The organism is Streptacidiphilus sp. EB103A (assembly GCF_041261405.1).
In the GTDB taxonomy this organism is placed as follows: Bacteria; Actinomycetota; Actinomycetes; order Streptomycetales; family Streptomycetaceae; genus Streptacidiphilus.
The window spans coordinates 1-54,977 of sequence record NZ_JBGCAQ010000020.1 but is presented as its reverse complement, the minus strand read 5'-3'; the positions used below and the strand labels follow the sequence as shown (position 1 = coordinate 54,977).

Below are 54,977 nucleotides of genomic sequence, written 5' to 3'. Positions count from 1 at the left end.
CGGTCTGCTTGTTGACCCGCTCGGCGGTGCGGTGCCGGGTGCCGGTCTCCTCGGTGGGGATGTTGGCGTCCGGGACGAGCTGTACTCCGGCCCGGACGATCCTGGTGATGTCCTTGTCCAGGACGACGGCGCCGTCGAGCTTGCAGAGCTCGCGCAGCCGGGTCGCCGAGAACTCCACGTCGAGGACGAATCCGCCGGTGCTGAGGGCCTCGACGGTCTTGTCGAAGCCGACGACGATCAACCCGCCCGTACGGCCGCGCAGTACGCGCTCCAGGCCGTCGCGCAGGGGCGTGCCTGGTGCTACGGCGCTCAGTGAGGCCCGCAGAAGGGCCTCCTCGCGGGAGGAGCGATCCGCCCGGTCGTTGGCTGCCACGGGACGACTCCTCCGGTGGGGTGCGGTGTGCGCTCATGAGTTTACCGTCGGCCACGGGCGGCGGTGCCGGGTTATTGACGTGGGGCCTCGGTGAGCGGTAGTCGCGGGCCTGCAGGGGCTCTACCTCGGGGGTGGCTTGTCGCGCAGTTCCCCGCGCCCCCAAGCGGCTGCAACTGGCCCAGTTGCACATGCTCAGGGGCGCGGGAACTGCGCGAACGGCAACCGGCTACTGCGTAGCGGCCTCCGCGGGACGTGCAACTTTACGGCGGCCGGGAATCGCGGCCAAAGCTTCACCAATGGTCGCGACCTCGGTGACCCGCATGCCCTTGGGGACCTTCCCCGGGTCCGGCGGAACCAGCGCGTGCGTGAACCCCAGTCGGGCCGCTTCGGTGAGGCGGCGTTCGACGCCGGTCACCCGCCGCACCTCCCCGGCCAGGCCGACCTCGCCGATGGCGACCAGGTTGGCCGGCAGCGGGGTGTCCGCCGCCGAGCTGGCCACCGAGAGCGCGATGGCCAGGTCCGCCGCCGGTTCGGTGAGCTTCACCCCGCCCACCGTCGCCGTGTAGATGTCGAGTTTGCCCAGCCGTACCCCGCCGTGCCGTTCGACCACGGCCAGCACCATGGCGATCCGCGGGGACTCGAGCCCGGAGGTGGTCCGCCGGGGGGAGGGGATCTGCGAGTCCACCATCAGCGCCTGCACCTCGGCGACCAGCGGGCGGCGGCCCTCCAGGGTGACGGTCAGACAGGTCCCGGGCACCGGCTTGTCCCGCTTGGTCAGGAACAGCCCGGACGGGTCGGCCACGCCGGAGATCCCGGCGTCGTGCAGTTCGAAGCAGCCGACCTCGTCGGTCGCGCCGTAGCGGTTCTTGACGCCGCGGATGATCCGCAGCCGGGCATGGCGGTCGCCCTCGAAGTGCAGCACCACGTCCACCAGGTGCTCCAGCAGCCGGGGTCCGGCGATCGAGCCGTCCTTGGTGACATGGCCGACCAGCAGGGTGGACATGGCACGGGCCTTGGACACCCGGATCAGGGCGGCGGTGACCTCGCGGATCTGCGCGGGTCCGCCCGGGGCGCTCTCCAGCTGGGCCGAGGCGACGGTCTGCACCGAGTCCAGGATCAGCAGCGAGGGCTGGACCTGTTCGATATGGCCGAGGACGGCCGCGAGGTCGGTCTCGGCGGCGAGGTAGAGGTGCGGGGAGAGCGCGCCGATCCGGTCGGCGCGCAGCCGGACCTGGCTGGTCGACTCCTCGGCGGTGATGTAGAGGGTGCGGTGCGCGTCACTGGCCGCCTTGGCGGCGACGTCCAGCAGCAGCGTGGACTTGCCGACGCCGGGTTCTCCCGCGAGCAGCGCGACCGCGCCCGGGACCAGGCCGCCGCCGAGCACCCGGTCCAGCTCGGCGATGCCGGTGGCTCGGGAGGCGGCCACCGTGGCGTCCACCTGCCCGATCGGGCGCGCGGCCGTGCTCACCGGGCCCGCGGCGGTGGTGCGGACGGCGGGGGCGCCGTACTCCTCGATGGTCCCCCAGGCATTGCACTCGGTGCAGCGGCCGGTCCATTTGGGCGGGGTGTTGCCGCATTCGGTACAGCGGTACGAGGAGCGCGGGGCCTTCGTTGAGGTGGTTCGGGCTGCCATGCCGTGAACGCTACAGCGCGCTACCGACAATCCGGCCGGGGCCCGGTCATCGCGCCTCGTTCACGCGGGAGAGCGACGGTCACCCGAAAGGGCTATCTCGGAGTCATCCGCCCACCGACTGTGCGGGTGCGGCCTACCGTCGGTGGAGTGACCACCGACTCGCAGGCCAGAGCCGTACCGCGGTCCCGTGTCCGATCGGCGGAGGCGGGAGCGCGGGCGACCGGCGCCCGCGCCCTGGAGGAGGGGTGGGAGGAGTTCGGCGACGCGCTGTTCACCTACTGCCTGTCGGTGCTCTGCGATCAGGAGGAGGCGGTCGCGGCCGTGCGCGAGCTGCGGCAGCTCTCCGCGCGGCACCGGCGCCGGCTGCGCCGCCCGGAGGAGCTGCGCGCCTGGCTCTACGCGCTGGCCCGGCACGTCTGCCTGGTGCGGATGGAGGCCGAGCCGATCCGGGCTCTGACGCGCCGTCCGCTGGGGCGGCACAGCGCCGAGCACGCCCGGCTCGAACTGCTGGCCTGGCCGGAGGCGGCCGGGGTGGCGCCGGCCCAGCGGGAGGCGCTGGAGCTGGTCGGGCGGCACGGCCTGGACACCGCCGAGCTCGCGGCCGTCCTCGACCTGCGCGCCGACCAGGCGGGGGTGCTGCTGGCGCAGGCGGTCTGCGAGCTGGAGCGCACGGCGGCGGCGCTGGCCGTGCTGGCGGCGGCGGACTGCCCGGAGCTGTCGGTGCTGGGCCGGGGGCGCGGCGCGGTGCTGAGCGCGGCCCTGCGCGGCGAGCTGGTGAACCATGTGGACGAATGTCCGACCTGCCGGGGTACGGCCGAGCGGGCTGCCGCGGCCGGGCCCTGGCCGGGGACGTTCCGCGCACCGGGCGCGCTGGCGCTGGTGGAGGCGCCGCGGGAGGCCCGCAAGGCGTCCGCCGGCGATCGCTTCTTCGCCTCACTGGGTCTGGGCGTCGGCGTCGGCGCCGGCGCCGCGACCGGGGCGGCCGGCGCCGGCGCGCCTCCCGACCGGCGTGAGCTGCGCTTCGACCGGCGCGGTTTCCCGATCCACCGCAGCGCCGCGGCCGAGCGGGCCGGGATGCTGCGGCAGCGCACGGTGGCCGGATCGGTGATCGCCCTGGTGGTCGCCGCCCCGGTGGTGGCGCTGTGGGCGACGCATCAGGGGGCGAACCTGCCGGAGGACCCGGTCTCCTCGGTACGGGTGGATCCGGCTGCGGTCGCGGCCGACGGTCCGTCAGCAGCGACGTCGGCGTCGACCGGCGCCGCGGTGGGCTCGTCGGCGCTGCCGCAGGCGCGGCAGGCCAGCCTGTCGGTCGCGGTCGCCGACAGCGCGCTGCCCGCACCGCCCGGATTCCCCGCGGTCGTGTCGCCCCAGGGGGGCGGCCCGCTGGCGCCGCCACCGGTGCGGCTGGAGGTCAGCGCAGGCGAGTTGGGCGGCCGTACCGTCGTCACCCTGGTCAACAGCGGTGGTACGCCGGTGGCCTGGCAGGCGTCCACCGTGGCGACGTGGCTGCGACTGAGCCGGGACAGCGGGACGCTCCAGCCGGGGGAGCGGCTCACCCTGGTGATCACAGTGGACCGGTCCGCGCTGCCGGAGGGCCCGTGGACGGCGTTCGTCTGGATCACGCCCTCCGGCTCGGTGGTGACCCTGCACGGTCCGGGCGCCGGACCCTCCGGCGGCGGTCGCCGGGGCATGCCGCCGCCGACGGCCGGGAGCAGCGCCGGCCCGCCCCCCGGCGGTGCGCCGACCCCGGCGCCGCCCACCTCGCCGGCCGGCCCGCCACGGACCACGCCGCCCGCGAGCTCCGCGTCGCCCAGTTCGGCGCCGCCCAGCGACCCACCGACGGCCTCGGCCTCGCCGTCCGCGACCGCGTCACCGTCCGCGAGCACCTCCCCCTCGGCGTCCGCCTCGGGCACCGCCTCGCCCTCGCCGAGCGGCTGACGTCGGGTCAGCCCTGGGGCGCGTCCGCCGGGTGCGGCGCGACCGGGTCGCCGGGCGCGGCCAGGCGGCGTTCGCACAGCTCTGCCAGGACGGCGTAGCCGCCCGCGCCCATCAGCTCGATCAGTTCGGGCCGGTAGCTGACATAGACGGGATCGGCGCCGACATGGGCGTCCGGGCTGCCGGTGCACCACCACTGGAGGTCGTGGCCGCCGGGACCCCAGCCCCTGCGGTCGTACTCGCCGATGGTGACTTGGAGGTAGCGGGTGTCGTCCGGCCGGTCGATCCAGTCGTAGGTGCGGCGCACCGGGAGCTGCCAGCAGACGTCGGGCTTGGTCTCCAGCGGCTCCTTGCCCTCGCTGAGCGCCAGGGTGTGCAGCGAGCAGCCCTCGCCGCCGGGGAAGCCGGGGCGGTTGAGGAAGATGCAGGCGCCGTCCACCCGGCGGGTGCGCAGGTCGCCGTCCTCGTCGGGCTCGCTGATGCCCTTGGGGCCGGTGCCCTTGCCGTGGAACTGCCAGGTCTCGGGGGTGAGCCGGGCCGCGTGTCCGAGGACCCGCTTCCGGTCGTCGTCGTCGGACCAGTGCGCCCCGAGGGTGCAGCAGCCGTCACTGGCCCGACCGGGCCGGATGCCGTGGCAGCCCCGGCCGAAGATGCAGGTCCACCGGGAGGTCAGCCAGGTCAGGTCGCAGCGGAAGACCTGCTCGGCGTCCTCGGGGTCGGCGAACTCGACCCAGGCGCGGGCGAAGTCCAGCGGGACCTCGCGCTTGCGCGCCGCTGCCGCGGCCTTCTTCGCAGCCTTCTCGACTGCCTTGCGATCGGTGATTGTCACGTCTACGGCTGGCACCCGGCCACCCTACGGCTTCGGTGCTGCTCCAGCCGCTACGGCCTGCGGCCGGGCGGGTGAGCGCGGCCCCTGTCGCTCCCCGGCCTGCTACTCCACCCTGGTCGAGAACAGGCCGCCGGTGGCGCCCTGCTTGTCCCCGCCCTGGGCCTTCCGCAGCGCGTTGGCCAGGCCCTCCAGCGTCATCGACTGCAGGATCACCTTCCCGTTGCCCTCCAGGGTGGCCAGCGACAGCCCCTCGCCGCCGAACATCGCGTTCATGACGCCCTGTCGGTTCATCCGGCCCACCCGCTCCACCCCGTAGCGCACACCCTCCTCGAAGGCGACGATGCAGCCCGTGTCGACCTGCAGCTTGCCGCCGAAGTCGGACAGGTCCAGGTCGATGAAGTTGCCGGCGCCGGCGATGATCACGGTGCCCTGGCCGGTGAACTTCTCCAGGATGAAGCCCTCGCCGCCGGACATCCCGGTGCGCAGCCCGGAGAAGGCGATGCCGAAGTTCACTCCCGACTCGGCGGCGACGAAGGCGTCCTTCTCGGCCAGCCAGGACCGCCCCGGGGTGATCTCCAGCGCCCGCATCTCGCCGGGCAGCGTCCCGGCGAAGCCCAGCGTGCCCTCGCCGCCCTGGGCGGTGAAGTACTGGAACGCGATGCTCTCGCCCGCCAGCATCCGCTGGCCGGCCTGCATCGCGGTGCCCATGGCCTGGCGCAGCATGCCGCCCATGCCGCCGCCCCCGCCCTGGCCGCCGCCCTGCTGGTTGCCGTTCGGGGCGGAGATCCGGGTGTCCATGCTCACGTTCACGGTCTTGAACAGGAACTTCCCGGCTTCGCAGTAGACCGTCTGCCCCGGCTGGAGCTGGACGACGGCCATCTGCATGGCGTTGCCGACGATCTGGAGTTGCAGGGCCACAGCGGATCTCCTCGGGGGACGGACCGGTCCACCGGTGAACGTACCGGGCAGCCCGGCCGTTCCTGGCCGGAGCCGGTGGCCGCCGCCTGCTCCGGGACGGCAGACCGCCCCGGGATGATGGGCCTCCCGCGGTCGCGTACCGTGGCGCTTTATGCGACTCGGCGTACTCGACGTGGGATCAAACACCGTCCACTTCCTGGTGGTGGACGCGCACCCCGGTGCTGCTCCGCTGCCCGCCTACTCGCACAAGATCGAACTCCGGCTCGCCGAGCTGCTCGACGCCGACGGCGCGATCGGCGAGCTGGGCGTCGAGCGGTTGGTGGAGATGGTCGCCTCCTCGATGCGGGTCGCCGAGGACAAGGGCGTCGAGGAGGTCCTGCCGTTCGCCACCTCCGCCGTCCGCGAGGCCGTCAACGGCGAGGAGGTGCTCAAGCGGGTCCAGCGGGAGACCGGCGTCGAACTGCAGGTGCTGTCCGGCGGCGACGAGGCCCGGCTGACTTTCCTGGCCGCCCGCCGCTGGTACGGCTGGTCGGCGGGACGGCTGCTGCTGCTGGACATCGGCGGCGGCTCGCTGGAAATCGCCTGCGGCCTGGACCAGCAGCCGGACGCGGCCGTCTCGCTGCCGCTCGGCGCGGGCCGGCTCACCGCCGGGTGGCTGCCCGGGGACCCGCCGGAGGCCGAGGACGTACGGAAGCTGCGCCGCCATGTGCGCGCCGAGATCGCCAGGACGGTGGCCGAGGTGGTTCGGCTGGGCGCGCCGGACCGCTTCGTGGGGACCTCCAAGACCTTCAAGCAGCTGGCCAGGATCACCGGCGCGGCCCGCGAGGCCGACGGCCCCTACCTGCCGCGCAAGCTCACCCGGGGCTCGCTGTCCGCCTGGGTGCCGCGGCTGGCGGCGATGACCGCGGGGCAGCGGGCGCTGCTCCCCGGCGTCTCCGAGGGTCGGGCCCGGCAGCTGCTGGCCGGGGCGCTGGTGGCGGACGGTGCGATGGACCTGTTCGGGGTGGACGAACTGGACATCTGCCCCTGGGCGCTGCGCGAGGGGCTGATCCTGCGGAGGCTGGACCAGATGTCCGGCGAGCAGTAACGACCGGCGGACGGGGGTGCCGACAGGCCCGGCCCGCGCGGATGCTTCGTACACCTGTCCGGAACATGTCGCGAGTGGTGAGGCGCTGTCCCCTCCGGCGGCGGACGCGCATACTCTGTCTCCCGTGGCGGAACCAACGGACGACACCCCGACGCCGGAACAGCCCGCAGCGGCCAAGGCCACCAGGGCGAAGCAGGCCGGCGCCGTGAAGCAGCCCGGAACCGTGAAAAAGGCCGGCGCCGTGAAGAAGGCCGTGGCGGTCAAGCGGGCCGCCGTGAAACAGGCCGCGGGCGCCGGGAAGAAGGCCGTCGCCAAGAAGGCGGCCGCCAAGTCCGCGAAGGCCACCAAGTCCGCCAAGGCCGCGACGTCAGCGACGTCAGCGACGTCCGCGCCGGGGCTGACGGTCACCCCCCGCGCCCTCGCCGTGCCCCCGTCCGCCCGTGCTCTCGGTGCCCCGATAGTGGTCCCGGACGCCAAGGTCGCGCTGTCCACCGCGTCCGTCTACCCAGAGAACACCGCCGCCGCCTTCGAGATCGCCGGGCGGCTCGGCTACGACGGCGTCGAGGTGATGGTGTGGACCGATCCGGTCAGCCAGGACATCGAGGCGCTGCGCCGACTCTCCGACTACCACGCCGTCCCGATCCTGGCCGTGCACGCGCCCTGCCTGCTGATCACCCAGCGGGTCTGGGGCACCGACCCGTGGGCCAAGCTGGTCCGGGCCAGGGCGGCGGCCGAGAAGCTCGGGGCGTCCACGGTCGTGGTGCACCCGCCGTTCCGCTGGCAGCGGCAGTACGCCCGGGACTTCGTGCAGGGGGTCTGGCGGATGGCGGACGAGACCGACGTCCGTTTCGCGGTGGAGAACATGTATCCCTGGCGCTACCGGGACCGCGAGGTCGCCGCCTACGCGCCGGACTGGGACCCCACCACCGAGGACTACCGCCACTTCACCGTCGACCTCTCCCATGTCGCCACCTCCCGCACCGACGCCCTGGCGATGGTCGGCCGGATGGGCGACCGCCTCGCCCATGTCCACCTCGCCGACGGCTCCGGCTCCGCCAAGGACGAGCACCTGATCCCCGGGCGCGGCACCCAGCCCTGCGCGGAACTCCTGGAGGGACTCGCCCGCCGGGGCTTCGACGGACATGTGGTCCTGGAGGTCAACACCCGCCGCTCGCCCGGCCCGGTCGAACGCGAGGCCGACCTGGCCGAGGCCCTGGCCTTCACCCGGCTCCACCTGGCCGCGGCCAGGGCGGTACGGCACTGACCCGGGGGCTTCGCGGTGCGCTCCCGGCTCCATGTGGCGTACCGCATTCCGGACAGCGTGTCCGAGGCGCGGGCAGCAAGCGTAGGCTCGTTTGTCACAACGACGGATGCAGGAGATGAGCACAGTGCCCGAGCTGAGGTCTCGTACGGTTACCCACGGTCGCAACATGGCCGGCGCCCGCGCCCTCCTCCGGGCCGCCGGGGTAGCCCGCGAGGACTTCGGCAAGCCGATCATCGCGGTGGCGAACAGCTTCACCGAGTTCGTGCCCGGGCACACCCACCTCCAGCCGGTCGGGCGGATCGTCTCCGAGGCGATCAAGCAGGCCGGCGGGATCCCCCGCGAGTTCAACACGATCGCCGTGGACGACGGCATCGCGATGGGCCACGCCGGGATGCTGTACTCGCTGCCCTCCCGCGACCTGATCGCCGACTCGGTCGAGTACATGGTCGAGGCGCACTGCGCCGACGCGCTGATCTGCATCTCCAACTGCGACAAGATCACCCCGGGCATGCTGATGGCCGCGCTGCGGCTGAACATCCCGGTGGTGTTCGTCTCCGGCGGCCCGATGGAGGCCGGCAAGGCGACCCTGGTCGACGGCACCGTCCGCAAGCTGGACCTGGTCAACGCCATCTCGGACGCGGTCAACGAGAACGTCTCGGACGAGGACATCGCCCGGATCGAGGAGAACGCCTGTCCGACCTGCGGGTCGTGCTCGGGGATGTTCACCGCCAACTCGATGAACTGCCTGGCCGAGGCGATCGGCCTGGCCCTGCCCGGCAACGGCTCCGTCCTGGCCACCCACACGGCCCGCAAGGCGCTGTACGAGGACGCCGGCCGGACGGTCGTCGAGATCACCAACCGCTACTACCACCAGAACGACGACTCGGTGCTGCCGCGCAGCGTGGCCTCCCGGGCCGCGTTCGAGAACGCGGTCGCCCTGGACATCGCCATGGGCGGGTCCACCAACACGATCCTGCACCTGCTGGCCGCGGCCCAGGAGGCCGGCCTGGACTTCGACATGGCCGACATCGACGCGCTGTCGCGCCGGCTGCCCTGCCTGTCCAAGGTCGCGCCCAACGGCTCGTACTACATGGAGGACGTGCACCGCGCGGGCGGCATCCCGGCCATCCTCGGCGAGCTGTACCGGGGCGGACTGCTGAACGAGGACGTGCACACCGTGCACAGCGCCTCGATGGCGGACTGGCTGAAGCAGTGGGACATCCGCGGCGGCTCGCCCTCCCCGGAGGCCGTGGAGCTGTTCCACGCCGCGCCCGGGTGCGTGCGCTCCGCCAGCGCCTTCTCGCAGTCCGAGCGCTGGGACACGCTGGACACCGACGCGGCCGGCGGCTGCATCCGCGACATCGAGCACGCCTACTCCACCGAGGGCGGCCTGGCCATCCTCTACGGCAATCTGGCCGTGGACGGCTGCGTGGTGAAGACCGCCGGTGTCGACGAGTCGATCTGGCGCTTCTCCGGCCCGGCCGTGGTGGTCGAGTCGCAGGAGGACGCGGTGGACGCGATCCTCACCAAGCGGGTCAAGGAGGGCGACGTCGTCGTCATCCGCTACGAGGGGCCCAAGGGCGGCCCCGGTATGCAGGAGATGCTCTACCCGACCTCCTTCCTCAAGGGGCGCGGGCTGGGCAAGGCCTGCGCGCTGATCACCGACGGGCGCTTCTCCGGCGGCACCTCGGGCCTGTCGATCGGCCATGTCTCGCCCGAGGCGGCCTCCGGCGGGACCATCGCGCTGGTCGAGGACGGCGATCTGATCACCATCGACATCCCGGCGCGCTCGATCAAGCTGGAGGTGTCGGAGCAGGACCTGGCCGAGCGCCGCAGCGCGTTGGAGGCCGGGACCGGCTACCGGCCGAGGAACCGCGAGCGCAAGATCTCGGCGGCGCTGCGGGCCTACGCGGCGATGGCGACCAGCGCGGACAAGGGCGCGGTCCGGGACGTCTCCCGGCTGGGTTGAGCGCTGCCGCATAATCGGTGCTGTGTCAGAGAAAGCAGAACGCCCCGCCCCCCAGCCTGAGCCGATCCGTTTCTTCGGCACAGGCTGGGTCACCCACGACGCCGCGTACTGGCTGCGGCGCGTCGGTGTGAGCATCGGCGCGCTCCTGGCCGCGGGCGCCGGCGCGGTGCTGATGCGCCTCGGGGTGCAGGGCGTGTTCGTCTCCGCCGCCGGATCCCTGGTGAACACCCTGCTGGTGGTCGCCGTGGCGATCTCCACCTGCGTCGCCGCGATCCGTACCTGGACCCTGCTGAGCAAGGGCCGTGCCTCGCTCGGCGGCTGGATGGCCGACGAGAAGTCCGTCGGCCCGATGCTGCTGATCGGCTTCGTCGGCATGCTGCTCGCGTACTTCCTGCGCAGCCTGATCGAGGCCCCGGGCGAGGCCGAGAAGCGTTCCCGCTACGAACTCGCCCTGGCCGCCCACGCCCGCCGCCGCACCCCCGCCGCGGCGGGCGGCGGCAGCAAGCGCAAGCGGCGCTGAGGGGACGTCAGTTCCTGGACGCGAGGCCGCAGCTGACCTTGTGGTTGATGTCGCCGATGCCCGCGTAAGGGTCGTAGGCCGGTCCGCTGGGGGTACCGCTCGCGCTCGGGGCGGCCGAGGTGTCGGAACGCAGGGTGTCGAAGGAGGGGTTGAGATACCCGTTGTACACCCCGCACATGGAATTGCTGCTGCGGCCTTCGCTGCTGGCGATGGACAGGCTCCCGGCCTTCACGTCGTACCGGGCAGGATCGTAGAAGTCAAAGTCGAGGACATGATGGGCGATGGTGCGCTCGACCCGCGAGTTCCCGGTCACACCGGTCGCACCGGCCGGTCGGAGCGCGTACACGAAGATGAAGTCCGCGTGCACCAGCAGCCCGTTGTGTCCGTCGCCCTTGAAGGTCAGCATGCCCTTGGTCCGCACCGCATCGGTGGCCGGCACGGCGTAGTCGGGTTTGAAGCGGCTCACCCAGGCGACAGGGTCGTTCTGCTTTGACGGCTTGGCGACGGCGGAGCGGAACCAGGTCGCCTGGTCGTGCTGGAGCAGTGCCGCCACCGGCTCGGTCGGGCCACCGGCAAGGATCTTCGGGTCGAGGAAGGCGGTGGTGAGGAAGGTCCGCGTGGTCGCCAGATCGGTGGCCACCTCGGCCGAGGAGAACGCCCCCACCCCGTGGGTGGACGGCAGCACGATGCCCGCGACGCCGGTCGGCCAGCTCTCGGCCGGGGAGTCGGCGAAGGGGTGCGCCACCGTGGGGATCGCCGGGTCGGCGACGATCGCGGGCGCCGTGCTCGTCGAGGGCTGTGCGTCGGCTGCCGCCGCGGAGCCGCCGGCCTTGCCGCCGAGGTGCTTGCTGAACCAGTCGGCGACGGCGCCGGAGTTCATGCCCACCAGCACCAGGGCCACGGCCAGCAGCACGAAGAGCGGCATCTGCCAGTTCCCGGCCAGCTTCAGCTTCAGCCGGCGTCTGCGCCGGGGCGTGGGGGCGGGACGGAAGCCGGTGTCGGTCGGCGGGTGCTTCTTCCACTTGTCGGCCAGCATCCGGGCCCGGGCGGAGCCCTCCTTGTGCTGGGCGCCCTTGATGAAGTCCGCGTCCAGCACCAGCCCCTCGAAGGGGTCGGCGTCGTCGGGGGCGGCATCCTGTGGATCTTCAAGCGTCGGCACGCGATCAGTATGGCGATGCTCAAACGTGCATACGGAAAGAGTCGGGTGTGAAGATCCCGACCCTGTCCGTGCTTTCCGCCGTTATGCGGCGGATGATGCGGTGTGCGTCAGTAGCTGCTTCCGCCACTGCTGCGACGGGCTCCTGCGACCGCGCCGACGACGCCGACGATCGCGCCCAGGATGGCCGCGTGCCACAGCGCGGTGAAGATGCTCATGAAGACGCCGTCGCTGCTCAGGATGTACTGGGTGATGGTGTTGGTGACGAAGAGGCCGACGGCCGGGACGGCAGCGGTCTGCCAGGGGTGCTCCGCCGCCCAGCGGCGCAGCCTGCGGTCGCCGCCCTTGCTCAGCATCGAGCCGGCGCCGCCGATCAGGAAGAACAGGAACAGGGTGACGCTGGCCGGCCAGGCGAGCATGCCCAGCGACCAGTGCAGGCTGATCAGCTCCAGGCCGAGGGTGGCGCCGCCGCCGACCACGCCGACGGCACCCGCGGCGCGCCAGGGGCCGTGCGTGGCCGAGGCGACGGCGAGCTGGCTCGATTCGCGGGATGAGACATCACTGCTAGTCATGCCTCCACGGTGCGCTTCTGCGGAGCCGAACGCCATAGGGGACAACCCTGAGTTTCCCCCCACCGATCCCCGCCCTGCCGTTCCCCTGCTCCCCGCCCGGCCTGACCTACGCTGAGGGGATGCTCACTCGTCAGTTACTGCTGGCCGCGGCCCGCAGTCCGGCCGCCCGCCGGGCCGTGGTGACCGCCCCGCTGAGCAGGTCGCTGGTGCGGCGCTTCATCGCGGGGGAGGACCGCGAGGCCGTGCTCCGGGCCGTCGACCGGCTGATCGTGCGCGGGCTGCACGTCAGCGTCGACCACCTCGGCGAGGACACCGCGGACCGGGCCGGTGCCGATGCCGTGCGGGACGAGTACCGCGCGCTGCTGGCCCGGCTCGGCGAGGCCGGGACCGGGAGCAGGGCCGAGGTCTCGGTGAAGCTCTCGGCGCTGGGCTCGGCCCTCGGGGCGGGAGGCCCGGGAGCCGCGCTGGAGCGGGCCAGGGCGGTGTGCGAGGCGGCAGCGGCGGCCGGCACCACGGTGACCCTGGACATGGAGGGCCACAGCACCACCGACGACACCCTGGCCGCAGCGGCCGAGCTGCGCGCCGACTTCCCGCGGACCGGAGTGGTGCTGCAGTCCTGTCTGCGCCGCACCGAGGGCGACCTCCGGGAGCTGCTGCACGCGGGCTCCCGGGTGCGACTGGTCAAGGGCGCCTACGCGGAGCCGGCCGGAGTCGCCTTCCAGGACAGGGCCGAGGTGGACCGCGCCTATGTGCGCTGCCTGCGGCTGCTGATGGAGGGTCACGGCTACCCCATGGTCGCCACCCACGACCCCCGGCTGATCGCGATCGCGGGCGCGCTGGCGGTACGGGCCGGACGGCCGCAGGGCAGCTACGAGTTCCAGATGCTCTACGGGATCCGCTTCGAGGAGCAGCGCCGGCTGGCCGCCGCCGGGGAGACAGTGCGGGTGTACGTCCCCTACGGCGACGAGTGGTACGGCTACTTCATGCGGCGGCTGGCGGAGCGGCCGGCGAACCTGGCGTTCTTCCTCCGCTCGCTGGGGCACCGCTGACGGCGCCGCTGACGGCACCGTTGACCGCCTGCCGGACGGTTCCGGCCCGGTGTCGGTGCCTGGTGCGAGGATGTGCGCAGCACCGTCGGCACGTTCCGCAGGAGGTCCCCCATGACGCAGCGAGTCGCTGTTCTCGGCACCGGCAAGATCGGTGAGGCCCTGGTCTCCGGGCTGCTGCGGGCCGGCAAGCCCGCAGCGGACGTGCTGGTCACCGCCCGCCGTCCGGAGCGCGCCGCGGAGCTGCAGGAGCGCTACGGCGTGGAGGCGGTCAGCAACGCGGAGGCGGCGAAGGCGGCCGACACGCTGATCCTGACCGTGAAGCCGCAGGACATGGGCGCGCTGCTGGAGGAGCTGGCGCCGCATGTCGCCGCCGACCGGCTGGTGATCTCGGGTGCGGCCGGGGTGCCGACCGCCTGGTTCGAGGAGCGGCTGGCCCCGGGGACGCCGGTGGTCCGGGTGATGACCAACACCCCGGTGCTGGTCGACGAGGCGATGAGCGTCATCTCGGCGGGCTCGCACGCGGGGGAGGAGCATCTGCTCCGCACCGAGGAGATCTTCAAACCGGTCGGCAAGACCCTGCGGGTGCCCGAGTCGCAGCAGGACGCGGCCACCGCGCTCTCCGGCTCCGGGCCCGCGTACTTCTACTTCCTGGTCGAGGCGATGACCGACGCCGGCATCCTGCTGGGCCTGCCGCGCGCGGTCGCCGCCGACATGATCGTCCAGGCCGCGGTGGGCGCCTCGGTGATGCTGCGGGACTCCGGCGAGCATCCGGTGAAGCTGCGCGAGGCCGTCACCTCCCCGGCGGGGACCACCATCGCGGCCATCCGCGAGCTGGAGAACCACGGGGTTCGGGCAGCCCTGCTCTCCGCGCTGGAGGCGGCCCGCAACCGCTCCCAGGAGCTGGCCTCCGGCGGGAAGTAGCGCCTGCCGGACGATCCCCGTTCGCCGGTCGGTCCTAGGGTGGGCGGATGCGCTACGACCTGGTGATCTTCGACAACGACGGCGTGCTGGTGGACAGTGAGCCGATCTCCAACCGGCTGCTCGCGGAGTACCTCACCGAGCTGGGCTTCCCGACCTCGGTCGAGGACTCCTACCGTGACTTCATGGGCGCCGCCGCCCACACCGTCCACGACGTGATCGCCGAGCGCTACGACGGCGCCCGGCTGCACGCCGGCTTCGACGAGGACTTCCACGGGCGGGTCTTCGCGGCGTTCCAGGACAAGTTGACGCCGGTGCCGGGCGCGGCGGACCTGTTGAAGCGGGTGCGGGAGTCCGGGGTGCGCTACTGCGTCGCCTCCTCGGCGCACCACGCCTGGATCCGCACGGCGCTGACCAAGGCCGGGCTGTCCGGCTTCTTCACCGAGGAACAGCTGTTCAGCGCCCAGGACGTGGGCCGGGGCAAGCCCGCCCCCGACCTCTTCCTGCACGCCGCCGCGACCATGGGCGTCGCCCCGGAGCGCTGCGTGGTGCTGGAGGACAGCCCGCTGGGCGTCGCCGCGGCGCGGGCCGCGGGCATGGACGTCTACGGCTACACCGCGCTGACGCCCGAGGCGCGGCTGGCCGGGGCGACCGGGCTGTACCGGGACGCGGGCGAGGTCGCGGAGCTGCTCGGGCTGTAGCGGCAGCGGCCCCGGCGGACCGTCGGTCCGCGATTCAGTCCGCGATTCTGAAGCGGCGGCCGCGCAGCGGGAGGCCCCGCAGTTCGGTGAGCCGGAACGGCAGGCCGGCGCCGCTGCCCGGGGTGGGGTGCGAGGTACGGGTCTCCGCGCGCAGGTGCAGCGAGGGCTCGGCGCCGTCGCCGGAGTTGCCGACGGCGGCGACGACCGTGCCGGCGGTGAGGTGCTGGCCGCGCCGCACCCGGATGCTGTCCTGGCGCAGCCAGGAGAGCACGACCAGGGCCCGGCCCGTGTCGATGGCGATGTGGTTGCCCTCGGGGTGGTCCACGGCGAGGACCTGGGGCGGGTGGTCCGGCAGGCCGTCCACCGCGGTCACCACCACGCCGTCGCAGGGGCTGAGCACCGGGTGGCCGAAGATCGCGTAGCGCTCGTTTCCGGCCGGGGCCAGACCGAGGGCGCGCCGGCCGCGCCACTGCGGCCCGTCGCCGAGTTGCACCAGGTCGACGGCGTGGCGGCGGTGCCGCCCGGACCCGGTGGCCAGGGACTCCTGGGCGTACCTGTTGACGGCGGGGCCGCCGCCCTCGACGACGGTGAAGCAGCCGCCGCGCAGCGGCGAACCGAGGGTCAGCGGGTGGGCGCTGGGGGAGGGGTGGATCGGGCGGCTGCGGTACCGGGTCCATCCGGCCAGGCCGAACACGGCGGCGAAGATCAGCAGTTCGGGGAGGCCCGGAACGCTCCAGGGCAGGCCGGGGCCGAAGACCGGCAGCGCGCGGAGCCCGGCCAGCACGGCGAGGCCGACGGCGACGACGGGGAGCGCGCGGAACCACGGCGGGAGCGCGTGGGTGGGGCCGGTGCGCAGGGCGTACCAGGCGAGGGCCGGAGTGGCGGCGGTGAGCAGCAGCCAGCCGGTGGCCGTGGCACTGACGAAGGGGAGGATCGCTGCCGCGAGCGCCGCGGCCAGGTAGGCCATGACCAGGCGGGTCAGGGCGGTCGCCTGCGGCGTGCGGGGGGCGGTGGGGGTGGTGGGGGCTTGCTGGGGGGTTTCGGGTGCGGCGGCTGCCTGGCTGGGCGCGCAGTTCCCCGCGCCCCTGGGGAGTGCAGGGCTCGGCTCAGCGGATACCAGGCGGGTCTGGGAGGGGACGCCGCCTCGGGCTGTCAGGGCGCCGGGGCCGGTGACCAGGGAGGTGAGGCGGCCGTCCGGCAGGCTTTCGGCCCAGACCGGCTCGGCGCCCTGGGCGAACTGGACCAGGTAGAGCTCGCGGCGGCGCCGTACGCCCCGTACCGCGCCGTGGCGCTCCCGCAGGGCGTCGACCGTCGCCTGGAGCCGGTCCAGCGGCACCCGCTGCAGCAGTTCGGGGCTGAACAGGTCCGGGTCCAGCTGTTCCGCGGTGAAGGCGGTGACCAGGGCCTGGGGCACCGGATCCGCCGGTACGGTGCGGCGGAGCTGGGCCAGCAGCGGTGAGAGGAGTCGGTCGCGGGTGCTCAAGTGATCCTCTTTCTACGGTCGTGCTCTCACCGTAGGTAACGAGTGCCGTACCGAGCGGGAGCGACGCTGGTTGCGGCTTGCGATCTTTTGACGGGAAGGGGTTCCGCAACACAGGGGGAGTCCGTACGCTCACGCCAATCGTCCGGATACCAGTGAGTAGTAAGAGGTGCGACACATGTCGTCAGCAGGGACAACGGAGGCGCCGACGGGGCTGAGCCGCGCGCGGATCGCCCTGCTGGTGAGCTACTTCGCCCAGGGGACGGTGTTCGCGCTCCTGGTCACCCGCATCCCCTCGATCCAGACGCAGTACAAGATCAGCGACGGCATGCTGCCGGTGTTCCTCGCGGCGGTGCCGATCCTGGCCGGGGTCGGCTCCATCTCCATGGAGTGGGTGGTCAAGAAGACCTCGCCGCGGGCGGTGCTGCGGATCGTCCAGCCGCTGGTCTGCCTGACCCTGCTGGGTGTCGGCGCGGGCGACAACCTGGCCGAGGCCGCGGTGGCTCTGGCGGCGTTCGGCCTGATGGTGGGCGGTCTGGACGCCAGCCAGGCGATGTCGGCGGTGGCGCTGCAGCACCGCTACGGCCGCAGCATCATGCAGGGCTTCTACGCCTCCTACAGCCTGGGCGGCATCGTCGGCGCGCTGCTGGCCGCGACCAGGTTCAGTCTGTTCTCGATCTTCGGTACGACGGCCGCGGTGGCGATCGCGGTCGTGGTGGTGGCGAGCGTCTGGTACGCGGGGCCGCACGAGTTGGGCCACGCGGTGGAGGAGGCGGTGGCCGCCGCTGCCCGCTCCATCCCCTGGAAGCCGCTGCTGCCGCTCTGCCTGGCGATGTGCATGGCCTACATCGCCGACTCCACGGTCTCCAACTGGGCCGCCAAGTACATGCAGGACCAGCTGCACACCAGCAGCCACCACTACTCCTACCCCTATGCCGCCTACATGGTGGTCATGCTGCTCGGCCGGCTCTTCGGCGACGGCCGGGTGCAGCGCTGGGGCAGCGCCCGTACGGTCAGCCTCGGCGCGATCGTCTGCGCCGTGGGCTTCGGTCTGGTCGCCGTCGCGCCCGAGGAGTGGACCGCCGTGGCGGCCTTCGCCGTCGTCGGCCTGGGGGTCAGCGTGGTGGTGCCGCAGGTCTTCGCGGCCGGTGGCCGGCTGTTCCCGGGTGCCTCCGACGCGGCCGTGGCGCGCCTCAACATCTTCAACTACGTCGGCTTCCTGGTCGGCTCCCCGCTGGTCGGCGGCATCGCGGTCGGAGTGAACTACCGCTGGGCGATGCTGGTGCCGATGGTGCTGGTGCTGCTGATCCTGCTGGTCGCCAAGTCGTTCGGGGCACCGGCCGTGCAGCTCGCGGAGGCCGATACCGTGGCTGCATGACATCGCACCAGCGCCACCTGGACCTCTTCTGGGACGACGACGTCACCCGCTACGACTTCGGTCCGGGGCACCCGATGGACCCGGTGCGGCTGGCGCTGACGATGTCGCTGGTGCGGGCGTTCGGGCTGGACCGGCTGCCGAACGTCACCGTGCGCTCGGCCCCGGCCGCCGGGGACTCCACGCTCGGGCTGGTGCACGACCCGGACTATGTCGCCGCGGTCCGCGAGGTCGCCCGGACCGGGGAGCCGGACCCGTCGCGCGGGCTCGGCACCGAGGACAACCCGGCGTTCGCCGCCGTGCACGAGGCCTCCGCGCTGATCGCCGGCCTGTCGGTGGCGGGCGCCGAGGCGGTCTGGCGAACCCACGCACGGGCCGTCAACTTCGCCGGGGGGCTGCACCACGCCATGCCGGGCAGCGCCTCGGGCTTCTGCATCTACAACGACGCCGCCCTCGCCGTCGCCCGGCTGCTGGAGCTGGGCGCCGAGCGGGTCGCCTACGTGGACGTCGACGTGCACCACGGCGACGGTGTGCAGCAGGCGTTCTGGGACGATCCGCGGGTCCTGACGATCTCGCTGCACGAGCATCCGCGCACCCTGTTCCCGCAGACCGGCTGGGCCGAGGAGACCGGCGGCCCGGCGGCCGAGGGCACGGCCGTCAACCTCCCGCTGCCGGCCGGCACCGGGGACTCCGGCTGGCTGCGCGCCTTCCACGCGGTGGTGCCGGAACTGCTCGCCGCCTTCCGGCCGCAGGCCCTGGTCACCCAGCACGGCGCGGACACCCATGTCGAGGACCCGCTGGCGCACCTGGCCGTCAGTCTGGACGCCCAGCGGGTGGTGGCGGCCGCCCTGGCCGGGCTCGCGGACGAGCACGCCGGGGGACGCTGGCTGGCGCTGGGCGGCGGCGGTTACGCGGTGGCGGACGTGGTCCCCCGGTCCTGGACCCACCTGGTGGCCATCGCCGCCGGACGTCCCATCGAGCCGGAGCAGGAGACCCCCGAGGAGTGGCGCGCCGACGTCATGCGGCGCACCCGGCAGCACGCCCCGCTGCGGATGACCGACGGTATGCCGGCCACCTGGAAGGACTTCGACGGCGGATACGATCCGGCGGACCGGCTCGACCAGGCCGTGCTGGCGACCCGCAGGGCGGTCTTCCCGCACCACGGGCTGCTGCCCTGAGGGTCCCTGAGGGGTCCTGAGGGGTCTTGAGGGTCTGTCACCGGCCGCCGCCCGCTGGAACACTGGTGCCGTGATCAAAGCCGAGGAGCTCTACGCCCACCTGCTGGACAGCCGTATCGCCGGGCAGGTCGCCACCCCCCGCGAGAACAACCTCAGCAAGTACGCCCACTTCGCCCGCCGCGACCCGTGGGTGCTGCTCGGCCTGGACCCCGAGGGCGAGTGGACCCAGGACGACGTGCTCGAACTGATGGCGCGTCGGGCGGGAGTCTCGCCCGACCGCAACCACCGGCAGGGCCAGGACACCATCGACCCGCAGCTGACCATCGACGCCCTGGACGCCGTCGCCGGCGTGGTGGCCCGCACCGCCGATCGCGGCGGCTCCGTGATGATGGGCACCGGGCACCCCGGGCAGCTCATCGGTTTCCACTCGGCGCTCGGGGATGCGCTGGAGGCCGCCGGATGCGCTGTTCTCACTCCGGCGCACGGGAGTGACTTCCTGATGCACTCGGTTCACGGCGCGCGCTCCTGCTCGCTCGACTACGTGCAGCGGGTGGGAGTCGTGAGGGTGTATGAAGGAGCACCCCCGAGTGGAGTGTCGCCCTCCGCACCAGTGCCCGCGGAAGGCGGCCCGGCCGCCCGGGGCGAGCTCTCCGACCCCGTCCACACCCACTCCCCGCAGCCGGTCCGGATCGCCCTGGCAGCACTCGCCGAGGCTGGTCAGCCCCGTCCTGACCTGCTCATCGGGGACCACGGCTGGGCCTGCGGAGCCGGCCGGCTCGGGGTCACCTCGATCGGCCTGGCGGACTCCAACGACCCGGGGGTGTTCGTCGCCGAGGCGGAGGGCATGGTCGCGGCGGCCGTTCCGCTCGACGACGGTGTGCGACCCGAGTGCTACGAACTACTGAGTGCCTACGTACTGCAACAGGCTGGTATGTCTCGGTAATCTCGGGCCCCTCCCCCCTCTTCCCACTGGTACCACCCGCACCTACTCTGGGTATACGCGTGTGCTGGCTGGAGTCACCGGAGGGGAAGCCGGTGCCCGTCACACGGATAAGGGTCGGTGTTGTCATGGCGTCTGGAGAGCGGCCTCTGAACGAGGTCAACTTCCTCACCGTGGCGGAAGTCGCCTCGGTGATGCGAGTGTCGAAGATGACCGTGTACCGCCTGGTGCACAGCAGTGAGCTGCCTGCGATCCGCGTAGGCCGCTCCTTCCGGGTTCCGGAGCAGGCGGTCCACGACTACCTTCGCGAGTCCTACGTGGGACGGGAGACCGCGTAGGAGCGAGTCGGCCATCCGGTCGGAGCGCCAGAAGCATGCGAGCCAGAAGCATGCGATACAGAAGCACGGTGCAGCGCCAACGACGGTCCGGCCAGGGGTTCCTGCCCCTGGCCGGTCCGCTGCCCGGGAGCCGGATTACGTCCTGAGGCGAGGTTTCGGTACGCTGGTGGCTTACGTCAGTCGTTTGGACCCAGGTCCCGCTCCGCGGGCATGTCCAGCCCGCTTCGGTGGGTTTTGTCCAGTGAGTGAGGGTTTCTATGGGCTCCGTTATCAAGAAGCGTCGCAAGCGTATGGCGAAGAAGAAGCACCGCAAGCTTCTCAAGCGCACCCGCGTTCAGCGCCGCAACAAGAAGTAGGCCCGCAGGGGTTGCCCCGGGTTCCGCCGCTGCCCGTTCCGACATCCGTCGGGGCGGGCAGCGGCGTTGTTGCGCGAGGTGTCGACATTGCCAGGTAACAGGCGACCGGTAGTCTCCACAGGGAGAGGTCGGGGGACCTCCGCGCCGAAGGCGGGAAGGGACTGTCCGTTGGGTAAGGTCGTGCTCGTCACCGGAGTGGCTCGCCACCTGGGGAGCCGCTACGTCCAGGCGATCCGTCGGCAGCCGGGCGTGGACCTGGTCGTCGGCGTCGATCTGCAGCCCTCCGCGCACGACCTCGACGGGACCAGCGATCCGGACGGCCTCGCCGCCCTGGCCGAGTACCTCTTCGTCCGGGCCGACATCCGCCGCCCGACGGTGGCCGGGGTGATCGCCCAGCACGGGGTGGACACCGTGGTGCACCTCAACGTCAGCACCACCGCCCTGGGTTCGACCAGCCGGTCGACGGTCAAGGAGACCAACGTCATCGGCACCATGCAGCTGCTCGCCGCGGCCCAGAAGGCGGCCGGCGTGCAGCGGCTCGTGGTCAAGTCCACGACCAGCGTCTACGGCTCAGCGCCGCGCGACCCGGCGGTGTTCAGCGAGCAGATGCAGCCCAAGGTGCTGCCCAGCGGCGGCTTCGCCAAGGACGCCGTCGAGGTCGAGGGTTACGTCCGCGGCTTCGCCCGGCGCCGTCCCGACGTCGCGGTGTGCGTGCTGCGCTTCGCCAATATCGTCGGCCCGCACGCCGACACCCCGCTCGCCGACTACTTCGCGCTGCCGGTGCTGCCGACCGTGCTCGGCTACGACCCCAGACTGCAGTTCATCCACGAGGACGACGCCGTGGAGGTGCTGCGACTCGCCTCGGTGGAACCGCGGCGCGGCACCACCAATGTGGGCACCTTCAATGTCGCCGGCGAGGGCGTGATGGTGCTGTCCCAGGCGGCGCGGCGGCTCGGCCGGCCCACCGTGCCGATGCTGCTGCCGGCGGTCAGCTGGATGGCCGGGCTGGCCCGGCAGACCAGGCTGCTGGACTTCTCGCCGGAGCAGATGCGGATGCTCACGCACGGGCGGGTGGTCGACACCACCCAGCTCCGCGAGACCTTCGGCTACCACCCCTGCTACACCACCGAGCAGGCGCTGGCCGATCTGGCCCGGAGCGGCAGGCCCGGGCTGCTGCGCCCGGAGCAGCTGGCCGGTTGGACGTCGAAGGTGGCCGCGCAGTTGCGGGTCGCCGCGCTGCCGCAAGGCGGAGGGAAGAAGCGATGAGCTCGGCAAGGGAGCAGGCCGGAACGGCGGGCGGGTCCGCGGAGGACGGCGAGGCACGGGCCAAGGTCATCCCCATCGGCACCGGGCGCGGAGCGCGGTCGGCGCGGGACGGTCGCGGTGCCCGCGGCGGTCGCGGCGCGCAGCGGCGTACCGAGGAGTTGGCGGACCCGACGGTCCTGCCGGAGCCCGCGGTCGAGGCTGAGCCCGCTGTGCCGGCGGAGCCCGGGGCAGGACCGGAGCCCGCCCCCGATGCGGCGACGGAGCGGCCGCCCGGGCGCGGGGTCGCGGACTCGGTGGCCGACGCGGTCGGCCATGCGCTGGCCGGGCCGCTGGGCGGCCTCGCCGGGCGGCTGCTCGGCAGGGGCTGGGAGGAGCGGGCCGCCGGCGGCCTCGGCTTCCTGCGGCGCAGGCTCACCGGGGAGTACGAGGTCGACGAGTTCGGCTTCGACCCGGAGCTCACCGAGAAGGTGCTGCTCAGCGCGGTGCGCCCGCTGGCGGAGAAGTACTTCAGGCTGGAGGTGCGCGGCGCCGAGAACCTTCCGGAGAAGGGCGGCGCGCTGGTCGTCGCCAACCACTCCGGGGTGCTGCCCCTGGACGCGCTGATGACCCAGGTCGCCATCCACGACCACACCCCGACGCAGCGTCATCTGCGGATGCTGGCCGCCGACCTGGTGTTCGTGCTGCCGGGCGTCAACGAGCTGGCCCGCAAGGCCGGCCACACCCTGGCCTGCAACGAGGACGCGCAGCGGCTGCTGGAGCTGGGCGAGATCGTGGGCGTCTGGCCGGAGGGCTTCAAGGGGATCGGCAAGCCCTTCGCCGACCGCTACAAGCTGCAGCGCTTCGGGCGCGGGGGCTTCGTCTCCTCGGCGCTGCGGGCCGGGGTCCCGATCGTGCCCTGTTCGATCGTGGGCGCGGAGGAGATCTATCCGATGATCGGCAACGCCAGGACGCTGGCCCGGCTGCTCGGGCTGCCCTACGTCCCGATCACGCCCACCTTCCCCTGGCTGGGCCCGCTGGGCGCGGTGCCGCTGCCGACGAAGTGGACCATCCAGTTCGGCGAGCCGATCCCGACCGACAGCTACCCGCCGGAGGCGGCGGACGACCCGATGCTGCTCTTCAACCTCACCGACGAGGTCCGCGAGACGGTGCAGCACACCCTCTACAAGCTGCTGGTGCAACGGCGTTCGGTGTTCTTCTAGCGTGTGACGGCTGGAGGCCCGCAGTCAGGACGACTGCGGGCCTCCACCCATTCTCACGCCGCTCAGCCGCCGGTGAGGCCGATGCCGATGCTCGGCAGCAGGCCCGGGATCAGCGGGGGCACGGTCACGCCGTTGCCGGCCGGGCTGGCCGAGGCGCTGCTCGCCGAGGTGGGCGAACTCGCCGCGGTGGGGGTGGCGGAGGGCGTGCTGCCGCCGAGCAGACCGCCCGTCAGGTTCTGCACCAGGCCGCCGCTGCTGCCGGTGCCGGAGGTGGTGCTGCCCTTCGGGGCGGCACTGCTGCCGCTGGTCGTGGTGCCGGTGCCGGAGGTGGTGGCACCGCTCGGAGCGGTGCTGCTGCCGGGGGAGCCGCTGTCGCCGGCCGACGGGGTCGCCCCCGCACCCGTGCCGCCGCTGGGCAGCGTCGAGGTGCCGCCGGCGCCCGGGACCGGCAGGAGCTGCTGCAGCGGGGCGATGTCCCGGCTTATCCCGTCGAGCAGACTCTGCACCTGACCGGTGTAGGGGGCGAGTTGGCCGTCGAGCCGGGGCTCGATCGCATGCAGGCGCTGCTGCTGCGAGTCGGCGAACGAGGCCAACTGCTGCAGCGGGGCCATGGTGTGGTCCTGCCGGTAGACGGCCTTGAGCAGCTCGCGGCCCTGGCTGCCCTCGCTGTTCATGTCGGTGAGGGCCCGGGAGACCTCGTCGGCGAGATGCGGGCTGAGGGTCTCGCCCGCGCTCTGGTGCGCCATCAGCTGCTGCGCCTCGGACATCCGGTTGGACGCCTGGTCCAGCAGCAGCCGCCCGCGGGCGGCGTCGGAGCCGGCGAAGTCCAGCTGCCAGTTCTCCAGACCGCGCTTCATCCCGTAGAGGGACTCGCCGGGCAGGGCCGAGGAACTCGCCGCGGCGACCCCGCCGAGCGCGCCCACCGCGACGCCGGCCGCCAGGCCGCCGTAGGCCAGCCGACGGCCCCAGCGCGGCCCCGGACGGAACCTGCGGGCGGCCTCGGTGGCCCGGTGCGCACCGCCCCTGCGCTGACCGGGGACGGCCGCGCCGCCGCCGGCGGCGAAGGCCCGTTCGAACTCGGCCATCAGCAGGGCGCGCTGAGTCGTCTTCACGGTCGGGTCGAGAACCGGCGGGGGAAGGGCGCCCAGTGCGTCCACGGCCGCCAGTAGTTCGGTGAACTGACCCTCGCCGGCGGGCTCCTGGTGCGGGGCCCGGGTGGGAACCGCGGTGCCGGGGCGGTCCTCCACAGCGTCGGCGAAGGCTCTCGCCCTGCGGTGCTCAAGCACATTGGCTGTCATGGGCAGCACCTCCTCTCGTCGTTGTCGACAACTCGGCCGACCGGACGGTTGCGCAGTCGTGCCTGGGACCACCCCAAAGGGTGACGCAGGGATCCGGGGGCCCCGGAGGACTCCGCCGGGTGACCTGAAGGTCCTTGCACCGTGCGCAACGAGCGGAGGGGACGCTCGGTTACGCTTCCGCGATCATGCCTTGCGGCGAATAAGTGACGACTCATCAGTTTCTGGTGGCTATCTCGCGTCGCTGGGCAGCAGCCGGGCCAGGGTACGCACGGCGCGGTACTGGAGAGTCTTGATCGCGCCCTCGTTCTTGCCCATGATGCGCGCGGTCTCCGCCACCGACAGGCCCTGCAGGAAGCGCAGCCGCACGCACTCCCGCTGCTGCGGATTGAGCCGGTGCACGGCGTCCAGCAGCGCGGCGTTGGACAGCGACTCCAGGACCGAGTCCTCCGGGCTGCGCTCGCACTCGTTGGAGTCGAGCATCTCCCCGGTGGTCACCTCCAGCCGGAAGCGGCTGGACTTGAAGTGGTCGGCGACCAGGTTGCGGGCGATGGTGACCAGCCAGGCGCCGAAGTCCCGGCCCTGCCAGGTGAAGGTGCCGATGCGGCGCAGCGCGCGGAGGAAGGTCTCGCTGGTGAGGTCCTCGGCGGTGGCCTTGCTGCCGACCCGGTAGTAGATGTAGCGGTAGACCGTGTCGGAGTAGTGGTCGTACAGCTGTCCGAAGGAGTCGCTGTCGCCGTCCTGGGCCTTCTCCACCAGTCGCATGATCGGGTTGTCGGCGCTGGAGGGCGTGTCCTCCCGGTCCCAGTTGGCGTTCCTGGTGCGGGAGGAGGACGGCGAGGTGCGGGTGCGCAGCGCGACCGAGGTGCGCGCCGGCGGGGTCTGGCGGTAGGGCGGGCCGTCGGCACCGCCGACGTCGGCGACGGAGAGGGCGGTCAGCGTCAGCGGTGCGAGGGCGGTGACGGGATTGAGGTGGGACAGCTGCTCGCGTACCAGGGCACGCAGCTGCTCCAGGCCGCTGACCGGGGTCAGGGAGGATGCAGGCGCGTCGTTCCGGACGTGTGGGTACACGGGACTCCCAGAGGCAGAACTGTTGCAGAACCAGGTGGTGCAAAGCGGCAGTGCGGGCGCGCTCGCCCAGCGTGGGACACATGGGCTCCGGCGTGCGTTTGACGAGGATAACGCTTCGTGCAGCAACGGCTACAACGTGTTGCCGAAATTGCCGCTTGAGTCACATCAGTTACACCTTGATGACACAATGTGATCGACAGTGTCGAGCGAACTCCCTCGACTTTTGTCCGATTTTGATCGGATGTCAGCGCAGGGCGAACGTAAGACGCTCGTTTCCCTGGGTGGGCGTCAACCAACCCATGAATTTTCGAGTGAGTTGGCCGATCAGAAGTGCTCAGCGCTGCCGGTTGCGGTGCATCGCCACCGCGGCGACCGTCCCACCTGCGGCTGCGCCGATCCCGACCGCGGCCGGGATGCCGATCCTGGCCGCCTTCCGCCCGGTGCGGAAGTCCCGCACCCGCCAGCCCTGTTCGCGGGCGTGCCGGCGCAGCTCGGCGTCCGGGTTGATCACATAGGGGTGGCCGACCAGCGACAGCATCGGGATGTCGTTGGCGGAGTCGCTGTACGCCGCGCAGCGCGCCAGGTCCAGGCCCTCGCGCGCGGCCAGCGCCTTCACCGCCTCGGCCTTGGCCGGGCCGTGCAGGGTCTCGCCGACCAGCCGTCCGGTGTAGACGCCGCCCAGGGCCTCGGCGACGGTGCCCAGCGCCCCGGTCATCCCCAGCCTGGCCGCGATCACCCGGGCCGCCTCCTGCGGCGCGGCGGTCACCAGCCACACCCGCTGGCCCGCCTCCAGGTGCATCCGCACCAGCGCGCGGGTTCCCGGCCAGATCTTCTCGGCGATGTACTCCTCGAAGATCTCCTCACAGATCTGCTCCAGGTCCTCGACCCGGTGGCCCTGCACGATCGACAGCGCGCTCTCCTTGGCGTCCGCCATGTGTCCGGCGTGCTCCGCCCCGTGCAGCCGGAAGTAGGCCTGCTGCCAGGCGAAGCGCAGCAGCTCGCGGTGGCTGAAGAACTTGCGCTTGTACAGGCCGCGGCCCAGGTAGAAGATCGCCGCGCCCTGGACGATGGTGTTGTCGCAGTCGAAGAAGGCGGCGCCGTGCGGATCCTCGGCCGGCACGGGACTCCCAGGCGCCCCGGGTGCGGCGGAGGCTGTGGTCGTACCAGCCGCGTCGGACGCGACGGCGGCCTCGGCCGCCTCCGCGGCGGCGGTACCCGCCAGCACGGTGGAGGAACGCTTCTCCTGTGGGAGCTTTCGCAGCCTGGGCATGTGGCGAGCATAGCCAGCGGAGCGTTGCGGGCCGGTATCGACAGGGAGGCAGAATGGTGGGTGTGAGCCCTCTGCTGCGTCGCGAGCCCCGGAAGAGCCCCGCCGATCACCTGATCACCCTGATCGGCAAACCCGACTGCCATCTCTGCGAGGAGGCACGGGCGGTGGTGCACCGGCTCGCGGGAGAGCTGGGCTTCTCCTGGGAGGAGCTGGACATCAACCAGGACGCCGAGCTGTACCGGAAGTACGCGGAGCAGATCCCGGTGACCCTGATCGACGGCCGCCAGCACGACTTCTGGAAGGTGGACGAGACCAGGCTGCGGCGGGCGCTCGGCGGATAGCCGCCCGGCGGCTTCCCGGCCGCCGCTTGGGGGATTCGAGGTCCGTGTGCTTACCATCTAGCGGTTTGCGCCGGGGGGCGGAGGACGCCGCAGGGCGCGGTTCCCGGATCCCGAGGAGGTGGCAGCGCGGTGTGCGTGATGCGCGTCACTCACCGGGGACAAAACGGACACTATCTTTGTGCACACGTTCACAAACGCATAGCCTGTCGTTCGCAGCCCAGCTGCACCCAGCTTCTCCGCGCAGTCGCCGTTCGTCCTGTGCTCGCCACCGGTGCCACCCCACCGTGTAGCGGCCGAGGGGGTACGGGGGGTCGCTCCCCGGAGAATTGGAGTACCCACAGGAGCACCGTGGCAACTGGACGTCCCACCCCAGCCACTCCGTCCTCAGGAGGCGCCCCCCGGCGCACGCGTGGACGGGGCATTCCCGATGCGACGGTCGCGCGGCTGCCGCTCTATCTGCGTGCCCTCACCGCGCTCTCCGAGCGCTCGGTGCCGACCGTCTCCTCCGAGGAGCTCGCCGCCGCGGCCGGGGTCAACTCGGCCAAGCTGCGCAAGGACTTCTCCTACCTCGGCTCCTACGGCACCCGCGGCGTCGGCTACGACGTCGAGTACCTCGTCTACCAGATCTCCCGCGAGCTGGGCCTGACCCAGGACTGGCCGGTCGTCATCGTCGGCATCGGGAACCTGGGCCACGCGCTGGCCAACTACGGCGGGTTCGCCTCCCGCGGCTTCCGGGTCGCTGCGCTGCTGGACGCCGATCCGGCGCTGGCCGGGCAGATCGCCGCCGGCCTGCCGGTGCGGCACATGGACGAGCTTGAGGAGATCATCCGGGCGGAGCACGTCTCCATCGGAGTGATCACCACCCCGCCCGGCGCGGCCCAGCAGGTCTGCGACCGGCTGGTCGCGGCCGGGGTCACCAGCATCCTCAACTTCGCCCCCACGGTGCTCTCGGTGCCGGCCGGGGTGGATGTGCGCAAGGTCGATCTGTCGATAGAGCTCCAGATCCTTGCCTTCCACGAGCAGCGGAAGTCCGGTGAGGAGCACCTCACGGACGAGCCGCCCGCAGTAGTGTCACGTGCTGGGGCCGGAGCGACCGGAGGGGCCAAGGCCGTCGCGGCGGCCGCAGCCCGTGCCGTCTCCCGCCGGACCCGGGGGAAGGCCACCCCGACCGCCTCCGCCCCGTCCGACGCTCCGGCGGCGGACCGCGGCGAGGACGGCGAGCTGCCGGCGGTGATGCCGGCGTGAGCAGCGTCGATTCGAGCTGTGCCTGTTCGAGCTGTGCTTATTCAAGAGGGGAGGCAGTGGTATGAGCCTTCTGGTACTGGGTCTCAGCCATCGCACGGCCCCGGTCGGGCTGCTGGAGCGGGCCTCCCTCACCGGGGACGCCCCGCAGCGGCTGCTGCACGCCGCCGCCGCGGCCGCGCCGGTCGGCGAGGCCGCGCTGGTGGCGACCTGCAACCGGATCGAGCTCTACGCGGACGTGGACAAGTTCCACGCCGGCGTCGCCGACCTCTCCGTACTGCTGGCCGAGCACAGCGGGGTCGACCTGGAGGAGCTCACCACGCACCTCTACGTCCACTACGAGGACCGCGCCGTGCACCATCTGTTCTCGGTGGCGTGCGGGCTGGAGTCGATGGTGGTCGGCGAGGGGCAGATCCTCGGCCAGCTGCGCGACGCGCTGTCGCTGGCGCAGGAGCAGCACACCGCCGGCCGCGGCCTCAACGAGCTGTTCCAGCAGGCGCTGCGGGTCGGCAAGCGGGCGCACAGCGAGACCGACATCGACAAGGCCGGCCAGTCCCTGGTCACCTTCGGCCTGGAGCGGATCGCCGAGGTGTCGGGCCCGGTCGCGGGCCTGCGCGCCCTGGTTGTCGGCGCCGGGTCGATGAGCTCGCTGGCGGCGGCGACGCTGGCCCGCGCCGGTGTCACCGAACTGGTCATCGCCAACCGCACACCCGAACGGGCCGAGCGGCTGGCGGCGACGCTGGGTGCCCGCACCGTCCCGTTCGGTGAGGTCCCGGCCGCGATGGCCGAGGCCGACCTGGTCATCTCCTGTACCGGGGCGGCCGGAATCGTCCTCGGCGCCGAGGAGATCAGCGCCGCCGTCGCCAAGCGCGCCGGAAGCACGCCGCTGGCACTGCTGGACCTGGCGTTGCCGCGAGACGTCGCCGGCGAGGCGCACCACCTCGACGGCGTCCACCTGGTGGACTTGGAGACGATGGCCGAGGCCGCGCAGAACAGCGCGGCCGGCGCCCTGGACGTGGACGCGGTCCGCCGCATCGTCGGCGCCGAGGTCGACGCCTTCGGCGCGGCCCAGCGCGCGGCGGCGATCACCCCCACCGTGGTGGCGCTCCGGGCGATGGCCTCCGAGGTGGTCGGCTCCGAACTGGAGCGGCTCGACGGCCGACTGCCCGAACTCGACGGCAGGGCGCGGGCCGAGATCGCCCAGACCGTGCGCCGCGTCGTCGACAAGCTGCTGCACTCGCCCACCGTGCGGGTCAAGCAGCTCGCCGGGGAGCCCGGCGGCGCCTCCTACGCCGAGGCGCTGCGCGAGCTGTTCGACCTCGACCCGGCCGCGGTCCAGGCCGTCGCGGGCGCACCCACCACATCCGTCCGGCCCGCAACCGTCCGGCTGCCGCTGCAGGCGACCGTGGGTGGTGAATCGGCATGACGGAGCGTCAGGAACAAGGCGGCGCACGGCCGTCGGCCGCAGGGAAGAGCACGTCCGGGGTCCTGCCCAGCACGCTAGCAGTGACCTCGGAGCACACCACCGGCGGGGGTACCGCCGGAAGCCATCGCAACGAGCACGACCGGGACGACCATGTCATGACTGTCCAACCCAGTACCGCAACCGCCGCCGCTGCGGCAGCCGAGGCCGAAGGGCCGCCGCTGCGGCTCGGCACCCGCCGCAGCGCGCTGGCCACGGCCCAGTCGGGCATGATCGCCGAAGCGGTCACCCGCGCCACCGGACGCCGGGTCGAGCTGGTGGAGATCACCACCTACGGCGACACCTCGCGCGAGCAGCTGGCACAGATCGGCGGAACCGGCGTGTTCGTCTCCGCGCTGCGCGACGCACTGCTCGGCGGCGACATCGACTTCGCTGTCCACTCGCTCAAGGACCTGCCCACCGCCGCCCCCGAGGACCTGGCGCTGGCCGCCGTGCCGCCGCGCGAGGACCCCAGGGACGCGCTGATCGCCAGGGACGGGCTCAGCCTGGACGAGCTGGCCGCCAAGTGCGTCGACGCCCCCGCCAGGATCGGCACCGGATCGCCGCGCCGCACCGCCCAGCTCAACGCCTGGGCGGCGGAGGTCGGCGCACGGATCGAGACCGTACCGATCCGCGGCAATGTCGACACCCGGATCGGCTACGTCCACTCCGGGGAGCTCGACGCCGTCGTCCTCGCCGCCGCCGGCCTCAGCCGGCTGGGGCGGCTCGGCGAGGCCACCGAGATCCTCGACAGCGCGCTGATGCTGCCGGCGCCCGGACAGGGGGCGCTGGCCATCGAGTGCCGCGCCGACCGCCCGGACCTGGTCGCCCAGCTGGCCGTACTGGACGACGTGCCCACCCGGGCCGCGGTCGCGGCCGAGCGCGCGCTGCTGGCCGCACTGGAGGCGGGCTGCTCCGCCCCGGTCGGAGCCCTGGCCCAGATGCAGCACGGCACCGCCGGTGCGGCCGGAGCCGAATCCGCCGACGAACTGCTCCTTCGGGCGCTCGTCGGCACAGTTGACGGTTCGTCCGTCGTGCAGTTGTCCGTTACCGGCGCCTTCGGGCCCGCGGTGGCGTCCGAGCAGGCAGCGGCGGCCCTGGGCCGCGAGCTGGCGGCCCGGATGCTCGCCGCGGGCGCGGCCGGCCTGATGGGGGAGCGAGCCCTGTGAGCCCCACTCCGAATGCAGCAGACCAGGCGGGTCGGCGCCCGGCCGGCCAGATCACCTTCCTCGGCGCCGGTCCCGGCGACCCGGGCCTGCTGACGCTGCGCGCCGTCGAGGTACTGGCGGCGGCCGACGTCCTGGTCGCCGACCCGCTCACCGCCGCGGCGGTACGGGCGCACTGCCGGGACGGGGTGGAACTGCACGACGCCCTCCCCACGGCGGACGGCCTGGAGGTCCCCGAGGGCCGGCCGCTGGCGCGGCAGTTCCCGGCCGTGAAGGCCGGCAAGCACGTGGTGCGCACCGTGGACGGCGACCCGGGCCTGGACGGCCGCGCCGCCGAGGAGATGCTGGCTTGTGCGCAGGCGGGCATCCCGTTCCAGGTGGTGCCCGGAGTGGCCCAGTCGGTGGGCGTCCCCGCCTACGCGGGCGTGCCGCTGCGCGGCGGCGCCGCCGGCGCCGACGTCCGCTTCGTGGACGCCTCGCACTGCCTGCCCGAGGCCTACGACTGGTCCAACCTCGGCGGCTGCGACGCCACCCTGGTCGTCCGCACCCGGCTGAACGCGCTGCCGGGCTCCGCCAGCGCCCTGGTCGCCTCGGGCCGCAAGCCCGACACCCCGGTCTCGGTCACCCTGGAGGGCACCACCACCCGGCAGCGGACCTACATCGCCACGCTGGCCACGGTGGCCGCCGAGCTGAAGGCGGCCCGGGTGCTGCCCTCGCCGGTCTCGGCCCCGGTCGACCCGGTCAGCAGCGTCATAGCCGTCGTGGGCGAGCAGGTGAACCGCCGGGCCACGCTGTCCTGGTTCGAGACCAAGCCGCTGTTCGGCTGGAACGTGCTCGTCCCGCGCACCAAGGACCAGGCCGGGGCGCTGTCCGAGCAACTGCGCTCCTACGGCGCGGTGCCGTCGGAGGTGCCGACCATCGCGGTCGAGCCGCCGCGCACCCCGCAGCAGATGGAACGCGCCATCAAGGGCCTGGTGACCGGGCGTTACGAGTGGATCGCCTTCACCTCGGTGAACGCGGTCAAGGCGGTCCGGGAGAAGTTCGAGGAGTACGGGCTCGATGCCCGTGCCTTCGCCGGGATCAAGGTCGCCGCGGTCGGCGAGACCACCTCGCAGGCCCTGGTCGACTTCGGCGTCAAGCCGGACCTGGTGCCCAGCGGGGAGCAGTCCGCGGCCGGACTGCTGGAGGACTGGCCGGTCTACGACCCGGTGTTCGACCCGATCGACCGGGTGCTGCTGCCGCGTGCCGACATCGCCACCGAGACCCTGGTCGCCGGCCTGGTCGAACTCGGCTGGGAGGTGGACGATGTGACGGCCTATCGGACGGTACGGGCCTCGCCCCCGCCGGCCGAGACCCGCGAGGCCATCAAGGGCGGCGGGTTCGACGCGGTGATCTTCACCTCGTCCTCGACCGTGCGCAACCTGGTCGGCATCGCGGGCAAGCCGCACAACGTGACCGTGATCGCCTGCATCGGCCCGGCCACGGCGAAGACCGCGGAGGAGCACGGGCTCCGCGTGGACGTGCTGGCGCCGGCCCCGTCGGTCGCCGCACTCGCCGAAGCCCTGGCGGACTTCGGCGCGGCCCGCCGTGACGCGGCGATGCAAGCCGGGGAGCAGGTCTACCGGCCGAGCGAGCGTCGGCCCGGCTCCCGTCGGAAGGCGCGCTAGCGTTGTTTTTGTCTTCAGGGGCGCGGGGCTCTGCTTGATTAACTGCATGCGCGACCAGCCCTCTACGAGGTGCACGGTTGCGCGCGCACGCAGTTCAATGAGCACAGCCCCGCGCCCCCAGGTGGTTGCAGCTACTTCTAGGAGTATGTGATGGGCGTTCAGATTCCGGTGGTCAGGCCTCGCCGCCTGCGGACGACTCCCGCCGTACGGCGCTTGGTCGCTGAGACGCGACTGCACCCCGCGGAGCTGATCCTGCCGTTGTTCGTCCGGGAGGGCGTCCCCGCGCCGGTGCCGATCAGTGCGATGCCCGGCGTGGTCCAGCACACCAGGGACACCCTGCGGAAGGCCGCCGTGGAGGCCGCCGAGGCCGGCGTCGGCGGGCTGATGCTGTTCGGGGTGCCGGCCGTGCAGGACGCGATCGGGTCCGAGGGCACCAACCCGGACGGAATCCTGCAGCAGGCCATCCGGGACGTCGTCGCGGAGGTCGGCGACCAGGTCGTGATCATGTCCGACCTGTGCCTGGACGAGTACACCGACCACGGCCACTGCGGGGTGCTCGCCGCGGACGGCTCCGTCGACAACGACGCGACCCTGGAGCGCTACGCCGAGATGGCCGTGGTGCAGGCCGACGCGGGCGTCCACATGGTCGGCCCCTCCGGGATGATGGACGGTCAGATCGCGGTCGTGCGTGCGGCGCTGGACCAGGCAGGGCACCAGGACGTGTCCGTGCTGGCCTACACCGCCAAGTACGCCTCGGCCTTCTACGGCCCGTTCCGGGAGGCTGTCGGGTCCTCCCTGAAGGGGGACCGCAAGAGCTACCAGCAGGACCCGTCCAATGCCCGGGAGGCCCTGCGCGAGCTGGAGCTTGACCTGGCCGAGGGCGCGGACCTGGTGATGGTCAAGCCCGCCATGTCGTACCTGGACATCCTGCGGCAGGTCGCCGAGGTGAGCCCGGTGCCGGTGGCCGCCTACCAGGTGTCCGGCGAGTACTCGATGGTCGAGGCCGCGGCCGCGAACGGCTGGATCGACCGGGAGCGGGCGATCATGGAGACGCTGACCTCGATCCGCAGGGCCGGGGCCAACCAGGTGCTCACCTACTGGGCCGTCGAGGCGGCCCGGTTGCTGCACGGCTGACTCTCCTGGGACGGTACGGAGAACAGAAGGCGGCCGGGGCGGCGGATGATTTCGCCTGCCCCGGCCGACTTGGACCCCTACGCCTGGCCTTCGGTGGCCGACCTCAGCCGATCAGGTGCGAGAGCGGGGCGTCGCCGTCGCTCTGGGTGGCCTGGCCGACGTTGCAGGTCTGGTGACCCTGCTGGTTCAGGACCGGCACGTCGACCTGGACCGGGATGAGCCCGACCGCCACGTGGTGGACCTCGGGCAGGCAGATGTTCGGGTTGTCCAGGGTGTGGAAGTTGGGGCTGTGGTCGCCCCAGGTGCCGGTGACGTTGGTGCCGCCGGCGCCCTGCATCGCGGTGGCGGAGCCGTCGCTGTTGCCCAGAGCCGCGGCCGGGGACATCGCCATGGCGGTTGCGGAGAGAACGAGACCCGCGGTCGCGAAAGTCTTCTTCAGCACGGTGTTGCTCCTTCGGATGGGTGAGGGATGGGGGTGGGGCAGGTCAGCCGATCAGGTGGGAGAGCGGGGCGTCGCCGTGGCTCTGGGCCGCCTGGCCGATGTTGCAGGTCTGGTGGGCCTGCTGGTTCAGGACCGGGACGTCGACCTGGACCGGGATGAGGCCGACCACGACGTGGTGGACCTCGGGCAGGCAGATGTTCGGGTTGTCCAGGGTGTGGAAGTTGGGGCTGTGGTTGCCCCAGGTGCCGGTGACATTGGTGCCGCCGTCGCCCTGAGCTGCCTTCGCGGAGCCGTCCGAGTCACCGATGGCGGCGGCGGAGCCGGTGGCCATCGCCAGGGCGGCCACGACGAAGCCGGCGGTGCCGAGGGTCTTCTTGAGCATGGTGGATCTCCTGAGTACGAGGGTTGCCTGGGGGCGGGTCAGCCGATCAGGTGCGAGGCGGGGCCGTCGCCGACGCTCTGGGTGCCCTGGCCGATGTTGCAGGTCTGGTGCGACTGCTGGTTGGCGACCGGGACGTCGACCTGGACCGGGATGAGGCCGACCGCGATGTGGTGGACCTCGGGCAGGCAGATGTTCGGGTTGTCCAGGAAGTGGAAGTTGGGGCTGTGGTCGCCCCAGGTGCCGGTGACGTTGGTGCCGCCGGCGCCCTGCATCGCGGTGGCGGAGCCGTCCGAGTCACCGATGGCGGAGGCGGGGCCGGCGGTCGCGGCGATGGCGGCGGCGGCGATACCCGCGGCGGCGAGGGCCTTCTTCAGCATGAGCGATTCCTTCGGTCGTTGAGTCTGAGTACGAACATGAGCCTGCGCGGTCAACCTGATGCGAACGGCTTCAGTCGCATGGACGGTGCGCGAGAACGAGAGCGAAATCCAACCCGGAGCCAGGGTTCGGACCGCTGAACCGGCGCTGGCCGACACTGCGCATGCCCCGCTGAGCACGGGCTCACCAGGGCTAACGAAACTGTTGCGAAGTGGTTACCTAATACTTTGCCCGGTTGCTGTATTCACCCGTTCCGCGTATTCGCCGGAGGTTTCACTGCGGCATACAGGTGACACAGGGGTTTGTCTTGTTACCTCGCTCGTTGGGTCAGGGTGCGGAACGGTCCGGGAGTAAGAGGAAGCGAGAATAAGAATGAAATTCAGCCCACGTGTGTCGGTGGTCGCCCTGCTGGCGTGTGCCGGGGTGGCCGGCGGCGCTCAGGTCGCCACGGCAGCCGCCATGACGCCGGATCAGGCCGGTGCGGCGGAGGCGGCGGCAGCGGGAACCCGGGTCCCCTTCGACATTCCGCTCGGCAAGGGTCTGGCCCCGCTGACGGGTGCGACCACGTCCACCGCGGTCCAGGGTTCGCTGCCCGGCCTGCCCGTCCAGGGCCCCGCGCAGGGTGGGGCACGGGACGAGCACGCGCTGCTGCCGCAGCCGCTGGTGCCCGCGCTGCAGGCTGCTGACGAGACCCCGGACCTGCATCTGCTGGCCCCTGCCGCGGCGGGTGACGGAAGCGTCAAGCCGAACGGCGTCGACCTGTCGCTGCCGAAGGCGCCGATCAAGGCGGTCGGATCGGCGGCCTCGCTGGGTAAGCCGCTGACCTGGTCCGGCACCGTGCCGCGGCCCGGCGCCGCGCAGGCCGGCGCCCCCGCGCAGGAGACGCTCGACCTGACCAAGCTGCAGCCGCAGTTGACCAGCCCCCAGTTGGTGAGCGACCCGACGGCGCTGCTGACCATGGACCAGCGATCCACCCAGCGCCCGGTGGGCCGCACTCTCGGCGACTTCATCGCCACCGCCGACGCGACAGCGCAGGAGCTCTCGAACTGAGCCGGTGACCGCACCGGAGAGGGGCCCGAGATCCCGGTACGGGATGTCGGGCCCCTCTCGGCTGTGTCCGTGAGCGTCCGTCAGCCGGGGAGCAGGGCTGCGGCCTTGCCGACCACCGGCAGGCTGCCCAGGCCGCCGCCCTGACTGAGCGACTGGGTGAGCAGGGCGGTGGAGAGCGGCTTGTCCTTGGGACCGTCGGGCTGCAGCGCGACCGCGTTCGACAGCGGGTCGGCGGAGGACGCCGCCATCGGGTCCAGGCGCAGGTCCTTGACCGGGCCGACGGTGTGGCCGGTCGCCCCGGTCAGGCCGCCCAGTGCGGGGACCACCTGCGGCTCCTGGAGTGCCATCGTGGGGCCGGCGGCGCCCAGGTCGGCCGCCGAGCAGATGGTGGGCTGGACGGCCATGGCTCCGAGGACCAGGGTGGTCCCGGTCGCCAGGGCGAGGATCCGTGCTACTGCCATGGGAAAGGCTCCGATTCCGTGGGTCCGGTTCCGTGCGGCGCAGGCAGCGGTGCCCCCCCGAGGCGTTCCGTTCGGGGGGGCACCGTCAACTGCCTCGGGGAGGTCTCAGCAGTTGTCGGGCTCGTTGACGCAGGTGTTGCCGAACGCCGGGTTCAGCGCACCGATCACGTTGACGCTGTCACCGCAGATGTTGACCGGGATGTGCACCGGAACCTGGACCAGGTTGCCGGAGAGCACGCCCGGGGAGTGGCTGGCGCTACCGGTGGCGGTGGCGTCGGCCGAGGCCACGGAGGCGCCGGCGAGCACGGTTCCGAAAGCGGCGACCGCGAGCACGGCGGCCTTCTTGAAGTTCTGCATGTTCTTCTCTCTTGGTGAGGTGGGCACGGGAGGTCTGCGGCCGTCGGCCGCAGACCTCCGGAGTGGCTCAGCGACGAGTCAGCTGTTGACGCACTTGTTGCCGAACGCCGGGTTCAGCAGGCCGATCACGTTGACGGTGTCGCCGCAGATGTTGACCGGGATGTGCACCGGAACCTGGATCAGGTTGCCGGAGAGGAACCCGGGGGAGTTGGAGGCCGTTCCCGTCGCCGTGGAGTCGGCGGCCGCAACACCGGCGCCGGACAGGGCCAGGCCGACAGCGGCGGCGGAGAGGGCCACGGTCTTCATCACGTTGCGCATCGATAGTCCTTTGTGTTCTGCCGTCCTCTGCGGATCGGACAACGTGCGAACGACGGGGGAAGCGTTGTGGATGCGCTGAGTGCGACACAACCACTCTTGTAGCGGAGTGGTCGGCTGTGGCGGTGACTGCTACGTCCGGGTGAATTACGCCTCGGCGCCGAAACTGTTGTGAGCGGCCGTACGTTCCGCCGTACGTTCCGTTTTCTGTGCGGCCCGGCCGATGCAGACTGATTAATGGAGTAGTAATGAAGAATGCTGTCAAGGGTGCCCTGGTCACCGTTGCTGCCGCCGGTGTCATCACCGGTGGCGCCGGCGCGGCTTTCGCCAGCTCGCACGCGGTCGGCGACGCCTCCTGCTCTCCGGGTGTCGGCTCCGGCAACAATGTTCAGGTCCCGGTTCACGTCCCGGTCAACATCGTGGGGGACACCGCCAATCTGATCGGCGTGCTCAACCCGGCCTTCGGCAACTCGGGGACCAACGCGGGCTGACTCCCGGCTCCCGTACTGCTCTTTCTTCGGGCAGGCGGCCGTCCGCTCCAGGAGCGGACGGCCGCCTCCTGCGTCGTGGTGTCGTTCAGCAGCGGGAGGCCCTGAGGACGGTACGGAGGCGGTGCCGGAGCTCCTTGGCCCGGAGCCGCCAACCGGTGTCCAGCTCGCCGACGTAGCTGCGCGGGATCGACCAGCGATCGCTGTCGGCGATGTGCTCCACGCCGGTGGCGTACCCGTAGCCGGAGTCCCTGACCGCAGCCATCGCGGCGCGATCGTACCGGCCGTACGGATAGCAGAAGCCGTGGACCGGTCGCTGGATCACCTGCTCCAGGGCCTCCCGGCTGCGGACCACCTCGAAGTCCAGAGTCCGTTCGGTGAGACCGACAAGTCGGCGATGGGTCGAGCCGTGGCAGCCGATCTCCATTCCGGATTCGGCGAGTTCGCCGACCTGCTGCCGGCTCAGCAGCTCCTTGCGGGGCGCGTCGCCGTCCCAGCTGTTGTGGCCGCCGAACTGACCGGTGACGACGAAGACTGTGGCGGTGAAACCGAACGCCTCCAGCACCGGCCGCGCCACCAGGTCGAAGTCGGCGTAGCCGTCGTCGAAGGTCAGCCCGACCAGGTCATCGCCGCGCCCGTGCCGCCAGGCCTCCAGCAGGCGGAGTATCGACACGCCCCGCCTCCCGCTGTCGCGGATCCACCGCATCTGCTCGGCGAACCGGCGCGGGCTGACGGTCAGTCGGTAGGGGTCCGCGGTGTCCGCGGTACAGGAGTCGACCGAGTGGTACATGAACGCCAGCGGTGTGCCTCTGGAATCGGGAGCCCGCACCGCGCGGGGTGGGGACAGGGCCTCGCTCGCCACCGTGTTCCTCCTTCTGCGTTTCGTCGAACCCTGCGTTTCGTCGAACCCTGTGTTTTATCGAACCCTGTGTTTTATCGAGCCCTGCGCTTTATCGAGCCCTGCGTTTCGTCGAACCGTCGAAAGCCCCCAGCGGGGTGACTGGGGGCTTTCAGTGAGCCGAACAGGTGTGGTGGGGCGTGGAAGGCGCTGTTCCCTCAGCTCACGAGGTCGTTGACGTCTGCCACGGCATCCTTTCCGGCGGTCACCGTTCCCTGGACGTCGTTGAGCTTCTGCCCCAACTTGTCCTCGACGGCGCTGAAGGCGAGGGGCATGGCCCTCAGTACGGCGGCTCCGGCGGCCTTTCCGGCGAGACCGGCGACTGCGGCCGGCGCGTTCGAGTCCATGGCCTGGGCGCCCGGGGCTGCCGCCGCCACGATCGACGCGGCTGCGGCGGTGATGAGGAGAAGTCGGTTCTTGGTCATGTTCTGCTTAACGCACGAAGCCCCTCGCGGTCACCCGGGATTACGCCGATTCGGTCTATTCGGTCGAATCAATGGCGATTCTCCGCCGTTGCCGAGTTCTCCTCCGCGATAGAGTGTCAGCGATATCCGGTGGAGTGGCCGAGTGGTTAGGCTGCGGCATGCAACGCCGTACAGACAGGTTCGACTCCTGTCTCCACCTCGACGGAAGAAACCGGGCCCGCCGCAGAAATGCGGCGGGCCCGGTCGAAGGCTGCTAGTCGCAGTCCTCGTCGCTCTCGTCGTCCTTCCAGAAGGAGTGGTGGCCCCAGTGGGTCGCGTGCCACTCGTTCTTCGACGTTCCGTGCTCGTCCTCGCCGTTGATGCAGGTGTTCCCGAACGCCGGGTTGCCCACTCCCAGGACATTGATCGAGTTTCCACAGATGTTGATCGGAATATCGACCGGAATCTGCACGACATTGCCGGACAGCACGCCCGGGGAGTCGTACGCGGCGCCGTAGGCGTTGGCGTCCGCGCTGGCCGCACCGGTGGCTCCGAACAGCAGGGCGCCGGTGGCGCCCACGAGCACTGCGGCCTTGCGAATCGAACCCATGCGGATCTCCTTCACTGTGACGGAACATCCGTGGTGGATTCTCTGCAGTGCCCACCCCGGAGTGTTCTCCTACAGGTGATACTTCGGCGCGGTCCGCGCGACCGGCGGGTGCGACACGGCGCATTCACACGTACGGCCCCATGGCGTGGGAATGGCGAGAGGCGGGCCTTTCCAGGAAAGGAAGGCCCGCCTCTCGCCCGTGCCCGGCCGGGTGCGATCCGTGAGGGCAGGGACCTCAGATCACCTGGCACCGCGGCCTGGTCGACCGATACTCAGATCAGCCGATGTTCTTGCAGTCGTTGCCGAAGGCCGGGTTCAGCGCGCCGATCACGTCGACAGTGATGCCGCAGGCGTTCACCGGCACGTGGACCGGCACGGCGACGTTGTTGCCCGAGAGCACGCCGGGGGAGTTGGTCGCAGCACCGGTGGCGGTGCTGCTGGCCGAGGCGGCACCGGCACCAGCGGCGATCATGCTGACTGCGGCGGCGGCGACGAACATGCTGCGCTTGGTGTTCATGGACGTGAGTCCTTTCTCGTAATGAGGGTGGCTGACACGAAGTCCTTGATAGAACGTCAGCCGGTCCAACGCCTCAGGCCACCCGACCGCAACGGTCTTGTCGGTCCTTCACCCGAACGCGTGCCTTTGCTGGGCCGGATGACCGAAACCGGCGTGGGCTTGGAGCCCGTTCCGGCACCAACCGTTTCCTGTTGTTTCCGGGTTCGTTGAACCCAACAGGTGACGGTGGGTGCTCCATGGCGCTGGGACTGTGCTATCGGCGGCGATTCCTCCTCGCTACCGGTACGGCAGTTTCCGGCCCCGGGCAGGAAGGCTGTTCGGCACCGGAATGCCCGGAGCCTCGTCCCACGCGGACCGGTCGGCATGTACTGCTGCCCGGTCCGCGCCCGGCCGATTATCAGAATGCAGCCGATTAGCAGAAGCAGGGAAAACTGATGAGCAAATCCCAGAAGGGGCGCAGGCACCGCACCGTCAACCGCAGGCCCCGTCCGGTCGGGTCCGCTGCCGGCCCGGTCCCGGTGCCGGTGCCGGTGACGAAGGTGGTGAAGGCGGAGGCGGCGGAGGCGGCCGTCGCGTCGGTGGAGGAGGGCGTCGGGCCGCTGTTCCAGACGGCGCTGCGGGACGGCGGACTCGGGCTCCCCGCGGCGCGCACCTGGCGGCATCTGCTGGAGTCGGACCGCAGCGGCGCCACGGTCGAGGAGATCAGCGCGACGGTCGGGTACCAGCCGCAGACCATCGGCAGGCACGTCAGCGGGCTGTTGAAGTACGGCATGGTCCGCGAGAGCGAGGGCCGCTGGTACCCGACCGGTAAGAGCCAGTGGAACGCGGCGGAGGAGCACGGCCTGCTCGCCGCCGCACCCGCCGGGGCACCCGTCGCCGCCCCCGCCGGGGCCCGCTGAGGGCTGCCCAGATCGGGGGACCATACTGACAGGATGCGATACCCACGGAGATCCCCCCGCAGCCTGCTGCTCGCGGTCGGCGCGCTGGCCGCCGTGCTGTCGGCGGGCCTGCTGGCCGGCTGCTCGGCCAACGGGTCGGACGGGGTCCAGCGGGCGGCGCCGGGGTCGGCGCAGACCACGCTGAGCAGCGGCCCGGACGGGGTGTCGTACAGCGTGCAGGCGCGGAACGTGGACCTGGCGCTGACCGGGGCCACGCTCCGGCTGGACCCGGCGTCGGGGAAGGCGAGCCTGCAGTTCACCGTGGACAACAAGGGCCCGGTCACCGAGCACCTCGGGCTGGTGACCGTGGACGGCGGTCAGGCGCAGCTGAACGGCGGGCCGGCTGGGGAGGGACTGCTGTCCACGGCGGGGATCCGGTTGGACTCCGGGACCAGCACCGCCTTCGGCGCCCCGACGGATGTGAAGGACCCCTCGATCGTGCTGCCGGCCGGCGCCGCCGCGGCGGTCAGGGCCGCGGGCCAGAAGGCCGGCGGCACCGTACCGGTGATGCTGATGTTCGGCATCGCCGGCACGGTGCAGCTGAACGTTCCGGTGCGGTCCTGACGGGCCGCTGTTGATCGACCGTTGCTAACTGACCGCTGCTATCTGACCGTTGTCAACTGACCGTCAGGTCGTCGGCGTAGACGTTGCCCTGGGCGTACCAGCCGTGGACGTAGACGGTGACGGTCCCGCTGGAGCCGGTGGTGAACGGCACCGTCAGCTTGGTCCAACCGGTGCCGCTGGCCCAGGTGCTGGCGGTGGCCCCGCCGCTGACGCCGAGGTAGGCATAGCTGCCCTGGACCCAACCGCTCAGTGTGTAGCTGTGGTTGGCCGCGAGCGTCAGCGTCTGGCCGCACTGGCCGGTCTGCGACGCGGTCGGCACGACCTGGAGCGCGTGGCTGCCGGAGTGGACCGGGGAGCTGACCACGGCGCCGCCGGACTGGCAGGTCCACGGGCTGAGGCTGCCGGTCTCGAAGGTCCCGTTCACCAGTGAGCCGGAACCGCCGCCCCCGCCCCCGCCGGTGCCGGTGACCGTGAGCGAGTAGGTCGCGGCGTGGCTGCCGGAGGCCGCGCTGCCGGTGACCGTGATCGGGTAGGTGCCCGCGGCGGCCGTGGCCGAGGCGGTCAGGGTGAGCGTGGCGGAGCCGCCCGCCGTGACCGAGGCCGGGCTGAGGCTGGCGGTGACGCCGGTCGGGGCCCCGCTGGTGCTGAGGCTGACCGACTGCGCGCTGCCGGAGGTGACCGCGGTGCTCACCGTCGCGGTGGTGGAGGCCCCTTCGGCGACCGTGCCCGAGCCGGGGGCGACGCCGACCGAGAAGTCATTGGTCGGGACGGTGCTGCCGCCACTGGTGAAGGGCTCCAGCGCATGGCTGAAGTCCCAGGCGCTCTGGGCGATTCCGGAGCAGGAGTCGGAGCCGCCGGTGCCGACGCAGCCGCCGTTGTCCCGCTGCAGCGCCCAGAAGGACAGACTGGCCAGACCCTTTCCGGCGGCCCAGCTCTCGACGTTCTTCGCATCGGCGACGGTGGTGGTCTCGGCCGCGCCGTAGTCGTCGATGCCGGGCATCAGGGTGATCCCGATCATGCCCCAGAGCTGGGCGGCGGTCTTGGTCGGGTAGAGGGTGGCGAGCTGGTTGTAGAGACCGGTGGCCGAGCTTTCGGCGTCATTGCCCATCTCGTGGGTGGCGCCGTCGTAGTAGTCGAAGGTCATGATGTTGGCGACGTCGACGCGGGCATTGTTCTGCACCGCGTTCTGGAGCACGGCGAGGCCGGTGGACGCCAGGCCACTGGTGGTCGTCGGCAGGGTGTAGGAGAACTGCACGGTCCGCCCGTTGCTCGCGGCCCAGGCGTCGACCAGGGCGATCGCCTTGTTGCGGCGGTCGATCCCGGCGGTGTTGGTGAGCGAGTTGTCCTCGGTGTCGAGGTCGATCCGGGTGACGTTGTAGGTGGTGATCACGCTCTCGTACGCCGCGGCGATCGCGTTGACGTCGGTGCAGCTGTCGGCGATCTCCGTCCCGGTGTGGTCGGCGGTGTAACCGCCGAACGAGGGGATCACGTCGCCGCCCTTGGCCTGGATGGCGCTGATGTCGCTGCCGAAGTTGGCGGCGGCGATGGGCGTGCTGCTGACGCCGTTCCAGTCGGCGGTGCAGGAGCCGGCGCTGGTGGTCTGGATGAAGGCCATGGAGAGGTAGTTGGCGCCGGACTGGCTCGACAGCGAGGTGAGGCTGCTGCCGTTGTACGCCTCGAAGTACGGCGCGAAGACATGCGCGGGAAGTGGGGTCCCGGTACCTGCCGCCTGCGCCGTCCCGACCCCGCCGACCATCGCACTCGCCGTCGCGGCGGCAATGGCGAGTGCGCTGGTGAGGAGGGAGCGTAGGGGGGTGGACGGTGATGTCGTACGTCTCATGCGGGCTCTCCTGTGGGGGTGTGACTGGTGGAGACCTGTGGCTGGACATTGACAATCTTTGGACTAGACCAATGAACTGTCAACACTCTTTCCAGTTGTGGGGGTCGGGGTCGGGGGAGGCGGGGCGGGTCGGCGGGGTTCGGGATGCCTCTTGCGGCCGAGCCCCCGTCTCGACCCCGTCTCCGACGTGCGCGCTCGCTCCCGCTGGCCGTCCGTCGCCTCCGTGGGGCACGTCGGTCGGTCCCGGGCTGGGGTGGCTCGCTCCGCTCGCGGCCAACTGCGCGGAGGGGAGGGGGTGGTGGGGCGTGCGTTGCCGGGTGGCGCGCCGGTGCCGGGGGTGCAGAAACGTTCCTCCGGTGTGTCTTTGGCTGAACCAGGGTCACTTTTGGTACGCCGGGGCTCTTTTGGTACGCGAGCATCGGGATGAATCGGGCATAAGGGCAAGATCAAGTGACACCTTGCCCCGAAAGTGACCCCGGTTCGAGTGATGCATCCGATTTTGGGGTCACTCGACCTACTTTGGGGTCACTCGTCCGACGAAATGTGACCGCTATGTCCGATATGACGTCAAGGCAGTGACCCCAAAGTAGGTCGAGTGACCCCAAAACGGTGAACTCGCCCAGCCCCGCGCCCCCGCCGCACGCTCCGCGCCGGACCCGGGCCGCCCCCAGCCCTTGTCGCGCATGGGGTATCCCCTGCACGAAGTGCTTGGGGAGGAAGCCGCGTCTGTCCGGGCGGAGCCCGGGAGACGGCGCCCAGCACGCCCCCCACACGCTGCCGTTGCACGCGTGGAGCGCCGCCCCCGCCCACCGCCAAGCGCTCCGCGCCAGAGCGGCCCCACCCCCGGCCCTTGTCGCGCGGCGGAGCCGCTTCTGTCCGGGCGTGAGCCCGGGAGACGGCGGGCCAGTCGCATCACCACACGCTGCCGTTGCAAGCGTGGGGCGTCCTCGCTGTCACCCCCTCACTCCAGCAACCGCTCCCGCAGCGCCGTTACCAATGCGGCGTCCACGCCCAGGCGGTCGGTGGCGTAGGTGTGGACGGAGCCGTGGGTGGCGGTCAGGTCGTTGAGGACGTGGCGCATGACCGTGGCTGGGGCGCGGCCGTAGCTGGGCCAGATGTGGTGGCGATCCGGGTGGGTGGCGCGGTAGTCGGCCAGGAGGCGGTCGGTGGCCAGTTCGGTGCGGGCGAAGTCGGCGAGGATGTCGTCCTCGCCTACGCCGAGGAGGGTGAGCACCAGGGCGGCGATCAGGCCGGTGCGGTCCTTGCCGGAGGCGCAGTGGAACACCAGCGGGCCGCTGTCGGGGCTGTCTGCGGCGGCGATCACGTGCAGGGCCTGGCGGATCTCCTGCACGCCGTCCTCGATGACTTCGGCGTAGCGGTCGGCGAGGTGGCGCCAGGGGTCGACGGTCGGGTCGATCGCGGCCTGGTCGTAGGGTCGGTGCTCGATGCTGAGGTTGTGGTAGTCGAGACCGGGTTGCTCGGGGACCCGGCCGGCGCGCTCGATTTCCCACGGGTAGCGGAGGTCGATGACCGTGCGGACGCCGAGGGCCAGAAAGCGGTCGTGGTCGGCGCTGCCCGGGGTGAGCTTGCCGAGCGAGTCGGAGCGGTAGAGCCGACCCCAGCGCACGGTACGGCCGTCTGCTGCGGCGTAGCCGCCCAGGTCACGGAAGTTGTGCAGGCGGTCGAAGGTGAGATGTCTGGTCGTCATCGGCCCAAGGTAGTGACCTTGCGGTGGCGGGCCACCAGCAGGGCCGACAGGGCGCAGGCCGCGGCCGGGATCAGTTCCGCCAAGGCCAGGGGGTGGGTGGAGGCGGAGGGAGCGGTGCCGGGGTGACCTACCGTCACAAAGGCGCCCATGGCCGCGACTCCGATGGTTGCTCCTACCTGGCGGATTGAGCTGAGGAGTCCGCCGGCTGCTCCGGCGGTGCCCTCGGGGGCTGTCGTCACCACTGCCGCGACCAGTGCGGGGAGGGCGAAGGAGACCCCGAAGCCGCAGCAGAGCAGGCCTACCGTCAGACCCGCGTACGGTGCGCCGACGAGGATGGCGGCGCCGAAGGCCAGGCTGCCGGCGGCCAGCAGGAGGAGTCCTCCCAGCACCGGTTTGGCGGGGCCGATCCGGGCCACGATTCTGCCGGTGAGGAGCGGGTTGACGGAGGGCGGGAGGGACATCGGGAGGAAGGCGAGGCCGGTCATCAGGGGGGTGAGTTGCCATTGCTGTTGCAGGAGGAGGGGCAGGACGAAGATCATGCCGGACATCGCGAAGTTGACCGCGGCTCCGGCGAGCAGCAGCCCGGGTATGCCCGGGGCTCGGAGCAGTGCGGCGGAGATCACCGGGGCGGTGCTGCGCCGTTCCAGTCGGACCAGTAGTACGGCGAGGGCCAGTGCTGCGGTGCCGGAGTAGGCGGCGTGGAGCGTTGAGCCCGAGCCGAGGGCTATCAGTGCGTCGGTCAGCAGTCCCAGTGTTGCGCAGGCGGCGAGTTGGGCCGGCCAGTCGATGGCGGTGCGGCCGCGCGGGGCCTGGATCAGGGTTCCGGTGGTGAGTGCGAGGGTGAGTGCTGCCAGGGGGACGTTGATCAGGAACACTGCCCGCCAGCCGTCCAGTTCGACCAGGAATCCGCCGAGCAGGGGGCCACAGGCCATTGCGCTGCCGCTGATGGCGGCCCAGGTGGCGACGGCTCTGGCCCGTTCGGCGGGTACCGGGTAGAGCCTGGTGATGATGGAGAGTGTGGCCGGGACGGCTGCTGCTGCGGCGGCTCCGAGGACTCCGCGCAGCAGCACCAGCGTCCAGAGGTTCGGGGCGAAGGCGCTGAGCAGCGAGCCGAGGCCGAAGACGGCGATGCCGGTGCGGAAGGCGCGGTGTGCGCCGAAGCGGTCGCTGATCGCGCCGCCGGAGAGCAGCAGGGCGGCGAAGACCACGGTGTAGCCGGTGAAGGCCCACTGCAGTCCGGCGGTCGAACTGCCCAGGGAGCGGGCCAGATCGGGTTCGGCGACGGACAGGACGGTGGTGTCGATGAGGACCATGAAGTAGGCGGTGGAGATGCCGAGCAGGGCTCGGCGGCGGCCCGGTGGGGGTGTCCTTGCGGGTGCCGGTTGGGCGAGTGGTGTGATCGATGAGGTCATGTCGCCACTGTCGCGCCGGTTTTCGGGGCACTCCACCGGCGCGGCCTGATGCTGCGTTCGGAATATCCGAATGTGGCGCCGGGTTGGCCCGGCCATGGAACTGCGGCATCTGCGCACCTTCGAGGCAGTCGTCAACCACCGTACGGTCACCGACGCGGCGGCGGCGTTGGGTATGGCGCCCTCGTCCGTTTCCGAGCAGATACGGACGCTGGAACGGTCGTTGGGGGTGGCGTTGTTCGACCGGGCGCCTCGGGGGATGGCGCTGACTCCGGCCGGTGACCGGATGCTGGTCTGGTCGCGGCGGCTGCTGGACCAGGCCGAGCTGGCTCGTGCCGAGGTCGTCGCCGCGCGGGCGCCGCTGCGGATCGGGGCGCTGGAGACCATCGCGGCCACCCATGTGCCGGGGATGCTGGCCCGGCTCGCGGACCGCTGTCCCGAACTGCGGGTCGACATCAGCTCGGACGCCTCCCGGGACGAACTGCTGACCGGGGTCGCCTCCGGTGTGCTGGACGCGGCGCTGCTGCTGGACACCGAGGGCCCGCTCGGTGAGCTGGGGTTCCGGTTGCCGCCGGTGGAGCTGGACTTCGTCGATCTGGAGCCGGTGCCGCTGGTGCTGGTCGCCGGTGCGGCGCATCCGCTGGCGGGGGTGGCCGGGCTGGCCAGGTCGGACCTGGTCGGGGAGCGGTTGTATGTGACCACGCCGGCCTGCTCGTTCTGGATGGCCGGGGAGCGGCTCCTCGGTGCGGACGTGGATCGGGTGCGCGCCGGGGGAGTGGCGCTGACCCGGGCCTGTGCGCAGCAGGGGCTGGGTATCGCGCTGCTGCCCGAGTTCGCGGTGCGGGCCGAGCTGGAGTCGGGCAGTCTGGTCCGGCTGGATCTGCCGGTGCATGCTCTGTCGATGCGGCTGGTGTGGCGGGCCGACCGTGAGGCCGTACCTGGGCTGCGGGACGTGCTCTACGCGGCGTCGGCCTGAACTCGGATGTGACAAGCGGCGGTTCAGCGGGAGCTGGTGTTGCGGCCGGGCTCGGGGGTGGTGCGCTGGATCTGGGTCAGGAACTCCGCGTTGCCGGCCGTGTTGCGCAGTCGTTCCAGCAGCAACTCGACGGCCTGCTGCGGTCCCTGGGCCTGCAGGGCACGGCGCAGTCGGCGCATCGCGTCCAGCTCTTCGGGGGTGGTGAGCAGTTCCTCGCGGCGGGTGCCGCTGGGGGCGGGGCTGATGGCGGGGAAGACGCGGTGCGAGGCGAGGGTGCGGTCGAGGCGGAGCTCCATGTTGCCGGTGCTCTTCAGCTCCTCGAAGTAGTAGTCGTCGGCCCGGGAGCCGGTCTCCACCAGGGCGGTGGCGATGATGGTCAGTGATCCGCCGCCCTCGATGCTGCGGGCCGCGCCGAAGAGCTTCTTGGGCGCCAGCAGGGCGCCGGCGTCCACGCCGCCACTGAGCGTGCGGCCGCTGCCGGTGGTGGCGGTGGTGTTGTGGGCCCGGCAGAGCCTGGTGAGTGAGTCGAGCAGCAGCACGACGTCCTCCCCGGCTTCGACCAGGCGCTTGGCCCGCTCGATGACCAGGTCGGCCAGGGCGGTGTGCTCCTGGGCGGGTTGGTCGAAGGTGGAGGCCAGCACCTCGCCGCGGACCGAGCGGCGCATGTCGGTGACCTCTTCGGGGCGCTCGTCCAGCAGCAGCACCATGAGTCGGCACTCGGGGTGGTTGCGGGCCACGGCGTCGGCGACGGCCTGCAGCACGGCCGTCTTCCCGGCCTTGGGCGGAGCGACGATCAGTCCGCGCTGGCCCTTGCCGATGGGTGCGAGCAGGTCGATCATCCGGGTGGTGAGTCCTGTGGGCCCGGTTTCGAGTCGCAGCCGCTGGTACGGGTGGACGGGGGTGAGGTCCGCGAAGTGCGGGCGCCTGAGCGCCAGTTCGGGCGCCCGGCCGTTGACGCGGACGATGCCGCCGCCGGCCGTTTCGACCAGGTCGCCGCGGCGCAGGCCGTAGCGGCGGATCTGCTGTGCGGTGATCCGCACGTCGCCGGGCCCGGGCAGGTAGCCGCTGGTGCGCAGGATGCCGCCGGTGGCGTTGCGGCCGGTGGCGAGGTCGAAGACCCCTGCGGTGACGGTGGTGACGGGTGTTTCGGGTGATGCGGATGTTTTGGTTGGGGGTTCAAGGAGGGTGGTCATGGTGTGGGTGTCCTCTCGCGGACAGGGCGAGGCAGGCGGCGGCAGGTGTCGGCGAACATCGCCCGGAACTGCGGCGCGGCCTGCGGTGCAGATGAAGGTGGTTGATGCGGACTGCGTCTGGAAGCCGGTCACAGAAGGACGGGCTGCGTCAGAGGACAGTCGGTGGTGCTCAGAAGTACGGGCGCCCAGAAGCGGCGAATCTCACGTACTGAGATCAGAGTAACAGCAGTGGACCGCTGAGGGAAGGGCAACAGTGGGCGAACCACTTGTGAGAGCGCTCCTAGGCTCACTGTCCCAGGGCCTTCTACTACTGTCCGGGATTCCACGAGATCCCGGTCGCCCGCTCACCTACCTCGGACGCTCGACGGACTGAACCGGGATTCCCGGGACTCAGTCGCTGAGCTCGCCTTCCAGCAGCCCCATCGTCAGCATGTCGTGCCACCGGCCGTCGCGCCGGAACACCTCCCGGAGCCTGCCCTCCTCGACGAACCCGACCTTTTTGTAGATGTGGTGCGCGGCATGGTTCTCGGGGACGACGGTCAGTGTGATCTTGTGCAGGCGCATCTTCTGGAAGCCGTAGCGGCAGATCGTGCGCATCGCGTCGGTGGCGTAGCCGCGTCCCCAGTAGTCCTTCTCGCCGAGGTAGATGTCGAGTTCGGCGCAACCGGTCTCCGGTTCGGCGCCGCTCAGGCGGACCAGGCCGATGAGCATCCCGTCCTGGAGCGTCTCGATCCCGTACAGCACGTTCTCGTACGAGTTGCGGGGGTGCTCCTCCTGCATCCGCTTCTGGACCTGGGCCAGCGGCTGGGCGTAGCCGTCCTGCATCCAGCGCATGACCTCGGGGTCGTGGTTCCACCGCCACAGCGCCTCGGCGTCCGACGGCTCCATCGGCCGCAGTTTGACCAGCTCTCCGAGCACCATGCGGGTCAGCCTTCCGGGTACGTGACGGGCAGTGGGTTCAAACGATGAGAGCTAACACGGGTCGAGGCGGACGTTCAAGCGGAATACCGGCGGCGGTGATCTTCCGCGCCGTTGTCAGACCCCCCTGCGAAGCTGGGGAAAGGATGGACCCAGTGGCGGGTGGCAGGAGCGGTGACATGGCTGAAGCGGACAGTGGATGGCGGCGTCCCGGACGGGACCTGTGCCTCAGACGACACGCGCTCACGCAGGTCGAGTGCGTGCTGGCCGACACGCACTACCCGGAGCCGCACCTGGCGCTCGACGGAACGCTGTGGCACGACGGGCTGTGCGGCGAGTGCCACGGCGACGGCGTGTCCGGCGGAGCGCTGTGCGGGACCTGCAAGGGCGTCGGCTTCGCCGTGGTCGACGCCGAGGACGCCTGAGCGGCGCCGCGCAGTGCCAAGCTGTACCCAGGACGGACGAGGGAGAACAGGTGAGTGTGCGTTTTCAGGAGCTCGACTGGCGCCGGACGGCCCTGGGTGAGCTCGCGCTGCGCCGCCGTCGCTACCCCGACGTGGGCGGCGTGGACCGGGACGTCTACGAGATCAAGCTCAACGACGAGTACCTGATGTCGAGCCTGTTCACCGTCGCCGAGCTGGAACTCGGACGCCTGGCCCTGGCCGAACTGGCGGACCCGGAGGGCCTTGCGGAGATGACCCTCGATGTGGTCGTCGGCGGCCTCGGCCTGGGCTGCACCGCCCAGGCTGTGCTGGAGAGCCCGGCGGTGCGCTCGCTGGTCGTGGTGGACGCGCTCGCCGAGGTGATCGAATGGCACCGGCGCGAGCTGATCCCCTCCGGACTCGCCTCCGACCCGCGCTGCCGACTGGTGCAGGGCGACTTCTTCGCGATGGTCCGGGACGGGACGGGCCTGGACCCGGCCGACCCCGACCGGCGCTTCCACGCCATCGTCGTCGACATCGACCACTCGCCGCGCCACCTCCTGCACCCCGGCAACGCCGACCTCTACCAACCGACGGGCCTGCGCCGCCTCGCCGAGGGGCTCCACCCCGGCGGCGTGTTCGCACTCTGGTCCAACGACCCGCCCGACCAGGAGTTCATGGCGGCGCTGGCCCAGGTCTTCGCCGAGGTGCGGGCGGAGATCGTCACCTTCGACAACCCCCTGCAGCAGCGCGAGGCGGCCAACACCGTCTACCTCGCGAAGGCAAGGTGAGTCAGCGGGGTCCCGGGCGGACGAAGCGCAGGGCGAAGCGGACCGCTGGGAGCAGCATCCAGCACAGCGAGGCCGAGTGGGTGACCAGGGCGACGGGTATCGACGCCGCGAACGTCAGGATCACTGCGGCGATCCAGGACAGGGTGTCGCTGATCACCAAGGGCGGGGTGTGCGCTCGCAGCAGCCCGGACCGCTGCAGTGCGGAGAAGGCCTGCCAGAGGAACAGACCCGCCAGAACCTGGACGGTCGCGTACGTGATGAACTGGACCTGGAACGCGTCGGCCTTGCTGGTCAGCAGCTTGGTTGCGAAAGGCATGATGACGATCATGAGCAGCCACAGCAGGTTCCATCGGACCGCGCCACCCGTCAGCCCCTTCGCGTAGCGGAACAGGCGCTGATGGAAGAGCCAGTGCATGGCGACTACCGTGAAGCTGATCAGGAACGCCAGATACTCGGTCAGGTGGTCGCGCATGAAGTGCAGGACGCCGCCGTTGCCGTGGACATTTTCGGCCGGGACCGGCAGCTCCAGCGCAAGCAGGGTGATGGCGATGGCGATCACGGCGTCCGAGAAGTAGATCAGCCGTTCCGGGCCGGCCGCCTCGACCTCGTCGGACTCGTCGTGCAGCTCATCCGTGGGTAACGCAGACGTCTCGGCCATCTCGCCGCAGTCCTCCAGTCAGGCTTCGCGATGTCGCCAGCATTCTGCCTGACGTGATCAACTCATGCGCGAGACTTGACGATGCTGGGGTTGCGACAGTTTGTGGCACGTGCCGACGCAGCAGGTCAGGGCCACATCAGGCAGTAGAGCTGGTGGCCGGCTACCGTGTGCCCTGGAAGTGCTCTGGGAGCGGGGACGGCGCTGCCGATGAGCTCTGTCAGCAGGTGTCCCCTGAGCCTGTTGCTTCGGGCCAGAGAAATCCGAGTGCCTCCGCGTGCGAAGCGCTCCCGCCACGGACCTCTGCGTAGGTCTTCGGGTCCTGCTCGACGAGTCGGCGCAGCATTGCGGCGGCTTGGATCTCGGGAGGTGTGCCGTCGTCGGGGACGCTCCAGATGAACTGCAGCCAGGGGCCCTGCTTGTCCTGCTGTCCAGCGGCGAGGCCCGGCCAGTAGGTGAAGGACACCGTGGTCGTATCCGTCTCGAGGAAGTCGGTGCCGATCCAGCCGACCCGGCTGTCCCATCGTGTGAGGAGATCCGGCTGGTCGCGGAGTCCTGCGGCGATCAGTCGGGCGGTAAGCCGTGCCGGCCAGGCCCAGGACCGGTCGTTCTCGGCCCGCTCGATCTCGGCGTCGTAGGTTACCGCTTCGAAGCGGTACTCGGAGAGCTCTGCGCGGGTGTGTCGCGTAGGCGGGCGGCGCCAGTCACGCCACACGACCTGGTCGCGTTCCCGGCAGATGGTCACGTAGAGCGCGCCGCAGCAGCCCTCGGTGCAGTATGCCTCCGCGAGTTGTACCTCCCGGGCTTCGGCTGTGGCTCGCAGACGGCCGCTGTCGAGAAGGTACTCGGGGGAGTTGGCCGGGCCCTTGCCGAATGCCTCGGGCACCAGGGGCCGGCCGTCGAGCAACAGGCGTACCTCGACCGTGTCCGGGTCCGCGGGGTCCCGCACGGTGGCCTCGACCCGGAGCCGTGAGGCCGTCGGGTGGTTGAAGGGTTGCTTCGCCGCGCGCCGCACCCAGTGGACACGGCGGCGTTCGCCGGGATCTTCGGGTTCGAGCTCCGGGACGGCTGCCCAGGACGGCGTACTCAGGATCCCTTCCAGAACGTCCAGAAGGGCTTTCCGCTGCTCCGGTTGCCAGTCGAGGAGCACGCTGGGGCCGCTGTGCAGGTCGAGGGCCAGGGACAGGAGGATGGCGTAATGGTCCAGCGTCGGGGGCAGATGGGTGGCGCGTGCGATGACGGCGCGGTAGGCGGTGGTGGCCTGCTGGTAGCTGAGGATCTCGGGCTGGTAGTCGCGCAGCCCTGTCATCCGAGCAAGGAGGCGCCCGGCCTGTGCCACTACCTGGGGGTCGACCTGCTCCTCGCTGAGCACGTCGGAGAGCTGGATGGCCTCGGCGATTCTGCGGGCGGTTGAGGGTCCGACGGCACCGGAGCCGAGGGGGGCGCTGAGCAGCCAGTTGCGTGCCTCGTCGTCGTTGCGTGAGGCGATGGCGTCGATCAGGTGGCGTAGCGCCGGGTGGCTTGCGCGGTCGGCCAACCAGACGAGGGCTGCTGTCGGGCAGTCGAGGGTGGTGAGAGCTTCCACCGCGGGGCGAGTGAGGACCCGCAGTAGGCCGAGGACCTTGAGGTAGGGCACGTCCTCCGGTTCCCCGAGTCGGCCAAGGAGGGCGATGCCGACGCTTACGGCCGGCGTGCTGGTACCGGTGCGCGCAAGACGACGACCAAGAGCACGGGCCGCAGCTGTGTCGTCCAGGGGTAGATCGGCCATTGCCCCATGAATGTGACGGTCCCCAACTCCCAGCTCATGAAGCTTGCTGTGGACCTCGTCGGCCGCGCGGGCCGTGTCCGGATCGGACAGCAGGGGAGTGAGAGCCACGCGCACACTGGCTTTGGCTTCGCGCCAACCCAGATTTCCGTGCTTCTGCGGGGGCTGCTCCGGCAAGGGGTAACCACGCTTGGGCAGTCGACCGTCGGGTTGCGATTCGTACAGGCCCAGCGCGTATGAATACAGGGAGGGCCAAGGGGCGGGGGTTTCATCCCCGGCCTGCGCGCTCATCGGGCGGGGTGGAGCTCGATTCCATAGGTCATGCTGCCGAGCCTGTCACTACTGGCCGTTGGCTGGCTATTGAGTTTAGCCGGCCAGCAACCTGACTGGATGATCTTTGACTGCGCCGCATTGTGCCCTAGCGGCTTGAAAGCCCGGACCCGGAAGCCCTCGTCGATGATGGTCTCGATCCCGTGCCGGCGGCGGCAGAGGGCCGGCCGCTACGTGGCGGACCGAGGCCCTTGCCCCTCTTCGAGCGAGGTGGCGACCCAGCCCGAGTGGAGCTTCTGCTCGAACTCGGCGAGGTCGATCAGTTCCCAGCAGTCGATCAGCCCGTCGACGTGCCGGAAGGTGGGGTGGTGGGCTGCCACACGTACGTTCGGCCTGAGCATTTCCGGCAGGCCGTCGGTGTCAGCGTGCAACGGAAGCGTCTCCGCTGATCCTGGATTCGGCGGTTCGGAAGAGCGGACTCGGAGGGGTGGGCCCACTCGTCTGAGTGAAGCTGACGAGGTTCAGTGGATCCGAGGCGAACATGTGGAAGCATTGCGTATGCTTCGTTTGTTGCGAATAATGCGAATAGGAGTCGAAGGAGGTACGCCATGGCTTCCGCAACGGAGGGCCGCAAGATCTCGCCTGGAGTCGTCGACAGCGGCGACGCCGCGCGGGCACTGCGTCGGATCAAGGACTACCTGGCGCATACCGGAGGATCCGGCGGCGACGTCACCATCCGCGGTGAGGTCGGGTCCGACGATCCGTTGGTGTTGCCCAGGCCGACTGTCGAGATGTTCGCGGCGATCCTGGCTGCCCTGGCGGCGGGGCAGGGTGTCCAGCTCATGCCGGTCAATGCAGAGGTCACGACACAGCAGGCGGCTGAGATGCTCAACGTCTCACGTCCGTTCCTCATCGGGCTGCTGGAACGCGGAGAGATCCCGTTCAGGCTTGTCGGCCGGCACCGCCGAATCCTTTTTGAGGACGTCATGGGCTACCTGCGCGAAGACGACAGCAGGCGCAAGGACGCCGCTGACGAACTCACGCGACTCGACCAGGAGTTGGGACTGGACTGACCGATGGCATTCGTAGTGGTCTACGACGCGTGTGTGCTCTACCCCAACACTCTTCGCGACCTGCTCATTCGGGTTGGCCAGGCCCGGATCATGCAAGCCAGGTGGACGGAGCAGATTCTTGATGAGGTTGACCGGGCCCTGGCCGCGCGGCCGATCGAGGAGAGCAGGCGGCGTGTGCTCCGCGAGCGCATGAACGCGGCGATCCGCGATTGCCTGATCACGGGCCATGAACCGCTCATTGAGGGCCTGAAGCTCCCGGATCCAGACGATCGGCATGTCCTTGCGGCGGCCATCAAGGCGGGAGCTCAGGTGATCGTCACTTCCAACCTGAAGGACTTCCCGTCGGCCTACCTGGCTGTGAGGTCGGCCCAGGGCGCCCTGCTGGCGTTGCCGCCAATGGGTTTCCCCGGACCGCCTCCCGCACCCGGCGTGCCTGTCTCCAGGCACCGGGC

At 71.2% G+C, this 54,977-nt stretch carries 58 protein-coding genes and 1 tRNA gene (1 of these 59 running past the window's edge); 31 read left to right on the top strand and 28 right to left on the bottom strand.

Annotated features, from left to right (window positions below; genetic code table 11):
- On the bottom strand, positions 1-373 hold the start of the coding sequence (gene disA / locus ABH941_RS29980; RefSeq protein WP_134003456.1) for a DNA integrity scanning diadenylate cyclase DisA. It extends 734 nt beyond the left edge of the window; 373 of the gene's 1,107 nt are visible here — the first part of the coding sequence; its start codon is at positions 371-373; its stop codon lies beyond the left edge, outside the window.
- A gap of 226 nt (positions 374-599) precedes the next feature.
- Positions 600-2,006 (bottom strand): DNA repair protein RadA, encoded by a 1,407-nt coding sequence (radA, locus tag ABH941_RS29975; protein ID WP_370132703.1) that lies wholly within the window; start codon positions 2,004-2,006, stop codon positions 600-602.
- 147 nt (positions 2,007-2,153) lie between these two features.
- Here radA and ABH941_RS29970 point away from each other — a divergent pair, with 147 nt between their 5' ends.
- Positions 2,154-3,944, top strand: coding sequence for a hypothetical protein (locus ABH941_RS29970; protein ID WP_370132702.1), 1,791 nt, complete (start codon positions 2,154-2,156; stop codon positions 3,942-3,944).
- Between the two features lie 7 nt (positions 3,945-3,951).
- On the opposite strand, the gene ABH941_RS29965 is transcribed toward ABH941_RS29970, so the two are convergent.
- Together ABH941_RS29965 and ABH941_RS29960 are read right to left on the bottom strand one after the other, a co-directional pair.
- Positions 3,952-4,770: a hypothetical protein gene (locus tag ABH941_RS29965; protein ID WP_370132701.1), complete on the bottom strand. Its 819-nt coding sequence runs from the start codon at positions 4,768-4,770 to the stop codon at positions 3,952-3,954.
- Positions 4,771-4,872: 102 nt separating this feature from the next.
- Positions 4,873-5,688, bottom strand: a complete 816-nt coding sequence (locus ABH941_RS29960) for an AIM24 family protein (protein WP_370132700.1) — start codon at positions 5,686-5,688, stop codon at positions 4,873-4,875.
- A 151-nt stretch (positions 5,689-5,839) separates the two neighbouring features.
- Between ABH941_RS29960 and ABH941_RS29955 the strand changes: the two genes are divergently transcribed.
- From ABH941_RS29955 to ABH941_RS29940, 4 genes are all read left to right on the top strand, one after another.
- Positions 5,840-6,775 (top strand): Ppx/GppA family phosphatase, encoded by a 936-nt coding sequence (locus ABH941_RS29955; protein ID WP_370132699.1) that lies wholly within the window; start codon positions 5,840-5,842, stop codon positions 6,773-6,775.
- A gap of 457 nt (positions 6,776-7,232) precedes the next feature.
- Entirely contained in the window at positions 7,233-8,039 is an 807-nt protein-coding gene (locus ABH941_RS29950; protein ID WP_370132824.1) for a sugar phosphate isomerase/epimerase family protein, read from the top strand.
- Positions 8,040-8,163: 124 nt separating this feature from the next.
- On the top strand, positions 8,164-10,008 hold the full coding sequence (gene ilvD / locus ABH941_RS29945; protein WP_370132823.1) for a dihydroxy-acid dehydratase: 1,845 nt from the start codon (positions 8,164-8,166) through the stop codon (positions 10,006-10,008).
- A 22-nt stretch (positions 10,009-10,030) separates the two neighbouring features.
- Positions 10,031-10,528, top strand: a complete 498-nt coding sequence (locus ABH941_RS29940; RefSeq protein WP_370132698.1) for a hypothetical protein — start codon at positions 10,031-10,033, stop codon at positions 10,526-10,528.
- 7 nt (positions 10,529-10,535) lie between these two features.
- Here the strand turns inward: ABH941_RS29940 and ABH941_RS29935 are convergent, their stop codons facing one another.
- Both ABH941_RS29935 and ABH941_RS29930 read right to left on the bottom strand, forming a co-directional pair.
- Complete coding sequence (locus ABH941_RS29935) at positions 10,536-11,687, bottom strand: hypothetical protein (RefSeq protein ID WP_370132697.1); 1,152 nt, start codon at positions 11,685-11,687, stop codon at positions 10,536-10,538.
- Positions 11,688-11,794: 107 nt separating this feature from the next.
- Positions 11,795-12,256: a hypothetical protein gene (locus tag ABH941_RS29930; protein WP_370132696.1), complete on the bottom strand. Its 462-nt coding sequence runs from the start codon at positions 12,254-12,256 to the stop codon at positions 11,795-11,797.
- 119 nt (positions 12,257-12,375) lie between these two features.
- Between ABH941_RS29930 and ABH941_RS29925 the strand changes: the two genes are divergently transcribed.
- The 3 genes from ABH941_RS29925 to ABH941_RS29915 all read left to right on the top strand — a co-directional run bounded on the left by ABH941_RS29925 (position 12,376) and on the right by ABH941_RS29915 (position 14,924).
- On the top strand, positions 12,376-13,305 hold the full coding sequence (locus ABH941_RS29925) for a proline dehydrogenase family protein (RefSeq protein WP_370132695.1): 930 nt from the start codon (positions 12,376-12,378) through the stop codon (positions 13,303-13,305).
- 111 nt (positions 13,306-13,416) lie between these two features.
- A complete protein-coding gene (gene proC / locus ABH941_RS29920) occupies positions 13,417-14,226 on the top strand; it encodes a pyrroline-5-carboxylate reductase (RefSeq protein ID WP_370132694.1) in 810 nt (269 codons plus the stop codon).
- Positions 14,227-14,273: 47 nt separating this feature from the next.
- Positions 14,274-14,924, top strand: coding sequence for an HAD family hydrolase (locus tag ABH941_RS29915; RefSeq protein ID WP_370132693.1), 651 nt, complete (start codon positions 14,274-14,276; stop codon positions 14,922-14,924).
- Positions 14,925-14,958: 34 nt separating this feature from the next.
- Here ABH941_RS29915 and ABH941_RS29910 read toward each other — a convergent pair whose 3' ends face one another.
- Complete coding sequence (locus tag ABH941_RS29910; RefSeq protein WP_370132692.1) at positions 14,959-16,407, bottom strand: M23 family metallopeptidase; 1,449 nt, start codon at positions 16,405-16,407, stop codon at positions 14,959-14,961.
- A gap of 175 nt (positions 16,408-16,582) precedes the next feature.
- Here ABH941_RS29910 and ABH941_RS29905 point away from each other — a divergent pair, with 175 nt between their 5' ends.
- From ABH941_RS29905 to ABH941_RS29875, 7 genes are all read left to right on the top strand, one after another.
- Positions 16,583-17,782, top strand: a complete 1,200-nt coding sequence (locus ABH941_RS29905; protein WP_370132691.1) for an MFS transporter — start codon at positions 16,583-16,585, stop codon at positions 17,780-17,782.
- Positions 17,779-18,957 (top strand): acetoin utilization protein AcuC, encoded by a 1,179-nt coding sequence (locus tag ABH941_RS29900; RefSeq protein ID WP_370132690.1) that lies wholly within the window; start codon positions 17,779-17,781, stop codon positions 18,955-18,957. The genes ABH941_RS29905 and ABH941_RS29900 overlap by 4 nt, the downstream gene beginning before the upstream one ends.
- 70 nt (positions 18,958-19,027) lie before the next feature.
- Positions 19,028-19,900: a phosphatase gene (locus ABH941_RS29895; RefSeq protein WP_370132689.1), complete on the top strand. Its 873-nt coding sequence runs from the start codon at positions 19,028-19,030 to the stop codon at positions 19,898-19,900.
- 125 nt (positions 19,901-20,025) lie between these two features.
- Positions 20,026-20,235 (top strand): helix-turn-helix domain-containing protein, encoded by a 210-nt coding sequence (locus ABH941_RS29890; protein ID WP_030261033.1) that lies wholly within the window; start codon positions 20,026-20,028, stop codon positions 20,233-20,235.
- A gap of 257 nt (positions 20,236-20,492) precedes the next feature.
- Complete coding sequence (locus tag ABH941_RS29885) at positions 20,493-20,591, top strand: 30S ribosomal protein bS22 (protein WP_003948845.1); 99 nt, start codon at positions 20,493-20,495, stop codon at positions 20,589-20,591.
- Between the two features lie 168 nt (positions 20,592-20,759).
- Positions 20,760-21,857, top strand: coding sequence for an NAD-dependent epimerase/dehydratase family protein (locus tag ABH941_RS29880; RefSeq protein WP_370132688.1), 1,098 nt, complete (start codon positions 20,760-20,762; stop codon positions 21,855-21,857).
- Entirely contained in the window at positions 21,854-23,056 is a 1,203-nt protein-coding gene (locus ABH941_RS29875; RefSeq protein ID WP_370132687.1) for a 1-acyl-sn-glycerol-3-phosphate acyltransferase, read from the top strand. Before ABH941_RS29880 ends, ABH941_RS29875 begins: the two co-directional genes overlap by 4 nt.
- Positions 23,057-23,118: 62 nt before the next feature.
- Here ABH941_RS29875 and ABH941_RS29870 read toward each other — a convergent pair whose 3' ends face one another.
- The 3 genes from ABH941_RS29870 to ABH941_RS29860 form a co-directional block, all read right to left on the bottom strand.
- Positions 23,119-24,354 (bottom strand): DUF5667 domain-containing protein, encoded by a 1,236-nt coding sequence (locus tag ABH941_RS29870; protein ID WP_370132686.1) that lies wholly within the window; start codon positions 24,352-24,354, stop codon positions 23,119-23,121.
- A gap of 228 nt (positions 24,355-24,582) precedes the next feature.
- Positions 24,583-25,422: an ECF subfamily RNA polymerase sigma factor, BldN family gene (locus ABH941_RS29865; protein WP_370132685.1), complete on the bottom strand. Its 840-nt coding sequence runs from the start codon at positions 25,420-25,422 to the stop codon at positions 24,583-24,585.
- A 334-nt stretch (positions 25,423-25,756) separates the two neighbouring features.
- Complete coding sequence (locus tag ABH941_RS29860) at positions 25,757-26,692, bottom strand: HAD family hydrolase (protein WP_370132684.1); 936 nt, start codon at positions 26,690-26,692, stop codon at positions 25,757-25,759.
- A 53-nt stretch (positions 26,693-26,745) separates the two neighbouring features.
- Between ABH941_RS29860 and ABH941_RS29855 the strand changes: the two genes are divergently transcribed.
- From ABH941_RS29855 to hemB, 6 genes are all read left to right on the top strand, one after another.
- Positions 26,746-27,033, top strand: a complete 288-nt coding sequence (locus ABH941_RS29855; protein ID WP_208329333.1) for a glutaredoxin family protein — start codon at positions 26,746-26,748, stop codon at positions 27,031-27,033.
- Positions 27,034-27,381: 348 nt separating this feature from the next.
- A complete protein-coding gene (locus ABH941_RS29850) occupies positions 27,382-28,278 on the top strand; it encodes a redox-sensing transcriptional repressor Rex (RefSeq protein WP_370132683.1) in 897 nt (298 codons plus the stop codon).
- 61 nt (positions 28,279-28,339) lie between these two features.
- A complete protein-coding gene (locus ABH941_RS29845; RefSeq protein WP_370132682.1) occupies positions 28,340-29,701 on the top strand; it encodes a glutamyl-tRNA reductase in 1,362 nt (453 codons plus the stop codon).
- A gap of 155 nt (positions 29,702-29,856) precedes the next feature.
- A complete protein-coding gene (gene hemC, locus ABH941_RS29840) occupies positions 29,857-30,906 on the top strand; it encodes a hydroxymethylbilane synthase (protein ID WP_370132822.1) in 1,050 nt (349 codons plus the stop codon).
- Complete coding sequence (locus ABH941_RS29835) at positions 30,903-32,570, top strand: uroporphyrinogen-III synthase (RefSeq protein ID WP_370132681.1); 1,668 nt, start codon at positions 30,903-30,905, stop codon at positions 32,568-32,570. The genes hemC and ABH941_RS29835 overlap by 4 nt, the downstream gene beginning before the upstream one ends.
- Positions 32,571-32,720: 150 nt before the next feature.
- Positions 32,721-33,704 carry a porphobilinogen synthase gene (hemB, locus tag ABH941_RS29830; RefSeq protein WP_370132680.1) on the top strand — a complete coding sequence of 328 codons (984 nt, stop codon included), beginning with the start codon at positions 32,721-32,723 and terminating at the stop codon, positions 33,702-33,704.
- A 103-nt stretch (positions 33,705-33,807) separates the two neighbouring features.
- Here hemB and ABH941_RS29825 read toward each other — a convergent pair whose 3' ends face one another.
- Genes ABH941_RS29825 through ABH941_RS29815 form a run of 3 tightly spaced genes read right to left on the bottom strand, consistent with a single transcriptional unit; the run spans position 33,808 to position 34,905 of the window.
- Positions 33,808-34,146 (bottom strand): rodlet layer protein, encoded by a 339-nt coding sequence (locus tag ABH941_RS29825; RefSeq protein ID WP_134003504.1) that lies wholly within the window; start codon positions 34,144-34,146, stop codon positions 33,808-33,810.
- Between the two features lie 43 nt (positions 34,147-34,189).
- On the bottom strand, positions 34,190-34,528 hold the full coding sequence (locus tag ABH941_RS29820) for a rodlet layer protein (protein ID WP_370132679.1): 339 nt from the start codon (positions 34,526-34,528) through the stop codon (positions 34,190-34,192).
- 38 nt (positions 34,529-34,566) lie between these two features.
- Entirely contained in the window at positions 34,567-34,905 is a 339-nt protein-coding gene (locus tag ABH941_RS29815; RefSeq protein ID WP_370132678.1) for a rodlet layer protein, read from the bottom strand.
- Positions 34,906-35,275: 370 nt separating this feature from the next.
- Between ABH941_RS29815 and ABH941_RS29810 the strand changes: the two genes are divergently transcribed.
- The gene (locus ABH941_RS29810) at positions 35,276-35,953 is read left to right on the top strand and encodes a hypothetical protein (protein WP_370132677.1); all 678 of its coding nucleotides are present in this window, start codon (positions 35,276-35,278) and stop codon (positions 35,951-35,953) included.
- Between the two features lie 80 nt (positions 35,954-36,033).
- On the opposite strand, the gene ABH941_RS29805 is transcribed toward ABH941_RS29810, so the two are convergent.
- The 3 genes from ABH941_RS29805 to ABH941_RS29795 form a co-directional block, all read right to left on the bottom strand.
- Complete coding sequence (locus ABH941_RS29805) at positions 36,034-36,414, bottom strand: hypothetical protein (RefSeq protein ID WP_370132676.1); 381 nt, start codon at positions 36,412-36,414, stop codon at positions 36,034-36,036.
- Between the two features lie 105 nt (positions 36,415-36,519).
- Positions 36,520-36,771 (bottom strand): chaplin, encoded by a 252-nt coding sequence (locus ABH941_RS29800; RefSeq protein WP_370132675.1) that lies wholly within the window; start codon positions 36,769-36,771, stop codon positions 36,520-36,522.
- A 78-nt stretch (positions 36,772-36,849) separates the two neighbouring features.
- Entirely contained in the window at positions 36,850-37,089 is a 240-nt protein-coding gene (locus ABH941_RS29795; RefSeq protein WP_370132674.1) for a chaplin, read from the bottom strand.
- 245 nt (positions 37,090-37,334) lie between these two features.
- Here ABH941_RS29795 and ABH941_RS29790 point away from each other — a divergent pair, with 245 nt between their 5' ends.
- Complete coding sequence (locus ABH941_RS29790; RefSeq protein ID WP_370132673.1) at positions 37,335-37,577, top strand: chaplin; 243 nt, start codon at positions 37,335-37,337, stop codon at positions 37,575-37,577.
- Positions 37,578-37,662: 85 nt separating this feature from the next.
- Here the strand turns inward: ABH941_RS29790 and ABH941_RS29785 are convergent, their stop codons facing one another.
- Together ABH941_RS29785 and ABH941_RS29780 are read right to left on the bottom strand one after the other, a co-directional pair.
- Positions 37,663-38,436, bottom strand: coding sequence for a polysaccharide deacetylase family protein (locus tag ABH941_RS29785; RefSeq protein ID WP_370132672.1), 774 nt, complete (start codon positions 38,434-38,436; stop codon positions 37,663-37,665).
- Positions 38,437-38,630: 194 nt separating this feature from the next.
- Positions 38,631-38,897 (bottom strand): hypothetical protein, encoded by a 267-nt coding sequence (locus tag ABH941_RS29780; protein ID WP_370132671.1) that lies wholly within the window; start codon positions 38,895-38,897, stop codon positions 38,631-38,633.
- 128 nt (positions 38,898-39,025) lie between these two features.
- Here ABH941_RS29780 and ABH941_RS29775 point away from each other — a divergent pair.
- Positions 39,026-39,096, top strand: a tRNA-Cys gene (locus tag ABH941_RS29775).
- A gap of 54 nt (positions 39,097-39,150) precedes the next feature.
- Here the strand turns inward: ABH941_RS29775 and ABH941_RS29770 are convergent.
- Both ABH941_RS29770 and ABH941_RS29765 read right to left on the bottom strand, forming a co-directional pair.
- Positions 39,151-39,486, bottom strand: a complete 336-nt coding sequence (locus ABH941_RS29770; protein ID WP_370132670.1) for a chaplin — start codon at positions 39,484-39,486, stop codon at positions 39,151-39,153.
- Between the two features lie 277 nt (positions 39,487-39,763).
- A complete protein-coding gene (locus tag ABH941_RS29765; RefSeq protein ID WP_370132669.1) occupies positions 39,764-40,003 on the bottom strand; it encodes a chaplin in 240 nt (79 codons plus the stop codon).
- Between the two features lie 434 nt (positions 40,004-40,437).
- On the opposite strand from ABH941_RS29765, the gene ABH941_RS29760 reads away from it, so the two are divergent.
- Both ABH941_RS29760 and ABH941_RS29755 read left to right on the top strand, forming a co-directional pair.
- A complete protein-coding gene (locus ABH941_RS29760; protein ID WP_370132668.1) occupies positions 40,438-40,902 on the top strand; it encodes a hypothetical protein in 465 nt (154 codons plus the stop codon).
- Positions 40,903-40,935: 33 nt separating this feature from the next.
- Positions 40,936-41,505 carry a hypothetical protein gene (locus ABH941_RS29755; RefSeq protein WP_370132667.1) on the top strand — a complete coding sequence of 190 codons (570 nt, stop codon included), beginning with the start codon at positions 40,936-40,938 and terminating at the stop codon, positions 41,503-41,505.
- A 52-nt stretch (positions 41,506-41,557) separates the two neighbouring features.
- On the opposite strand, the gene ABH941_RS29750 is transcribed toward ABH941_RS29755, so the two are convergent.
- The 3 genes from ABH941_RS29750 to ABH941_RS29740 form a co-directional block, all read right to left on the bottom strand.
- On the bottom strand, positions 41,558-43,345 hold the full coding sequence (locus tag ABH941_RS29750) for a carbohydrate binding domain-containing protein (protein ID WP_370132666.1): 1,788 nt from the start codon (positions 43,343-43,345) through the stop codon (positions 41,558-41,560).
- A gap of 961 nt (positions 43,346-44,306) precedes the next feature.
- A complete protein-coding gene (locus ABH941_RS29745; protein WP_370132665.1) occupies positions 44,307-45,053 on the bottom strand; it encodes a tyrosine-protein phosphatase in 747 nt (248 codons plus the stop codon).
- Complete coding sequence (locus tag ABH941_RS29740; RefSeq protein WP_370132664.1) at positions 45,050-46,465, bottom strand: MFS transporter; 1,416 nt, start codon at positions 46,463-46,465, stop codon at positions 45,050-45,052. The genes ABH941_RS29745 and ABH941_RS29740 overlap by 4 nt, the downstream gene beginning before the upstream one ends.
- Positions 46,466-46,559: 94 nt before the next feature.
- On the opposite strand from ABH941_RS29740, the gene ABH941_RS29735 reads away from it, so the two are divergent.
- Positions 46,560-47,438, top strand: a complete 879-nt coding sequence (locus ABH941_RS29735; protein ID WP_370132663.1) for a LysR family transcriptional regulator — start codon at positions 46,560-46,562, stop codon at positions 47,436-47,438.
- A 23-nt stretch (positions 47,439-47,461) separates the two neighbouring features.
- On the opposite strand, the gene rho is transcribed toward ABH941_RS29735, so the two are convergent.
- Together rho and ABH941_RS29725 are read right to left on the bottom strand one after the other, a co-directional pair.
- On the bottom strand, positions 47,462-48,631 hold the full coding sequence (rho, locus tag ABH941_RS29730) for a transcription termination factor Rho (protein WP_370132662.1): 1,170 nt from the start codon (positions 48,629-48,631) through the stop codon (positions 47,462-47,464).
- Between the two features lie 390 nt (positions 48,632-49,021).
- Complete coding sequence (locus ABH941_RS29725) at positions 49,022-49,552, bottom strand: GNAT family N-acetyltransferase (protein WP_370132661.1); 531 nt, start codon at positions 49,550-49,552, stop codon at positions 49,022-49,024.
- A 176-nt stretch (positions 49,553-49,728) separates the two neighbouring features.
- On the opposite strand from ABH941_RS29725, the gene ABH941_RS29720 reads away from it, so the two are divergent.
- Entirely contained in the window at positions 49,729-49,974 is a 246-nt protein-coding gene (locus ABH941_RS29720) for a hypothetical protein (protein ID WP_370132660.1), read from the top strand.
- 50 nt (positions 49,975-50,024) lie between these two features.
- The gene (locus ABH941_RS29715; protein WP_370132659.1) at positions 50,025-50,762 is read left to right on the top strand and encodes a spermidine synthase; all 738 of its coding nucleotides are present in this window, start codon (positions 50,025-50,027) and stop codon (positions 50,760-50,762) included.
- A gap of 1 nt (position 50,763) precedes the next feature.
- On the opposite strand, the gene ABH941_RS29710 is transcribed toward ABH941_RS29715, so the two are convergent.
- The 3 genes from ABH941_RS29710 to ABH941_RS29700 form a co-directional block, all read right to left on the bottom strand.
- Complete coding sequence (locus ABH941_RS29710; RefSeq protein ID WP_370132658.1) at positions 50,764-51,420, bottom strand: TMEM175 family protein; 657 nt, start codon at positions 51,418-51,420, stop codon at positions 50,764-50,766.
- Between the two features lie 217 nt (positions 51,421-51,637).
- Positions 51,638-53,185 carry a hypothetical protein gene (locus ABH941_RS29705; RefSeq protein WP_370132657.1) on the bottom strand — a complete coding sequence of 516 codons (1,548 nt, stop codon included), beginning with the start codon at positions 53,183-53,185 and terminating at the stop codon, positions 51,638-51,640.
- Positions 53,186-53,682: 497 nt separating this feature from the next.
- Entirely contained in the window at positions 53,683-53,883 is a 201-nt protein-coding gene (locus ABH941_RS29700) for a hypothetical protein (protein ID WP_370132656.1), read from the bottom strand.
- A 177-nt stretch (positions 53,884-54,060) separates the two neighbouring features.
- On the opposite strand from ABH941_RS29700, the gene ABH941_RS29695 reads away from it, so the two are divergent.
- Positions 54,061-54,525: a helix-turn-helix domain-containing protein gene (locus tag ABH941_RS29695; RefSeq protein ID WP_370132655.1), complete on the top strand. Its 465-nt coding sequence runs from the start codon at positions 54,061-54,063 to the stop codon at positions 54,523-54,525.
- 3 nt (positions 54,526-54,528) lie between these two features.
- A partial coding sequence (locus ABH941_RS29690; protein ID WP_370132654.1) for a PIN domain-containing protein occupies positions 54,529-54,977 on the top strand: 449 nt, incomplete at its 3' end.

Coding starts and splice junctions, on each gene's coding strand:
- radA (WP_370132703.1), bottom strand. CDS start 2,006: ATGGCAGCCCGAACCACCTCAACGAAGGCCCCGCGCTCCTCGTACCGC.
- ABH941_RS29955 (WP_370132699.1), top strand. CDS start 5,840: ATGCGACTCGGCGTACTCGACGTGGGATCAAACACCGTCCACTTCCTG.
- ABH941_RS29930 (WP_370132696.1), bottom strand. CDS start 12,256: ATGACTAGCAGTGATGTCTCATCCCGCGAATCGAGCCAGCTCGCCGTC.
- ABH941_RS29925 (WP_370132695.1), top strand. CDS start 12,376: ATGCTCACTCGTCAGTTACTGCTGGCCGCGGCCCGCAGTCCGGCCGCC.
- proC (WP_370132694.1), top strand. CDS start 13,417: ATGACGCAGCGAGTCGCTGTTCTCGGCACCGGCAAGATCGGTGAGGCC.
- ABH941_RS29915 (WP_370132693.1), top strand. CDS start 14,274: ATGCGCTACGACCTGGTGATCTTCGACAACGACGGCGTGCTGGTGGAC.
- ABH941_RS29905 (WP_370132691.1), top strand. CDS start 16,583: ATGTCGTCAGCAGGGACAACGGAGGCGCCGACGGGGCTGAGCCGCGCG.
- ABH941_RS29900 (WP_370132690.1), top strand. CDS start 17,779: ATGACATCGCACCAGCGCCACCTGGACCTCTTCTGGGACGACGACGTC.
- ABH941_RS29890 (WP_030261033.1), top strand. CDS start 20,026: ATGGCGTCTGGAGAGCGGCCTCTGAACGAGGTCAACTTCCTCACCGTG.
- ABH941_RS29885 (WP_003948845.1), top strand. CDS start 20,493: ATGGGCTCCGTTATCAAGAAGCGTCGCAAGCGTATGGCGAAGAAGAAG.
- ABH941_RS29875 (WP_370132687.1), top strand. CDS start 21,854: ATGAGCTCGGCAAGGGAGCAGGCCGGAACGGCGGGCGGGTCCGCGGAG.
- ABH941_RS29870 (WP_370132686.1), bottom strand. CDS start 24,354: ATGACAGCCAATGTGCTTGAGCACCGCAGGGCGAGAGCCTTCGCCGAC.
- ABH941_RS29860 (WP_370132684.1), bottom strand. CDS start 26,692: ATGCCCAGGCTGCGAAAGCTCCCACAGGAGAAGCGTTCCTCCACCGTG.
- ABH941_RS29855 (WP_208329333.1), top strand. CDS start 26,746: ATGGTGGGTGTGAGCCCTCTGCTGCGTCGCGAGCCCCGGAAGAGCCCC.
- ABH941_RS29845 (WP_370132682.1), top strand. CDS start 28,340: ATGAGCCTTCTGGTACTGGGTCTCAGCCATCGCACGGCCCCGGTCGGG.
- hemC (WP_370132822.1), top strand. CDS start 29,857: ATGACTGTCCAACCCAGTACCGCAACCGCCGCCGCTGCGGCAGCCGAG.
- hemB (WP_370132680.1), top strand. CDS start 32,721: ATGGGCGTTCAGATTCCGGTGGTCAGGCCTCGCCGCCTGCGGACGACT.
- ABH941_RS29820 (WP_370132679.1), bottom strand. CDS start 34,528: ATGCTCAAGAAGACCCTCGGCACCGCCGGCTTCGTCGTGGCCGCCCTG.
- ABH941_RS29815 (WP_370132678.1), bottom strand. CDS start 34,905: ATGCTGAAGAAGGCCCTCGCCGCCGCGGGTATCGCCGCCGCCGCCATC.
- ABH941_RS29810 (WP_370132677.1), top strand. CDS start 35,276: ATGAAATTCAGCCCACGTGTGTCGGTGGTCGCCCTGCTGGCGTGTGCC.
- ABH941_RS29805 (WP_370132676.1), bottom strand. CDS start 36,414: ATGGCAGTAGCACGGATCCTCGCCCTGGCGACCGGGACCACCCTGGTC.
- ABH941_RS29800 (WP_370132675.1), bottom strand. CDS start 36,771: ATGCAGAACTTCAAGAAGGCCGCCGTGCTCGCGGTCGCCGCTTTCGGA.
- ABH941_RS29795 (WP_370132674.1), bottom strand. CDS start 37,089: ATGCGCAACGTGATGAAGACCGTGGCCCTCTCCGCCGCCGCTGTCGGC.
- ABH941_RS29790 (WP_370132673.1), top strand. CDS start 37,335: ATGAAGAATGCTGTCAAGGGTGCCCTGGTCACCGTTGCTGCCGCCGGT.
- ABH941_RS29780 (WP_370132671.1), bottom strand. CDS start 38,897: ATGACCAAGAACCGACTTCTCCTCATCACCGCCGCAGCCGCGTCGATC.
- ABH941_RS29770 (WP_370132670.1), bottom strand. CDS start 39,486: ATGGGTTCGATTCGCAAGGCCGCAGTGCTCGTGGGCGCCACCGGCGCC.
- ABH941_RS29765 (WP_370132669.1), bottom strand. CDS start 40,003: ATGAACACCAAGCGCAGCATGTTCGTCGCCGCCGCCGCAGTCAGCATG.
- ABH941_RS29760 (WP_370132668.1), top strand. CDS start 40,438: ATGAGCAAATCCCAGAAGGGGCGCAGGCACCGCACCGTCAACCGCAGG.
- ABH941_RS29755 (WP_370132667.1), top strand. CDS start 40,936: ATGCGATACCCACGGAGATCCCCCCGCAGCCTGCTGCTCGCGGTCGGC.
- ABH941_RS29750 (WP_370132666.1), bottom strand. CDS start 43,345: ATGAGACGTACGACATCACCGTCCACCCCCCTACGCTCCCTCCTCACC.
- ABH941_RS29745 (WP_370132665.1), bottom strand. CDS start 45,053: ATGACGACCAGACATCTCACCTTCGACCGCCTGCACAACTTCCGTGAC.
- ABH941_RS29740 (WP_370132664.1), bottom strand. CDS start 46,465: ATGACCTCATCGATCACACCACTCGCCCAACCGGCACCCGCAAGGACA.
- ABH941_RS29735 (WP_370132663.1), top strand. CDS start 46,560: ATGGAACTGCGGCATCTGCGCACCTTCGAGGCAGTCGTCAACCACCGT.
- rho (WP_370132662.1), bottom strand. CDS start 48,631: ATGACCACCCTCCTTGAACCCCCAACCAAAACATCCGCATCACCCGAA.
- ABH941_RS29725 (WP_370132661.1), bottom strand. CDS start 49,552: ATGGTGCTCGGAGAGCTGGTCAAACTGCGGCCGATGGAGCCGTCGGAC.
- ABH941_RS29720 (WP_370132660.1), top strand. CDS start 49,729: ATGGCTGAAGCGGACAGTGGATGGCGGCGTCCCGGACGGGACCTGTGC.
- ABH941_RS29710 (WP_370132658.1), bottom strand. CDS start 51,420: ATGGCCGAGACGTCTGCGTTACCCACGGATGAGCTGCACGACGAGTCC.
- ABH941_RS29705 (WP_370132657.1), bottom strand. CDS start 53,185: ATGGCCGATCTACCCCTGGACGACACAGCTGCGGCCCGTGCTCTTGGT.
- ABH941_RS29695 (WP_370132655.1), top strand. CDS start 54,061: ATGGCTTCCGCAACGGAGGGCCGCAAGATCTCGCCTGGAGTCGTCGAC.